The sequence below is a fragment of the Clavibacter rahimiani genome, assembly GCF_052654495.1.
Genome location: NZ_CP199790.1, coordinates 56,100 through 111,980, shown reverse-complemented (window position 1 = coordinate 111,980; position 55,881 = coordinate 56,100). Strand labels below are relative to the sequence as shown.

The window sequence follows — 55,881 nt, the reverse complement described above, 5'->3', positions numbered from 1 at the left end:
GCGCGACGAGCAGGCTGTTGCCGAGCCAGATCATCACGTCGGTGCCGCCGAGCACGCGCTGGAAGTTCTCCAGCGTGAAGCCGGTGGCCGTCGAGTTCTGCCCCGGCTGGGTGGAGAGGAACAGCACCGCGAGGATGGGCGTGATCACGATCAGCGTGATGATCGCGATGAACAGGAAGCGCCACCACTGGCCCTTCTGCTCCCGCTCCTTCGCCGACGTGCGCTTGATGTCGCCGACGGTCGCCGAGGTGGCGCCGACGGCCGCGAGTGGCTGGCTCATTCGATGTCCGCCTTCTTGATCTGCCGGTACAGCAGGGTCGACACGATGACCAGCACGGCCGTCATCATGAAGGCCACCGCGGTCGCCGGGCCGGTCTGCAGGTTCTGGAACGCCTGCTGGTACGCCAGCACGATCAGGGACGTCGTCGCGTTCACGGGACCGCCCTGCGTGAGCAGGAAGATCGTCGGGAAGTCGTTGACGCAGAAGATCGTCATCAGCACCCAGCTGATGTAGGTGGTCCTCGAGATGATCGGGAGGGTGACGCCGCGGAACGCCTGCCAGGCGCTCGCGCCGTCCATCTTCGCCGCCTCGTAGACGTTGGTGTCCACCGACGCGAGCGCCGAGGACATCATCATCAGCATGAACGGGAAGCTGATCCAGACCTTGAACACGCAGACCACGACCTGCGCGAGCACGGGGTCGCCCAGGAAGTTCGCGTCGGGGAACCCGAGCGTCTCCAGGATGATCGGCACCGGGCTCTGCGGCGTCGCCACCAGCCAGTTCCACGACGTCGACGAGACGACCACCGGGACGATCCACGGCAGCAGCAGCAGCACCTTGAAGAGCCCGTTGGCGGGGATCCGGGTGCGCAGCAGCAGCGCGAGGGCGAGGCCCACGAGCCACGAGCCGAAGACGCCCACGACCGTGAACACGATCGTGAACGTCGTCGCGTTGCGGAACTGCTCCGACATGAGCACGTCGGTGTAGTTCTGGAGCCCGACGAACGGCGTCTCCCACGGCAGCGTCGACGGCGTCCCCTGCTGCAGCGACTGCAGGAAGGAGTAGACGACCGGGTAGACGTTGAGCAGCACGAGCAGGATCAGCGACGGCAGCGCGAACAGCGCCAGCGTCGCGCCCGCACGTCCGAGCGGCGTCTTGCCGGAGCGCTTGCGCGGCTCCGTGGGCCGCCGACCGGAGCCGGCGACGCCCACGCCGCGGCGTGCCATCCCGATCTTGTCGGTGACGCGCGTGTCGACCGCCATCAGCTCACCCCGTCCATGTCATGACCTCCCGGTGGTCGCGCATCACGCGCCGGCCTCGAGCTCCTTCTGGAGCTTCTCGAGGGACTCGCGCGCGGTGACGGTGCCGCCGAGGACGGCCTGCGCGAACGAGATCGTCGGCTGTGTGCCGTCGACCTTGGTGACGTTCTGGAAGACCGTGTTGGAGCCGGGGGCGCCCCACGTCTTCGAGATCGGCTGCCAGTCGTTGAGGATCTTCGTGGTGTTCGCGTCGTCCGCGTACGCCTCCTCGGCGATGGACTTCAGCGGCGGCAGGCCGATGCCGGTCTGCTTCGTCCAGAGCGACTTCATGTTCTGGTAGTAGTACGTGAGGAACGCCTCGCTGTTCTCCTGGCTGGGCGTCGACTTGTACATCATGATGTTGTTCGGGAAGTAGAGCGCGCCCTTCTCGCCGCCGGGGCCCACCAGCGGGTCGCCGACCACCATGTTCGCCGCGGTCTCCGGGCTCACGTTCGCCGTGGCGCCCGCGCCGTCCCAGAGCATGCCGAACGTGCCGGCGTCCATCTGCTGGTACGCGTTGTCGGAGGTGTAGGTGGCGCTGCGGGGGTCCACGTAGCCGTTCTTCACCATGCCGAGGACCCACTCGACGGCCTCGATGTTCTTGTCGGTGACCACGTCGGGGTTCTGGTCGGGGTCGAACAGGCCGCCGCCGTTGTTGATCATGTGGGCGACGATCTGGTGGAAGCCGGTGAAGGCGCCCGCACCCGAGCGCGTGCCGTAGCCGTAGACGCCGATCTTCTTGAGCCCGGCGCACGCGGCCTCGTACGTGTCCCAGTCGGTGGGCGCCTCGACGCCGGCCTTCTCGAGCAGGTCCTTGCGGTACCAGTACATGCGCATGTCGAGGTTGTACGGGACGGCCGCGTAGCCGTTGGCCGTCTTCAGGGTGTCGACGAGTCCCGGGAGGAAGTCGTCGTAGATGCCGTTCGACTTCCACGACTCGATGAGGTCGTCCGCGTACGCGATCTTGCCCTGCGACTCGAAGAGGAACGCCGTCGTCCCGCCTCCGGAGCTCACGGCCGGACCGTTGTTCGCCGCGACGGCGGTCGAGAAGGTCTGCGTGAAGTTGGCCCACTGGACCTGCTGGTAGCTGACCTTGCCCATGCCGCTCGCCGGCTTGTAGGCCGCGGAGATCGCCTTGTCCTCGGTGAGGAAGGCGGGCGCGCCCCAGGGCATGTTCCAGAACTTGAGGGGTGCGCCGGCGCCTCCGCCCGCGCCTCCCCCGCCGCCGCCGCTGCAGGCGGCGAGGAGGCCGACCGCGGCGGCGCCGACGCCCGCGCTCAGGAGGGATCGACGGGTGAGTCCGTTGCCGAAGGCGCTGGATGACTGCTGTGGCATTTCGTGCTCCGTTGCATGTTGTGGTGCCTGATGTGTGGTGGAGGGGAAGGGATCGTGGGTCAGCTCGGCCGCTCGCCGGCCAGCGCGGGCGCGGCGGCGAGGAGGGAGCGGAGGTCGGCGACGTCGTCGGGGACGCATCGGCCGTGGGCGGCGTCGCGGGCGAGGCGCATCGCGGTGCGATGGCCCGACTCGAAGACGACGGGGAGGTCCTCGCGGCCGGCAGCGTCGGTGACGCTCGCGCGGCCGGGCGCGGCCGTGTCCGGCGCGGGGAGGGCGACGTGCGCGGCGCGGTCGCCGACGACGAGGCGGAAGGTCGCGCACGCGTGGGCGTGGGCCGTGACCACCGCGCTGACGACCACGTGCACGCCGGAGGCGGAGGAGCCGGAGAGCATCAGGTGGTCCGCGGTCCGGGCGAGCGGCGCGAGCGCGGTGAGGGGCGAGCCGAGCAGCGCCTGCGCGGTGAGCGCGAGGGCGCGGGCCGCGCCCTCGAGGTCGTCCCCGTCGGCGAGGGTCGCGCGCGCCTCGAGCAGGGCGCCCGGGGCGGCGAGGCGGTGGATCCGCGGGGCCACCCGGCGCACGGCCTCGTCGTGCCGCCACGGCACGTCGAGCACCACGGGCGTGCCGGTCGCGGCGAGCTCGGCGAGCTCCTCGTCGTCCGCGGAGCCGGGGGCGAGCACGAGCAGGGCGCGGGCTCCGGCACGGGCGGCGGCGAGCGCGCGGCCGGCCCAGCCTGCGGTGCCCGCGACCACGACCACGTCGCCCGCGTCGTCCGTGCGGCGGAAGGACTCGGGCAGCGAGGCGAGCGTCGCGGCCGCCGTGCCCGCGTGCGCCGGCGACGCGGCGGAATCGATGAGGAGGGTGAGGGCGGTCATGCCGCGACCTCCGTCCGGGAGGAGCGGGCGGCGCCGGCGTCCGCCCGGATGAGCGCCGAGGCCTGCTCGGCGATGTCGATCGCGAGGTCGAGGTCGGCGAGGAGCACGTCCATCGGCACCGGCTCCGCGGCGCCCGTGATCACGTCGTGCACGTGCTCCCACTCGCGGATGTAGCCGTTGTCGGGGAACGGGCCCCAGCCCGTGGTGCTGCGGGCGTCCGTGAGGGCGGCGGTGCTGGATCCGGCGTGCACGTAGGAGAGGGAGAAGTCGAGGTGGAGCGAGCGGTCGCGGGCGACGGCGTCGAGCGTCCACTCGGGATCCCACGACGCGCCGCCGATGCCGTGCACCTCGAGCACGCTCTCGCCGACCATCGCGACGATCTCGTAGCCCCACGGCCGGAGGGCGCGCGCGCTGAGGACCCGAGGCGGCGCGTCGGGCAGGAGCCGGCGGGCGAGCGGGAGGTCGTGGATCGCGAGGCCGAGCACGCCGCCGCTGACCGCGGCCACGCGGGCCTCGGCGTCGGGCTCGCCCGCCGCGCGGGGAGCCGGTCGGCCGACGATCTCGGTGGCGGAGTCCTCGGAGTCGGGGTTCGGCGGGATGACGGCCGAGATCCGGACGGTGTGCGGCGCGCTGCCGGTGGCCTCCCACGCCTCGACCGCGGCGATCCAGGCGGGGTCGAACGCGTGCATGGTGCCGACGACGACGGGCACGCCGTGCTCGGCGGAGGCGCGGGCGATGGCCCGGCCCTCCTCGGCGGAGACGGCGAGCGGCTTCTCGCAGAGGACGGCGCGCTTGCCCGCCCGGCACGCGGCGATGACCTGCTCGGCGTGGAAGCGGTTCGGGCTGCCGATGACGACGACGGCGACCTCGGGATCCGCGATGAGCGCGTCGGCGTCGGTCGAGTGCCGGGCTCCGGCCCGGGCAGCGACCCGCTCGGCGACGGCCGCGTCGACGTCCATCACGTGGACGACCCGGAAGCGGTCGGGCATGCGCGCCAACGTCGGCAGGTGGATCGCCTGCCCTACCGGTCCGGCCCCGATCAGGCCCACACCGAACACCTCTTCGCCCACGACGCCCTCGTCCCTAGCTGATGACCGCACGACGAATGCTGACGCACCGTTTACGGTTGAGTCACTGTACGTCCGGGCACATGGAGGCACAAGAGGGAGCATCGAGATCGTGACCGAGTCGAGAAGCGCGGTCCCGGAGCGCGGTGGGCCCGCGGTGCCGGAGGAAAGGTTTCCGCGCGCTGATGCGGATGAGAGCGCGGCCACGGAATCGGGGTCCGGGACGGGTTCGTCGGTCCGCGGCCCGTACTCCACCGGCGTGCGTCGGCGGGCCGAGATCGTCGACGCGGCCGTGCGCGTGTTCGGCGTCCGGGGCTACGGCGCGGCCACCATCAAGGAGATCGCCGACGAGGTGGGCGTCTCCCCCGCGGCCGTCCTCCGCTACTTCCGCAAGGAGGAGCTGCTCACCGAGGTCCTCCGCCAGTGGGACCGCCAGCAGCCGTTCGTGGCCGACGCCGCCCCGGGCCTCCCGGCGCTCCGCGCGTTCGTGGACCTCATGCGGTACCACGTGGAGCACCGCGGATTCCTCGAGCTGTACCTGACGTTCGCGACCGAGACCAGCGACGCGACCCATCCCGCGCACGTCTACATGCGCGGCCGCTACGCGCGGACGATCGCGCAGATCCGCCGCCGGATCGCCGAGTCCGTGGACCTCGGCCAGGTGCCGCCACTGGACGACGCGACCCTCGACTACGAGGCCGCCTGCTTCCTCGCGATCCTCGACGGGCTCGAGATCCAGTGGATCCACAACCCGAGCCTCGACCTGCCCGCGCTCGTCGGCGAGTACGTGGAGCAGTCGATCGCGCGCTGGCGCGGGGGGACGCAGGCGGCGGTCCCGCCCGGCTCGGCGTCCTGGGACTGAGCGGAGCCGGGCCCAGCCGGGCCGGGCGGATGCGCCGGCCGGACGCGCTAGTGCGCGACCACGCCCTCCGGCAGCGGCTCCGTCGGGCGACGGACGAAGAACGACGCCACGATCGCGGCGAGCGAGATGAAGCCGCCGATCATGAAGGCCGCCTGCACGCCGGCCGCGGTCGCGGAGACCTCGGACAGGCCGTCCTCGAGGCCGCCGACCGTCGTCGTGGTGAGCACCGTGACGAACAGGGCCGTGCCGACCGCGCCCGCGAGCTGCTGCATCGTCGAGACGGTGGCGCTGCCGTGCGAGTAGAGACGCGGCGGCAGGGATCCGAGGGCCGAGGTGAACAGCGGCGTGAACATGAGCGCGAGCCCCGCGTTCAGCACGAGGTGCACGGCGATGACCCAGCCGATGGACGTGCCCTCGTGCAGCATCGCGGTCATGCCCCAGAGGGCGATGGAGACGATGATCGCGCCGGGGATCACGAGCGGGCGCGGCCCGACGCGGTCGAAGAGGCGGCCGACGTACGGCGACATGACGGCCATGAGCGCGCCGCCGGGGAGCAGCAGCAGGCCGGTCTCCAGCGTGCCGAGCTCCAGCACGTTCTGCAGGTAGAGCGGCAGGACGATGAGGCTGCCGAACAGCGCCATCATCATGATCGCGACCATGATGATCGAGACCGTGAACGGGCGGCTGCGGAACGTGCGGAGGTCCATGAGCGCCCGGTCCTCGCGCTGCAGCGAGACCTGGCGGGCGATGAACGCGGCGAGCGCGAGCGCGCCGACGGTGATCGGGACCCAGAGCGGCAGGGGCGCGGCGCCCTCGGCCGACTCGCCCAGGCTGCTGAGGCCGTAGATCAGGCCGCCGAAGGCGAGCGTGGAGAGCACGACGGAGAGGATGTCGAACGGGAGCTTCCGCGGGGTGGTGAGGTTCGTGATCTTCCAGAGGCCGAGCCCCAGCGCGACGAGCGCGATGGGCAGGACGATCCAGAACATCCAGCGCCACGACAGCGAGCTGAGGATGAGGCCGGACACCGTCGGGCCGATCGCCGGGGCGACCGCGATGACGATGGAGATGATGCCCATGAGCCGGCCGCGACGGGCGGCGGGCACCAGGTTGAGCACGGTCGTGAACAGCAGCGGCAGCATGATCGCCGTGCCGCTGGCCTGCACGACGCGGCCGATGAGGAGCACGCCGAAGCCGGGAGAGACGGCCGCGATGAGCGTGCCGGCCGAGAACAGCGTCATGGCGGCGCCGAAGACCTGGCGCGTCGAGAAGCGCTGCAGGATGAAGCCGGTCGCGGGGATCACGACCGCCATCGTCAGCATGAAGCCGGTGGTGAGCCACTGCGCGGTGGCCGTGGTGATGTCGAGGTCGGCCATGAGGCTCGGGAGCGCGACGCTCATGATCGTCTCGTTGAGGATCACGACGAAGGCGGCGACGACCAGCAGGCCGATGACGAGGCCGGCGCCCTGCGGCAGGCGCTCGTCCTCGGGGGCCACGCCGCGGTCGGCGGCGGCGTGGGCGGTGGTCGGCAGGGTCGCGTCGGCCGGGCGGCGGTCGTCGCGCGCGGTGTCGGCGGAGGGCGGCGTGGTCATGGGTTCTCCGGGGAGTGGATGGCGGGCACGCGCGACGCTGCGGGGCTGGGAGGGGCCGATGTCAGATTCGGACCTTCTGGCAGTCTATGACACAATCGGCGTCGACGGCAGACGCCGGACGGACGGCAGGTGACGGGTGGACGAAGCGAGCGGGATCGCCGGCGCGGGGCTCCGCGAGCGACGGCGCATGGCCACCACCACCGAGATCACCGAGGCCGCGCTCTCCCTCTTCGAGCAGCGCGGCATGGCGGCCACCACGATCCACGACATCGCGCAGGCCGCGGGCGTCTCCGACCGCACGTGCTTCCGGTACTTCCCGAGCAAGGAGGAGTCGGTCCTCACGCTCCACCCGGTGTTCGACGCGCCGCTCGACGCCTGGCTCGCCGAGGTCGACCGCGGATCCGCCCCGCTCCCCCAGCTCGAGGCCGTCTACGAGCGGGTGCTCGCCTCCCTCGACGGCGACCTCGCCGCCGTCGCGCACCAGCAGCTGCGCGTGCGGTGCCTCATGGCCGACGAGCCGCAGCTGCGCGCGACCGCCGTCTCCCTCGACGCGACGCGCTCGTGGGAGCTGGCCGAGCGGATCACCGAGGCGTTCGGCGGCCGCATCACGGCGCAGGAGGCGCGGCTCGTCACCGAGCTCGCGGGCGTCGCGGTGCGCGCGGCCTTCGACGAGTGGGCGGATGCGCGGACGGCGGGCCTCGACGCGACCCTCGTCGCGTCCTTCGCGGCCGTGCGGCGCCGGCTCCGGGACATCGCGGGGACCTGCGCAGCCTGATCGCCGGGAGAGGGGCTTCCGCCGTAGACGACCGTCAGACCGCTGCCGACCCCGGACCCCGGAGGCGCCCGACCACGGAGGAGTCGGGAGCTGGCGGCCCCTGCCGAGGCCGCCTCGCGGCCGTGTCCCCGCCCCCGATCCTGTTGCTGCGCTCGCTGAGGGCCACGAGCGCGAGATGGCGATCCGCCGTCCAGCAGACCAGGCGCCCCTTCTGGTCCTTGTTCCGCGCGAGGACGCCTGCATCCGCGAGCTGGGTGAGCGCCCGGTGCGCGGCCACCCGCGACACTCCGTGGGTGCGCGCGGCGCTGTCCTCCGTGAGGACCGGATCGGTCGCCAGTCGATCGAGGATGCGCAGGACGACCGCGTCCGCGCGAGGTCGCGCGGGAGCCCGGCCCTCCTGCCGCCGATGCTCCACGAGACGCTCCACGCTCTCCTCGTCGAGCCGTGCGACGTCCTCCGCCAGCCGCACCGCGGTGCCGGCGGCCAGCTCTGCGGCCTCCGCGAAGGCGCGCACCCACTCGTCGACCCGGCCCGCGCGGAACGCCGTGAGCCCCGCGATGTAGGCATCCGCGTCCGCGGCGAGGACCGTCGAGATGGGGATCAGGATGTCACGCACCGCGTCACCTCGGCGCAGGACCGTGTGGATGAGGGCGCGACCCGTGCGGCCGTTCCCGTCGATGAAGGGGTGGATGGTCTCGAACTGCGCATGCGCGATGGCCGCCCGGACGACCGGGTTCCCGTCCGTGGCGGTGCAGAAGCGCGCCAGGTCCTCGAGGAGCCGGCGGACCTCACCCTCCGGCGGGGGCACGGAGTCCGCGCGGATCGGGGACCACCCGGATCCCCCGACCCGGTTCTGCTCCGTCCGGATGCCCTCGTCCAGCGAGGGCTCGATGACGTGCTGGAGCGCCTCGAGGTCCGCGACGGTGATCCGGTGCTCTCGATCCGCCAGCGCGTCGATCGCGTCCTCCGTGGCGCGCACGTTCGCGATCACGTCGAGGGCGACGCGCGTGCCCTGCCGCAGGAGCTCGGCGATCGCGAGGCGCTTCGGCGTGACGCGGTTGCCCTCGATCCACGAGGAGGAGATGCTCTCCGACCGGATGAGCAGGTGGTTCAGGTAGCCGGCTCGTCGGCCGATCCGCTCGTCCGCGCGCGCGAGCACGGCGAGGGCGTCGGTCGCGGCCGCCTCCGCCTGACGCCCGAGCTCCGGGAGGTCGGCCGAGAGCTCGTCGGGCACGAACGCGCGGTAGGTGCCGGGCGTGCGATCGCGACGGCTGAGGTGGGCGGAGTCCTGGGGATCCCAGGCGAGCTCGACGTACGCCACGCGCGGCTCCCTCCCTCGGCCTCGCGCCGGGATCGTCGTCGCCGGCAGCGGGACCGACACCACCGGCGACATTAACTTTAGCGGCGTTGGAGTTAATCATGTGCGCCGCGACGTGCGCCTGTCCCCTCCCTCAGTCGAACAGGTTCGCGCGCAGCCCTCCCGCGGCCAGCTCGTCGCGGAGGATCCCGCGGCGGCGGAGCACGGGCACGAGGTCGTCGAGCATCCGGTGCAGCGTCACGGGGTGGAGGTCGCCGGAGAGCAGCAGGCCGTCGTTGTCGGCGTCGTCGCCGAGCTCCTCGACGAAGTCGGCGAACGCCTCCGCCGTGCCGACGAAGCCGGCCCGCTCGGCGACGAGGCCCTTCCGCGCCTTCCGGGTGAGCAGCTCCCGGAGCGGCGCGTCCTCGGTGCCGCCGTAGAGCCCCGCGATGGTGCCGTGCGAGACGTGCTCGCCGAAGACGCCGCGGTCGACGGGCCGGTCGAGGTCGAGGCCCGTGAGGTCGGTCTCCAGGTCGCTCGACCAGCCGAGCGCGATCGCCCGGAGCACGTCGTCGGAGGGGTGGCGCGAGGCGTCGACGACCCGTCGCGCCTCCTCCTCGCTCGGCACGATCTCGGGCTTCACGACGAAGAGGATCCGGATGCCGTCCGGCCCGCGGCCGTGCCGCGCCGCCGCGTCGAGGACCTTCGCCCGGTACGCGAGCAGCTTCCCGGGCTCGAGCGGCGCGAGGCCGAGCTGCACGTCGGACTGCGTGCCCGCGAAGGACAGGCCGCGCGGGGATCCGCCGGGCGAGACGATCACCGGGTCGCCGTGCGCGGACGGCACGGCGTTGAGCGGGCCGTCGACGGAGAAGTGCTCCCCGCGGTGCTGGAACGCGTCGAGCAGCGCGCCGTCGGCGAAGCGCCCGGAGGCGGGATCCTCGACGAGCGCGCCGCCGTCCCAGCTGTGCCAGAGGCGGCGGACCACCTCCATCCACTCGTCCGCGCGGTCGTACGCGCCGTCGTGCGAGAGCGGGTCGAGGCCCACGTGGCGGGCGCTGCCGACGTCGGTGACGAGGTTGATGCCGAACCGGCCGGCGCTCAGGTGCTGCAGCGTCTGCGCCTGCCGGGCGGCGAGGTACGGCGGCGTGATCCCGGCGTTCACGGTGGGCACCAGCCCGATCCGCTCGGTCGCCGCGAACAGCCACGGCGCGAGCAGCAGCGGGTCGTGCTTGGGTCCGCCGTACGCGCCGCGCACCCGGAGGTCGAGCGTCTCGGGCGAGCCGAGGGAGACGGCGTCCTCCATCACGATCAGCTCGAAGCCCGCCTGCTCGAGCTCGCGGGCGGACTGCTGGTAGAGGCCCGGGCGGGTCCAGTCGTGGTTCCACTCGCGGTACGGGTGGCCCCAGCCCTGCGGCCCGAAGCCGCGCGAGAGGAACCAGCCGAGGTGCTGGCGGCGGGCCACCGTCAGCTCTCCGTCGCGGGCCGGGCGTCGCGGTCGCGCGTCGCCGCCAGGTCCCGCACGGCGGTCAGCCCGCGCTCGAGGTCGCGGAGGATGTCGGCGATGTCCTCGATGCCGATGGAGACGCGCAGGAGCCCCGGCCAGATCCCCGCCGCGTCGCGCTCCTCCGGGGTCCGGCCCGCGTGCGTGGTGGACGCGGGGTGCAGCACCAGCGAGCGCACGTCGCCGAGGTGCGTCATGTGGCTGAAGAGGCGCACCGCGTCGATGAACGCCTCCGCCGCCGGCTCCCCGCCCGCGAGCGTGAACGAGAACACGGACCCCTGCCCGTCGGGCAGGTACCTCCGCGCCAGGTCGTGCGACGGGCTCGAGGGGAGGCCCGCGTAGTCCACCGACGACACCTCCGGCCGCGCCTCCAGGAAGCGCGCGACGGCGAGCGCGTTCGACGAGTGCCGCTCGACCCGCAGCGACAGGGTCTCGATCCCCTGCCGCAGGAGGAACGAGCTGAACGGCGCCGGCGTCGGGCCGAAGCGGGACGCGACGACCTCGCGGGCGTACGCGATGAGGGCCCCGCGGCCGAAGCGCTCGGCCCAGCTGGCGCCGCCGAACGATCGCTCCGGCTGGTTCAGGTGCGGGAAGAGATCCGGCCGCGCGGCCCAGTCGAAGGTGCCGCCGTCGACCACCACGCCGCCGAGCACGGAGCCGTGGCCCGCGAGGAACTTGCTCGTGGAGTGCACGACGACGTCGGCGCCGTGCTCGATCGGGCGGAGCAGGTACGGGGTCGCGAGGGTGTCGTCGACCACGAACGGCAGGCCGTGCGCGTGCGCGACCTCCGCGATGCCGGCGAGGTCGAGCAGGTCGTTCTTGGGGTTCGGGATCGGCTCGCCGAACAGCACGCGCGTGTCGGGGCCGATGCGGCGGGCCCACTCGTCGAGGTCGCGGTGGTCGTCCACGAAGTCGACCCCGATGCCCAGGCGGCCGAGGTTCTGGCGGAAGAGGCCGCGGTTGCCCTCGTAGATGCTGCTCGAGGAGAGGATCCGGTCGCCGGCCTGCAGGATCGACAGCAGCGCGGTGGTCGTGGCGGCCTGGCCGCTCGCGACGAGGACCGCCTCGGTGCCGCCCTCGAGCTCCGCGAGGCGCCTCTCCACCTCGTCGGTGGTCGGGTTGCCGTTCCGCGTGTACAGGTAGCCCTCGTCGACGCCCGTGAACCGGTCGCGGGCCTCCGCGAAGCTGCCGAAGACGAAGCCGGCGGTGAGGTGCACCGGCGGGACGCGGGCGCCGTGGTCCGCGTCGAGCGCGGCGCCCGCGTGGATCTGGCGCGTGGCGAAGCCCGCGGCGACCGGTGCGTCGGGCGCTACCGGTGCGTCGGGCACGACCGGCGCATCCGCGAGCCGGGCCCCCTCGACGACGCTCATGCGCCGAACGCCCGGGTCGACGCGATGGCCGCGCCCTCGACGAGCGCGCCGAGCTTCGCCCAGGCCACGTCCTGCGCGACGAACTCGTAGCTCGCGAAGGTGGAGAGGCCGCAGTCGGTGCCGGCGATCACCCGGGTGGGGTCGCCGACGGCGTCGACGACCTCGAGGATCCGCTTCGCGATCACCTGCGGGTGCTCCAGGTAGTTGGTGGTCACGTCCACCACCCCCGGGATCAGGACGGCGCCCTCCGGCAGGGGGTGGTCGCGGAACGCGGGGGCCTCGTGCTGGTGCGCGGGGTTGCCGAGCGGGATGCTGAACGCGCCGACGCGCGCCCGGTACAGGTGCGGGAGGAGCACGTCGACGGGCACGTCGTCCTGGTGCGGGCCCTGCCAGTTGCCCCAGCAGACGTGGAGGCGCACCCTGTCGCGCGGGATGTCGCGGATCGCGTGGTTGAGCGCGTCGACGTGCAGGTCGACCGCGGCGAGGAACTCGTCGAGCGTGGCGTCGCCGAACTGGATCACCCGCTCCATCGCGAGATCGGGGGCGTCGAGCTGCAGGACGTGCCCACGCGCGACGATGGCGTCGTACTCGGTCTTCAGCTCGTCGGCGAGCGCGAAGACGTACGCGCGGTCGTCGCCGTAGTGCGGGTTCGCGGCGTCGAGCAGCAGGGTCGTCGAGACGATGCCCGGGGTCGCCGCGGAGAAGAAGGTGCCCGCGGGCGCGAGGCCGCGGTCCGCCTGCACGGCGAGCTCGCGCGCGAAGCCGTCGAGGTCCTCCGTGATCCCGGCCAGCGTGGGGTCGTACGCCAGGAGGCCCTGCGCGACCGGCGGATCCCAGACGCGCGCGACGTCGGCGCCCTCCACGATCTGCCTCGCCTGGAACGCCGCGTACTCGGGGAACTTGAGCGAGTCGAGCGTGGGCTTCCGGTGACCGGCGCCGCCGAACCCGTCGATCCGCTCCCGCACGTACGTCGAGAAGCCGACGCGCGGCACCTCGCCGTCGTTGACGATGTCGAGGCCCGTCTCGAGCTGCCGGCGCACGGTGTCGGCGACGGAGGAGGCGGTGACGGCCGCCAGCTCGTCCGCGTCGAACGGCCGTCGCTGGTCGCGGGCGACGAGCAGGCGGGTCAGCTCGGGCGTGCGCGGGAGGCTGCCGGCGTGCGTGGTCAGGATGCGGTCGGTCATGCGGGGACTCCTCGGTGGATGGCGGGGCGGACGCGGAGGGCGGGGGCGGCGACGGGGGCCGCCGCGTGGGGGATGGGCGGCGGGGCGGCGGGTGGCGCGACGGAGGCGGGCGCGGATCCGGATCCGGATCCCGCTCCGTCGAGCGCCGCGATGCGCCGCACGGCCTCCCGGAGCACGTCGGGGTCGCAGGCGAGGTTGAGGCGGGCATGGCCGGCGCCGCCGGATCCGTAGCAGTGGCCGGCGTTGAGGGCGACGCGGGCGCGGTCGAGGATCACGGCCGTCGGGTCGGCGCCGAGGCCGAGCGGACGGAGGTCGAGCCAGGCGAGGTAGCCCGCCTGCGGTCGGTGGTGGACGACGCCGGGCAGGTGCTCGGCGAGCAGGGACGCGAGGAGCGCGTCGTTCGCGACGATTCGGGCGATGGCATCGTCGAGCCAGTCGGTACAGGAGAACGCGACGACGTTCGCGTGCAGCCCGAGGATGCTCGTGCGGCAGGCGACCTCCTCCACGAACCCGTCGAGCAGGTCGTGGGTGCGCGCGTCCCCTGCGACGACCACGGAGCACTTGGCCCCGGCGAGGTTCCAGCCCTTGCTCGCGGAGGTGACGCAGATCGAGCTGGCGCCGAGCGACTCGGCCAGCGGCGCGAACGGCGTGAAGCGGGCGCCGGGGAGGGTGAGGGGCGCGTGCACCTCGTCGCTGATCACGAGCACGTCGTGGCGCGCGGCCAGCCGGGCGACCTCGGCGAGGATCCGGGCGTCGTGCACGAGCCCCATCGGGTTGTGCGGGTTGCAGAGGAGGAACGCGTCGACCCCGGAGGCGAACGCGCGCTCGAGGCCGGCGAGGTCGAGCGACGCCCGGCCCGCGTCGACGAGGAGCGGCACCTCCTCGACCCGGGCGCCCGCCTCCTCGACGAGCTCGAAGAACGGCGGGTACACGGGCGGCGTCACGACGACGCGGCCGCCGCGCGGCACCGCGAGGCGCAGCGTCTCGACGATGCCGACGCTCACGTCGGTGGCGATGCGCACGCGGCTCTCGTCGACGATCCAGCCCCAGCGCTCGCGGGCGAAGCGGGCGAACGCGGGCGCGAGCGGCCCGGGTCCGTCGAGGTAGCCGACGTCGGAGGCGCGGACCCGCCGCACCAGCTCCTCGACGACGGGCTCGGCGATGGCGTAGTCCATCTCGGCCACGAACAGGGGCAGCACGTCCGCGGGGAACCGCGTCCACTTGATGCTCGTGCGCTGGGTGCGGATCTGCTCGATCGGCGCCGTCGTGACCTTCACCATGACGACACGATGCCGGGCCGGGCCCCGCCGTGGCGAGCGCGCGCGTCACACGAGGACACGGGCGCGGGTCGCCCGGGAGCCGACCTGGCGGCGGGACGGCGGCGGATCGACCGTCAGCGCCCGGTGCTCTTCGCGTCCCAGTCGGTGAGGGCGTAGACGGTGACGAGCGCGATGCCGCCGAGGATCCACCACGTCCGCGCGCGGGGCTCGCGCAGCACGCCCACGGCGATCGGCGCGGCGAGGTAGGCCACGCCGCTGTTCCTCTCGATCGCGCCGTGCACGGAGAACGGCACGATCTCCGCCGCCGCGACGGGCTGCACCGTGACGGCGTTGAGGCCGCCCTGGATGAGGCCGAAGGCCGTGAAGAGGCCGCGAGCGCGCGGGCTGAGCCCGAGGAGGCGCGGGACGAGCAGGTTGGCGGCGGCGAAGCCGTAGTCGATGAGGCCGTGGACGCGGGGGGTGATGGGCTTGGTCATGCCCCCACCGAAGCACCGGCGCCGGGCGCCGCCAGGGGCCTTGACAGGGGTCGGGCGCCGGCGAGCTCACGGCCCGAGCCCTAGTCGGCGACGGCGATGCGGAGCGAGGCGATCGCGCCCGCCTCGTCCAGCGCGAACACGCTCGTCAGATCCACCCGGCCGCCGGGGAAGTCGCCCTCGAGCCGGTCGACCAGCACGACGCGGGTGCCCTCGACCGTGGTCGCGAGCCGCGTGCTCGTGTAGCGGAACGCCGCGGCCGCCCCGGTCCGCCATGCGGCGATCTCCTCCTGACCCCGGTAGGTGCGGCCGTCGTCCTCGACGACGGCGTCCTCGGCGAACGGCGCCGCCGCCGCGCTCGGCTCGCCGGCCTCGCGCCCGTCGAGGTACCGCTGGACGGCCTCCGGCAGATCGGTCGGGGTCGGGATCGGTGCGGGGTCGGTCATGGCTGCTCCTCGTGTCGATGGGTCGGGCGGGGATCGCCTCGCCTCACGACGAGCGTCGCCCTTCCCGTGAGGGGAAGGTCAAGCGCCCGGCGGCCGCGGCCCGTGCGAGGCGGCAGGATGGGGCCGTGCCGCCGTCCGTCATGACCATCGGGGAGTTCAGCCGCGCCACGCGGCTCACCGCCAAGGCCCTGCGCTTCTACCACCGGGTGGGGCTGCTCGAGCCCGCGGCCGTCGACGCCGGCACCCGCTACCGCCTCTACGGGCCGGAGCAGATCCACGACGCCCGGCTGATCCACCACCTCCGCTCCGTGGACATGCCGGTCGACGAGGTGCGCCGCGTCCTCACCGCGGCCGACGAGGGCGAGCGCCGGGCGGCGATCGCCGAGCACCTGGCGCGGATGGAGCGCCTCCTCGCCGAGACGCGGGCATCCGTCGACGCGATCCACGCGATGCTCGCCGACGCACCGGTGCCCGTCGAGCTGCGGCGGGTCCCGGCGACGCGGGTCCTGGTCATCCGCGACGAGATCGACCTCGCCGACCTCGGCGACTGGTTCGGCGCGACCCGGGCGGCGCTCCGGGACGCGTGCGCGCCCGACGACGTGGTGGGCCCGCTCGGCGGGCTGTGGTCCACGGAGCTGTTCCTCGAGGAGCGGGGCGCGGGGGCGCTGTTCCTCCCGCTCGCCGCGTCCGCCGCGCCGCCCGCGCGCGGCCCCGCGCGGGTGGAGACCCTGCCGGCGACGCTCCTCGCGGTCGTCGCGCACGAGGGATCCGACGACACGATCGGCCAGGCGTACGCGGCGCTCGGCGCCCACGTGGCCCGGGAGGGCATCGGCGCCGCCGGCCCGCTGCGGGAGGCGTACTTCGGCGAGGCGCCGACGGGCGACGGCGTCATCGAGATCGGGTGGCCGGTGCGCGAGGACGCGACGGGGCGAGCCGGCTAGGTCCCGCGCCGCCGCTCCCCTCAGGCGATCCGGATCAGCTTCCGGTTGGCGAACTCGTCGACCGCGTGGCGGCCGAGCTCGCGGCCGGAGCCCGAGCGCTTGACGCCGCCGAAGGGCAGCTCGGCCGCGTCGCCCAGCACGAGGTTGACCCACACCATGCCCGCGTCGATGCCGTCGGCGACCCGCAGCGCCTGCTCCGGGTCGGTCGTGTAGACGTACGAGCCGAGGCCGAACGGGGTGTCGTTGGCGAGCGCGATCGCCTCCTCCTCAGTGGAGACGCGGTACAGCGCGGCGACGGGCCCGAAGAACTCCTCGCGGTAGGCGTCCATCTCGGGCGTCACGTCGGCGAGCACCGCCGGCGGGAACATGTTGCCGACCGGCTCCCCGCTCGCGAGGAAGGTCGCGCCCTGGGCCACCGCGCGGGACAGCTGCTCCGTGAGGCGCTCGGTCGCGGCGCGCGAGGAGAGCGGGCCGAGCAGGGTGCCGTCGGCCATCGGATCCGCGGGCTGGGCCGCCGTGAGCGCGGCCGTGAAGCGCGCGGCGAAGTCGTCGTAGAGGGCGTCGATCACGAGGAAGCGCTTGGCGCCGTTGCAGGACTGGCCGTTGTTGTCGAGGCGGGCGGCGACCGCGTCCTGCACGACCGCGTCGAGGTCGTCGGTGGACAGCAGGATGAACGGGTCGGATCCGCCGAGCTCCAGCACCACCTTCTTCAGGTGCCGGCCGGCGATCTCCGCGACGGCGGCGCCCGCGCGCTCGGATCCCGTGACGGAGACGCCCTGCACACGCGGGTCGGCGATGACCGTCTCGACCTGCGCGTTCGTGGCGAGCACGTTCACGTAGACGCCCGGGTCGGCGTCGAGCTCCGCGGCCGCGTCGCGGAAGATCCGCTGCAGCGCCTCCGCCGACTCGGGGCACTGCGGCGCGTGCTTGAGGAGGATCGCGTTGCCCGTGACGATGGCCGGCGCCGCGAACCGGGCCACCTGGTAGTACGGGAAGTTCCACGGCATGATCCCGAGCAGCACGCCGAGGCCCGAGCGGCGCACGAACGCGGATCCGGTGCCGTCCGTGAGCGCGATGGTCTCGTCGGCGAGGAACTCCTCGGCGTTCCGCGCGTAGTAGGAGTGGATGTCGGCCGCGAAGTCGACCTCGCCGAGCGCCTGGTCGAGCGGCTTGCCCATCTCGCGCACGATGATCCGGGCCAGCTCGTCGCGGCGCTCCACGTGCAGCTCGGCGACGCGGGCGATGAGGGCGGCGCGCTGGGCGATCGTGGTGCGGCGCGACCAGCCGCGGTACGCGCCCTCGGCCGCGGCGATCGCGTCCTGCAGCTCCGCGTCGGTGATCTCGGGGTGCTCGGCGACGATCTCGCCGGTGGTCGGATCGGTGACGGCGTAGCTGCTCATGGGTGCTCCTCCTCGGACGCCGCGCGGGTGGCGCGCGTGGGGCCCACGATATCGAGCGACCCGCGCGAGGCGGCCCGGCCAGCGGGAGCGGATGCGACGCGTCCGCCGGATCCGCCCTCGAGGCCCCTCGTCAGAACCAGAGGTCGATGGTGAAGTCGAAGCGATCCCCGGCCTGTGACTGCAGCTCCCTCAGGAGACGGAAGCCCTCGCGCTGGAACCAGCGGCGGCGCTCCTCCGAACCGAACAAGCCCGTCTCCTCGTCGGCGTGCTCCCGGAAGAACGTCGCCCACTCGATCAACCGGCGCTTCAGGTCCGGCGTGATGATCTCGTCCCACGCGACGGGTGGCCCGACACCGATGTGGTCGTCCAACGGCCACCGCTGTCCGTAGTCCACGGAGAGGCGGAGGGGGCGGGTCGCGCCCGCGCCCTGGTCGGTCATGGATGCCTCCTCCCCGAGGATCACGCAGGCGCGCGCTTCCCGGTCGTGCGCAGGGGCGCGCCCGCGCCATCATGTGAACGCACGCAAGCCAACTCAGACCGTCGCGCTCCCGCTCGTCCCGTGCACAGGTGACCGATGTCGACGCCGTGAGTCGAAGCGGTCCTTCTGGCGCTCCCCGCGAAGCGCCACCCGCGTGCTCGCGAGGGCGCCGGTAGGTGACAGCCGCACACCGACCGCGTGATCTGACGCACCAGGGCACTGCTCCGGGTACCGGGCGGCGTCAGCCGAGGCGGGCCGCGAGGAACGCGTCGACCACGGCGCGGCGGTCGTCGGCGCGGGTGGCGAGGTGGACGCTCGAGGTCGCGGTGGATCCGGCCAGCGGCAGCACCCGGACGCTCGCGGGTGCGCCCACGGTGGCGCTCCGCGGGGCGATCGTCACGCCGAGGCCGGCGCCGACGAGGTGCACGATCATCGACCAGGTCGAGCCCTCCTGCACCACGCGGATCAGCCGCCCGCGCTCGGTGACGGGCGCGAGGTTCCGGCGGTAGGCGTCCTCGCTCGCGCGGCGCGGCGGGAACACGAAGGGCTCGTCGGCGAGGAGCGCGGCGTCCACCTCGTCGGCGGCGGCCAGCGGGTGCGCGACCGGCAGCACCGCGACGAACGGCTCGGTCACGAGCTCGAGCAGGTCGACGCCCGGCATCGGATCCGGGTCGCGCACGACCGCGACGTCGAGCTCGCCGCGGCGGAGGGCGTCCATGAGGTCGACCGTGAAGCCCTCGCGCACGCGCACCTCGACGTCCGGGTGGCGGGCGCGGAAGCGGCGGATGCCCTCGATGGGGCCGCCGTGCTCCGCGTCGATGGCGACCGTGGAGTGCACCATGCCGATGTCGAGGCGCCCCACCTCGCCCCGGGCGATGCGCGCGACCTCGTCGAGCCCGGACTCCGCCTGCCGGAGGAGCGCCCGGCCGCGGTCCCGGAGCGCGACGCCCGCCGGGGTGAGCGCGACGCTCCGCGAGGTGCGCGCGAGCAGGGTCACGCCGAGCCGCCGCTCGAGGCGCTGCACCCGCTGCGACAGCACCGGCTGCGCGATCCCGAGCTCCTCGGCCGCGCGCCCGAAGTGCAGCTCGTCGGCCACGGCGAGGAAGGCGCGCACGAGGGCGAGATCGAGATCCATGCAGCGAGGCTATCGATGCGTGCGCTTCCATATTGGACAGCGCGCGCCCGGAGCGGGGAGGCTGGACGCATGAGCACGGAACCCGAGACCCGCACCGCCCCCGCCGACGCCCCGTCCCTCGAGATCGGCCCCCTGCGCGACGCGGGTGATGCCCGCGCGTTCCGCGCGCTCAACGAGGCGTGGATCACGACCCACTTCGTGATCGAGCCCGAGGACGAGCGCGTGCTGTCGGATCCGCGCGGCCAGATCGTCGACCGCGGCGGCGAGGTGCTGCTGGCCCGCGCGGACGACCGGGTGCTCGGCTGCGTCGCCCTCATCCCCGAGGGCGACGGCGTGTGGGAGCTCGCGAAGATGGCGGTCGACGAGACCGTGCGCGGCCGCGGCACCGGGCGCCTGCTGCTCGCGGCCGCTGTCGCCGAGGCCCGCCGCTGCGGCGCGACGACGCTCGTGCTCGCGAGCAGCGTCGACCTCCCGGCGGCCGTGCACCTCTACGAGGCCGTCGGCTTCCGGCACGTCGCGCCCGAGGAGGCCGGCCACGTGCCGTACGCGCGGGCGAGCGTGTTCATGCGGATGGAGCTGGCGGGCGACGGCGCCTGACCTCGCGGTCGGCCGGATCGCGCGCCAGGATGTCCCCATCGCGGCGACGACGGCGCGGGTGACGGCGAGGAGGCCGGAGATGACGAAGTACCTGATCTCGTTCCCGAGCGGCGAGATGGACGTGCCCGACGGGGAGTGGCAGACGGTGGTCGACGAGTCGCACCAGGTGGTGCGGGAGGCGAAGGCCGCGGGCGTGTGGGTCTTCGGCGGCGGGATCGACGAGTCCGTCCCGCCCGTGCGCGTGGCGGCCGACGGAACCGTGACCCCGGGCACCTACCCGCAGACGAGTCGGCTCGAGGGCGGCTACTCGATCCTCGACCTGCCGGACCGCGCGGCGGCGTACGGGTGGGCGGCGCGCATCGCGGCCGCGTGCCGGTGCGCGCAGGAGGTGCGGGAGTTCGGGCACGACCCGGAGAGCTGACCGCCGCGCGCGGGTCGCTAGCGTCAGGGCATGGACGACGAGCGGGACCCGGGGCTGCGCGCCGCCGTCGCCGACCTCGTCGGGCGGCCGGTCGCCGCGCTCGAGCGCGTCCGCCGCGAGCCGCTCGAGTACGACGCGTTCCTCGCGCACCGGTCGGTGACGCGGATCCACGGGGTCGCCGTGACCGCCGACGGGACGCGCCGCCCATGGTCGCTCGTCGAGAAGCGCACCGAGGGTCCGGCGCTGGCCGTGCCGTACCTCGTCGCGAACGGCGCCCGCGAGCTGGCCGCCTACCGGTCGGGACTGCTCGACGCGCTGCCGGCGGGGATCCGGGCACCGCGCGCGCACGGCACGATGCAGGACGCCGACGGCGGCATCACCCTGTGGATCGAGGAGGTGCGGCACCGGGGGTCGCGACCGCTCGACCGGGCGGTGCTGCTCGACGCCGCGGAGGCGCTGGGCGCCCTCGGCGGGCGCTGGCTCGAGCGGCCGCCCGCGGATCCGTGGCTGTTCACCGGCTGGATCGACCGGCACGCGCAGCCCGAGGCGGCCGAGGCGGGCGCACGGATCCTCGAAGCACCCGGGCCGCGCGCGACGGCGCTGCTCGGCGACCGGATCCCCGCCGCCGCCCGCCTGCTGGCGTCGCAGGACCGCGTGCGCTCGGTGCTCGAGGGTCTGCCGCCCACGCTCTGCCACCACGACGCGACGGGCGCCAACGTGTTCGCGGCCGACGACGGGATCGTGCTCATCGACTGGGAGTCGGTGGGCCCGGGGCCGGTGGGCGCGGACCTCGCGTCGCTGCTGTTCTCCTCCGTCCGTCGGGGCGATGCGTCGGCGGCGGTCGTGACGGCTGCCTACGACGACGCCGTGGAGCGCTACGCCGACGGCCTGCGCCGGGTGGGATCCGCGGTGCCGGCCGACGTCGTCCGCCGCGGGCTCGACGCCTCCGTCGCGCTCCGCTGGAAGCTCGCGGCCGACCTCATCGCGGCCCTCGACGCGGGATCCGCGATGCGCCGCGGCAGCCTGCCCGACGAGCCCGCCGACGCCGCGCTCGCGGACCTGACCACCCTGCTCGACGTGCTGCGCGCGGCGGCCGACCGCGTGCTCGGCTGAGGGCGCCGGCGACCGCACCCCGGATCAGCGGAAGCCGCCCACCTGCCGCTCGACGGGGACGGTGCCCGGCACGATCACGTCGCCGGTGTGCGCGGTGGTGACGGTCTCGATGAGGACGATCTCGACCTCCTCGTCGGCGACCGGGTTGTGCTGCACGCCGCGGGGCACGACGTGGAACTGCCCGGGTCCGAGCACGACCTCCTGGTCGTCGGGGAGCTGGATGCGGAGCCGGCCCGAGACCACGAGGAACATCTCGTCCTCGGCCTCGTGCGCGTGCCACGTCAGCTCGCCCCGCAGCTTCGCGACCTTCACGTACTGGTCGTTCACCCGCCCGACGACCCGCGGCGTCCAGTGCGCGGTCACCTCGCGGAGCTCGGCGGCGAGGTCGGTCACGGGGAGCGGCGTCATGGGTCCATCCTGCGGTACTCCCGGGGCCTCGCGGGCGCCCACCGGGTCCGCGACGCGCACCTCAGCGGTGGGTGCCGCGGAGCGTCCCGCGAGGATCGCTCCGACGCGCGCGAAGGACTCGACCTGGTGCGCCTTCCGCCGCGCGCGCTCCTGCGGGTCGCGGTGGAAGAGCGCCTGCCGACCGGGGTGGATGGTCCGCACCACCTCGACTCCCTCCTTCGCGAGCCCCGGGTCGAGCGCGATCGCGCGGTCCCAGATGCGCTCCGCGTCGCGGCCCTGCAGCAGCACGACCTCGAGATCGGGCAGGAGCGCCACGAGCTCCACCAGCACCTGCGCGCCGGCTCGGCCCTGCTGCGCGTCCGGCGCCCGGTTGATGTACCAGGGGTAGGCGTTCCACGGCAGCACGTCGCGGTCACGGATCCCATGCTCGGCGAACAGCGCCGCCTGCCGCTCGGCGGTCGGGTCGTCGTTCTCGACGCTGAGGAACCCGGATCCGACGCCGACCTGCGTCGCCGGCCCCGGGTCGCGGAGGACGCTCAGCACGCGGGCGTCCGCGCCACCGTGATGCGGGGCGATGCGCGGCAGCCAGCCGCGCCCGTCGCGGTCCGCGATCTCCGCCACGAAGGCGTCGATCGGCGCCATGTGCGGCGCCGTCGCGGCCTGCGCCTCCTGGGCGGCGCGGAAGGAGGGATCGGCCATGCGTCGGGTCATGCCCCGACCGTACGCGGTGGCGACCGCCGCTACGCCTCCGCGTCGCGCCCGGTGACGGCGCGGCGGATGCGCGCGATCTCCACCTTCGGCACGCGATCGGCGGTCAAGAGTCCGTTGGTCTCCTGCATCGTGTCGGTGAGCTGCGTGTAGCAGGACCCCGCGAGGATCCGGCTCATGCGGATGGCGTCGTAGAGCCCCGTGATCCGCGCGATCCAGTCGTCGCCGTCCACCGCGGCCGTGTAGCCCCAGCTGTCCTCGCGGGGGCCGTCGGGCTGGTAGTCCACGCCGCCGAACTCGGTGAGCATGAGCGGCTGGCCCGCGTACGCGACGCCGTCGACGAGGATCCGCCGGCCGCCCGGACCCATGGTGGAGAGCAGGCGCTCGCGGGCGGCGTCGTCGGCGTAGGTGCCGGCGAGGACGGATCCGACGCCCTCGTAGTCGTGGATCGAGACGATGTCGCTGGAGGTGTGCTCCCACCCGTCGTTGGAGATGACGGGCCGGGACCCGTCGAGCGCGCGCGTGACGTCGGCGAGGGCGCGCGTGTACGCCTGCTGCCGCGGATCCGACGGCACCTGCTGCACGCCCCAGCTCTCGTTGACCGGGACCCAGGTGACGATCGACGGGTGGGAGACGTCGCGCGCGACAGCGTCCATCCACTCGCGCATGAGTCGCTGCACGGCGGTGGGCGAGAAGGCGTACGCGTTGGGCGCCTCGCCCCACACGAGGAGGCCGAGGCGGTCGGCCCAGTAGAGGAACCGCGGATCCTCGATCTTCTGGTGCATGCGGGCCGCGGTGAAGCCGAGCTCCTTGATGAGCTCCACCTCCTGCCGGTGCGCGTCGTACGAGGGCGCGGCGAGGTGCGACTGCGGCCAGTACCCCTGGTCGAGCACGGAGCGCACGTCGTAGGGCCGGTCGTTGAGGAGGAAGGACCCGCGGTCGGTGGCGACCGTGCGGAGCCCGAGGTAGGAGGCGACGGCGTCCACGGGTACGCCGTCGGGCGCCACGAGCGTCACGGTGGCGTCGACGAGGCGCGGCTTCTCGGGGCTCCACAGCAACTCGTCCTCGGCCTGGCCGTGCGTCTGGCGGACGACGGGGACGACGAGGTCGACCACGTCGGTCTCGGTGGGCACGGCGACCTCGACCGTGCCCAGGTCCTCGCCGCCCTCCTCCCAGCGCAGGGCGACGCGGACGCGCGATCCCGCCGCAGCGCGCCCGCGGAGCGCGATCCCGAGCGACACGTGCGCGTGGTCGACCGGCACCCAGCGGAGCGCGCGGATCGCGACCTCGGGGACCGCCTCCAGCCACACGGTCTGCCAGATCCCCGTGGTGCGGTGGTACCAGATGGCGTGCGGCGCCTCGTGCCAGTCCTGCTTCCCGCGCGGCTGGGTGGCGTCGTGCGGGTCGTCCTCGGCGCGCACGACGACCGTGTGATCCGCGTCGCCCGCGACGTGCGCGGTCACGTCGAAGGTGAAGGGCGTGTGGCCGCCCTCGTGCTCGCCGACGAAGGCGCCGTCGATCCACACGCGGGCGCGGTAGTCGACGGCGCCGAGGTGCAGGAGCACGCGGGGTGAGCGGTCCGACCGGCCGGCCTCCGCGAGATCCGCCGCCGTGATCGTCCGGGAGTACCAGACCACGCGGTGGAAGCCGGGCTCGGCGATGCCGGAGGCCTCGGACTCCGGCGGGAAGGGGACGAGGATCGACTGCGCGTCGCCGAAGCCGGCCGCCCAGCCTTCCGCGATGCCGACGTCTGCGTCGTCGTGGCGGAACGACCACGTGCCGTCGAGGTTCGCCCAGTCCGCGCGCACGACCTGCGGGCGCGGGTACGAGCCGTCCTGGCGGGTGGCGGCGGGGAGGTGGGGAAGCGTCGTGGGAAGGGGTGCGGCGGAGGACATGACGACCACTTTACAGCGCTGTAACAGCGTCGCGTCGATAGCATTCGAGAATGGGACGGGTCACGCTGCAGGACGTCGCGGACCACGCGGGCGTGTCGATGAAGACGGTCTCCAACGTCGTCAACGACTACCAGCACATCAGCCCGGGCATGCGGGAGCGCGTGCGGTCCGCCATCGACGAGCTCGGCTACCGCCCGAACCGCTCGGGTCGGAGCCTCGCGACGGGCCGGTCCCGCATGATCGGCCTCGCGTTCCCGGACCTCCGGCGCCCCTACTTCGCGGAGCTCGCGCACGTCTTCGCCCGCGTCGCCCAGGCGCGCGGTTACGGGATGGTGCTGATCGAGACGGGCGGCACCGCGGAGGGCGAGCGCGCGGTGCTCGACGACCGGGAGGCCGGCTTCGTCGACGGCCTGGTGATCCACCCGCAGTCGCTGACGGCGTCCGAGCTCGACGCGGTGCGCGGCGACGCGGCGGTCGTGTTCCTGGGCGAGGATCCGCAGCCGGCCGGATCCGACCAGGTCGCCGTGGACAACGTGGCGGCGGCGCGGTCCGCCGTCGCCCACCTCGTCGCGTCCGGGCGGCGCCGCATCGGGTTCCTCGGCCACGAGCCCGGCGACGTGTCCCGCACCTCGGCCCTCCGACTCGAGGGGTACCGCCGGGGACTCGACGACGCCGGCCTGACGTTCGACGCGTCGCGGCTCGTCGCGCGCGAGGCGGGCGACGCCCTGGGCGCGGAGCAGGCCCTGACGGAGGCGCTCGACCGGGGCCTCGACGTCGACGCGCTGCTGTGCCGCGAGGACCTCGCGGCCATCGGGGCCCTCCGCGCGCTGCACCGGCGCGGGATCCGGGTGCCGGACGACGTGGCGGTCGTGGGCTGGGACGCCATCGAGCTCGGGGCGAGCGTCATGCCCAGCCTGACCTCGGTGGCGCCGGACACGCGCGAGCTCGCGGAGCGCGCCCTCGACCTGCTGCTGCAGCGGCTCCTCGGGCACGAGGAGCCGGGGCGCCACGTGACGGTCGCGCATCGGCTGGTGCTCCGGGAGAGCGCGCCGGCCGTCGACTGACGACCGGCGCGACGGGTCACCCGGCCGCTGGCGCCTGCACGTCGAGGACCCAGGTCACGCCGAAGCGGTCCGTGAGCATGCCGAACCCGGGCGTCCACGCGGACGCGGCGAGCGGCTCGACGACGGTGGCGCCGTCGGCGAGGCCCGCCCAGTAGCCCGCCACCTCCTCGAGCGTCTCGCCGCGGACGGACAGGAAGAAGGTCCGGTCGGTGAGGGTCGCGCCCTGCTCGCGGGTCGTCGTGCCGGCGATGGCGGCGGGGTCGGGATCGTCCTGGCCGGGGATGTCGTACGCCATGACGCGGAAGCCGTCCTCGCTCTCGAGCTGACCGAAGACGAGCCCGTCGGCGCCGGGCGCCTCCTTCGGCATGCCGAAGTCGGAGTACGTGGCGCTGGTGATCCGCCCGCCGAAGACGGAGCGGTAGAACTCGAGGGCCGGGCGCGCGGTGCCGCGGAAGTTGAGGTGCGTGGTGGTGACGATGCTCATGGTGGGTCCTTCTGGTCACGGGATGGTGCGGCGCGTTCCGCCGCGAGGATCACGATGCCGGGAGAAGAGGTCAGGTTCGGTCCTCTTCCTGCGCCACGATGGATCCATGACCGGGAGCACGTCGCGCATGCTGTCCCTGCTGTCGCTGCTGCAGACGCCGCGCGACTGGCCGGGGCAGGTGCTCGCCGCGCGCCTCGACGTGAGCCCGCGCACCGTCCGGCGGGACGTGGACCGGCTGCGGGAGCTGGGGTACCGGATCAGCTCCATGAAGGGCCCCGACGGCGGGTACCGGCTGGCCGCGGGATCCGAGCTGCCGCCGCTGCTGTTCGATGACGAGCAGGCGGTGGCCATCGCGGTCGCGCTGCAGAGCGCGCCGGCCGGCGGCGTGGACGTCGACGAGGCCGCCGCCCGCGCGCTGGCGACCGTGCGGCAGGTGATGCCGGCGCGGCTCCGGCACCGCATCGATGGGATCCGCTTCACGGGCACGGAGGCCGCGTCCCGGGTGGATCCGGCGGTCCTGGAGGCCGCGAGCGCCGCGGTGCGCGACCACCTCGTGCTCCGCTTCGACCAGGCCGGGCGGGACGGGGCGCCGCGCCGGCTGGAGCCGCACGCGATCGTCGCGCGTCACAGCCGCTGGTACCTCATCGGGTGGGACCTCGACCGGGACGACTGGCGCACGTTCCGCCTCGACCGGATCGCCCCGCGCACCCCGACCGGGCCGCGCTTCACGCCCCGCGCCCTCCCCGCGCCGGACGCCCGGACGTTCCTCGCCGCGCGATCCAAGGGGTCGGCGGCCGAGGACCGCTGGCCGTGCACCGGGCAGGTGCTCCTCGAGCTCCCCGCGCGCGACGTCGCCCCGTGGATCGGCGACGGCGAGCTGGAGGAGGTGAGCGCCTCGACGACGCGCGTGACGATCGGCTCCTGGTCGTGGACCGGGATCCTCGCGGCCGTCACCCGCTTCGACGCCCCGTTCGCGGTCGTCGGCCCGGAGCCGCTCCGCGAGGCCGCCCGCACGCTGGCGGGGCGCTTCCGCGACGCCGCCGGGCCGGTCGACGGGATGCCGGAGGCCGGCGACCGCGGCCGCGGCCGCGGATGAGCGACGGGCCGTGCGGGCGGATCCGGCCTACCGCCCCCGGGCCGCCCGCCCGCGCCAGAGCAGCCACACGAAGTAGGGCGTGCCGACGAGCGCGGTCACGAGGCCGGCGCCGAGCTGACCCGGGGCGATCACGGCGCGGCCGAGCAGGTCGGCGAGCGTCACGAGGGCGGCGCCCAGGAGGATCGCGACCGGCAGCACGCGCGCGTGCCGGGAGCCGACGAGCGCGCGGGCCGCGTGCGGCGCGACCAGGCCGACGAAGCCGACGACCCCGACCGCCGCGACGGCCGTCGCCGTGAGCACCACGGCGGTCGCGAGGGCGAGGAGGCGCGCGCGGCCGAGGCCGACGCCGAGGAGGCGCGGGGTGTCGTCGTCGAGGGCGACCAGGTCGAGCATCCGGTGCCGCGGCGCCGCGACCGCGACGGCGAGCGCCAGGGCGACCAGCACGGGCAGGGCGTCGTCGTAGCCGCGGCCGTAGGTGGATCCGGAGAGCCACGTGAGCGCCTTCGCGCCGTTGAACGGGTCGGTGAGCACGATGATCAGGCTGATCGCCGCGGCCGTGCCCGACGAGACGCCGACGCCGATGAGCACCAGCCGGTTCTGCGGGAAGCCGCCGCGCGCCGCCAGGCCGAACACGACGGCGGCCGCGGCGACCGCACCGAGGCCGGCCGCGCCCGCGATGCCCCAGCCGGACGCGAGCGGCGCGGTGGTCACGAACAGCACGGCGCCGAGGCCCGCGCCGCCGGAGACGCCGAGGATCGCCGGGTCCGCGAGCGGATTGCGGGTCACGGCCTGGACGAGCACGCCGGCCAGCGCGAGCGCCGCGCCCGCGAGCACGGCGGCGAGCACGCGGGGCACGCGGGTGTCGAGCACGTAGCTGACGACGGGGCCGGCGGTGCCGCGGATCCCGTTCATGACGTCGCCGAGGAGCAGCTTCGCGTCACCGAGGAGGACGGCTGCGATCAGGAGGCCGACGAGCACCGCGACGAGCCCGCCGGTGACGAGCGCGGCGCGGCGGCGGGTGATCACGCCGTGCCGCTCCGTGGGCGCGGGCGCGGCGCTGTCGCGGGTGCGCACGGCGAGCACCACGAGGACGACCGCGCCGATCGCGGACGTGACGAGGCCCGTCGGCACGGACACCGACGCCTCGGCGCCGATGGCGGCCCGGAGCAGGACGTCGGCCAGCAGCACGACAGCAGCGCCCATCAGGCCGGCCGTCGGGATGAAGACCCACGAGCGGCGGACGCCCGGGACGAGGCGGCGGAGCGGCCGCACGAACGCGGGCGCGTACAGGCCGACGAAGCCGATGGGACCGGCGACCGTGACGGCCGCGGAGGCGAGCAGGACCGAGGCGAGCACGGCGATCACGCGGGTCGCCCGCACGTCGACGCCGAGGCTGCGGGCGGCGTCGTCGCCGAGCCCGAGCGCGTCGAGCCGGCGGCTGAGGAGCACCAGCACCACGAGCGCCGCGACCACGACGGGCGCCATCTGCGCCACCGCGTCGACGCCGTTCTGCCCGATGCCGCCCTGGCCCCAGCGGTAGAGGCCGCCGGTGCGCTGCGGGAAGAGGAGGAGGAGCGCGCTCGTGACGGATCCGAGGCCGAGCGCGAGCGCGCTGCCCGCGAGCACGAGGCGCACGGTGCCGGATCCGAGGCCCGAGACCGCGAGGACGATGGCGGCCGCGACGAGCCCGCCGACGAACGCGACGCCCGCGCCCGCGAGGACCGGCAGGGTCAGGCCGGTGACGGCGGCGACCGCGAGGGCCGCGTAGGCGCCCGCGTTCACGGCGAGCGTGTCGGGCGACGCGAGCACGTTGCGGCTCACGGTCTGGAGGGCGGCGCCCGCGGCACCGAGCGCGAGGCCGACGAGGATCCCGGCGGCCATGCGCGGCAGGCGCGACGCCACCACGACGGACGCGTCCCCCGGGGTGGCGCGGCCGGTGAGCGCGTCCCACACCTCGCGCGGGCCGACCGCGGCGGTGCCCTGCGTGACGTCGATCGCCGCGAGCACCAGGACGACGAGCGCCAGGAGGCCGACGACCGCGACCGCCCGCACCGGGATCCGGCCGGCCCCGTCGGCGCGCGCGACGGCGGCGAGCGACGGGACGGGGGCCGGGGTCCCCGCGTCGACGGCGGCGGGTGCCGCCGTGGGCGCGGGGGCGGTGCGGACGGGCGCGGTCACGGGATCGGCGCGATCAGCTCGTGACGATGTCGACGACGGCGTCCGCGTACGCCGTGGCCGAGGCCGGGCCGCCGAACGCCCAGATGCCCGCGGGCATGCGGTGCACGTCACCGGCCTGCACGAACGGGAGCGACTTCCACACGGCGTCGTCCTTCAGGGTCTCGGCGAAGAGGTCCGGGCCGAGCACGTCGTTGGTGTTGTAGAGGAAGCGCACGCCGTCGCCCAGGGTCGTGAGGCCCTCGACGTCGGTCGTGGCGAGGCCGTAGGCGGGGTCGCCCTCGCCCGTCCACGCGTTCTCGAGACCGAGCTCGACCCCCACGTCGCCGAACAGCGAGCCGGCGGCGAACGGACGGATGGAGACCTGTCCGGCGCTGACGTAGCCGTCCGCGAAGAGGAAGCGGGATCCCGAGGCGCCGGCCGCCTCGATGGCCGCCTTGCCGTCGGTGATCGCCTGGTCGTACGCCGCGATGACCTCGGTGGCGCGGTCCTCGGTGCCCGTCGCCTTCGCGATGAGCTCGAGGTTGTCCTCGCTCTGCTGGACCTGCTTCGACGCGTCCGCCGACTCGATCTGCAGCACGGGCGCGATCGCCTTCAGCTGCTCGATGGCGTGCGCGGGCAGGTCGGTGGTGGCGACGATGAGGTCGGGCGCGAGCGACGCGATGGTCTCCACGCTCGGCTCGCCGCGCGTGCCGATGTCCGCCGGCTCGTTCGTGAGCGGCACGGCCGCCGACCACGCGCTGTAGCCCGCGACGTCGGCGACGCCTACGGGCTCCACGCCCAGCGACACGAGGTTCTCCACGACGTTCCACTCCGTGCCGACGACCTTCGTCGCGGGCCCGTCGAGCGTGACCTCCGCGCCGGTGCCGTCGGTGAGGGTGATCCCCTCGCCGCTCGGCGTGGACCCGGCGCCCGTCGACGCCTCCTCGGTGGTGCCGCACGCGGTCAGCGTGAGCGCTGCCGCGGCGGCGAGGGCGGTCATCGCCAGGGTTCGTCGTCTCGTGATCACGGGTGGAGCCTCTCGTTCCTGTGGTGGTGGCGGGCGACCGCGCGGGTGCGCAGGCTGCCCGTCGTCGGGTCCGCGTGGACCTCGACGGGGATGCCGTAGACCTCCGTGAGGAGGTCGGGGGTGAGCACCTCGGATGGGGTGCCGGTCTTGACGATCCGGCCGTCGTGCAGCAGCGCGACGGTGTCCGCGAGCGCCGCGGCCTGATCGAGGTCGTGCAGCACCACGCCGACGGCGATGCGTCCGTCGTCGGCGAGGTCGCGCACGAGGTCGAGGAGCTCGACCTGGTAGCGCAGGTCGAGGTAGGTGGTGGGCTCGTCGAGCAGGAGCACGCCGGTCTCCTGGGCGAGGCAGCTCGCGAGCCAGACGCGCTGGAGCTGGCCGCCGGAGAGCTGGTCGACGCCGCGGTCGGCGAGGGCGACGAGGCCCGTCAGGTCGAGGGCGCGGTCGACGGCGGCGCGGCCGTCGGGATCCGCCCCGCCGAAGCGGCCGCGGTGCGGGTAGCGCCCGAACTCGACGACGTCGCGGACGCTGAGGCCGCCGGGCGTCGGGCGGCCCTGCGTGAGGAGCGCGACGCGACGGGCGAAGCGGCGGAGGGAGAGGTCGAGGGCGTCGGTGGCGTCGCCCTCACCTTCCTCTCGGAGGGTGAGCGATCCGGAGCGCGCGGCCTGCAGCCGGGCCATCGTGCGCAGCAGCGTCGACTTCCCGCTGCCGTTCGGGCCGACGAGCACCGTGACGCAGCCCGGCCGGAGCTCGAGGCCGGCGCCGTGGACGACCTCGGTGTCGCCGTACGCGACCGTGATGTCGCGCGCCGCGAGGGCGGTCGCGGCGGGACCCGCGGGGGTGGGCGCGGAGGTCGCCGGGGCGGGCGCCGCGGGCGTCGGATCCGTGTCGACGGCGCGCGCGATCGGCGCGGTCGGGGCGGGGGAGGTCACGATAGGTGAGGTTAGCCTAACCTCATGTCCGCGGACAACCCGGCGGTCGGTGCCCGTCTCCCGGGCGGCCTCGACTCAGCCGCGCAGGTCCGCGAGTGCGTCGGCGATGTGCGCGCCCCACACCCGGTAGGTCTGCTGGTACCGGCTCTCCTCCGACTCCGGCCGCCACAGCGAGCGCGTGAGCTCCTCGGGGAACGGGATCGCCCGGGCGTTCGGGAGCCCGCGGATCGCCTCCCGCGTGTGCCGGTTGAGCGCCTGCGCGTGGAGGCCCGCGGCGAGGCGTGCGGGCCGCGAGAGGCTGGCCGCGTTGTCGAGGGGCGGGATGTCCGCGACGAGGATCCAGGCGTCGCGCGGCAGGTGCGTGCGCAGCGCCTCGACGGCGCTCCCCATCTGCCGGCTCCACGCCCGGGTGGACGTGACGCGGAGCACGTCGGTGATCCCGACGAGCAGCACGACCGCGTCCGCGCGGGTGAGGTCGCACTCCGCGCCCGCGATCACCGCGGGCGCCTCCCGGAGGCGCGAGCCCGGCAGGCGCGCGGTCGACCAGGCGACGCCGCGTCCGGTCGTCGTCGCGAGACGCCGCGCGAGGAAGGCGGGGAGGGCGATCTGGTGCGTGCGGACGCCGAGGCTGACCATGCCGTCCTCGCCGATGACGACGACGCGATCCGGGTCCGGGCCCTCGACGACCCCGCGGTCGGCGTCGTCGGGGTGGATGTCGCCGGACGCGTCCGACCGGCGGTAGAGGAACTCCCCCGCACGGGCGGCGATGCGGGGGAGGGCGATGGCGGTGGCGAGGAGGGCGGGGAGGGCGGGGAGTCGGCGCATGGGGGTCCTCGGGGAGGCGGGCGGATCCACGGCGGTCGCGACCCGAGCACGGGGTGGGCGGCGCGCCCCGCGGTCCGGGGGATGGTCGAGCCTAGGCGCGTGCCCGGCCGGGCTGCCGGGGAGCGCCTCGGGGGGATCGGCCGCGTGCCTCAGCGGACATCCGTCTCCCCCAGCCGGTGCGCGCCGCGCAGCCAGCGGACGAGGTCGTCGGCGGTGGCGTCCGCGCCGCTCGGCAGCGGATCGGCGCTCGCCAGGGCGTGGCGGATGGCGTGGGGCGCGGATCCCAGCACGGCGTCGAGCAGCGCGGCGCCGCGGAGCCCGACCTCGCCGAGCAGCCCGACCTCGCGATCGCTCAGGCCCACGGGCAGGTCGCCGTTGCCGAGGTCGGTGCCGTACGCGATCCGTCCGCCGAGCGCCGCGTACCGGCGCGCGTTGTCGAGGGCGGCGGCGAGGTCGTCGCCGTCGTGGATCGCGAGGGTCGAGATCCACAGCACGTCGCGCGCCGCGGACTGCCGCAGCGTCCCGTCGTCGAGCCGCTCGGTCCAGGGCACGTGCACGAGCACGTCGGCGCCCGCGCGGATCGCCCGCGCCGCCTGGCCTGCGCCCTCCGCGTGCACGGCCGCGCGCAGCCCGGCCGCGTGCGCGGCGTCGACGAGCGCCCGCAGCACGTCGTCCGCGAGGAGCGGGCCGCCGTCGTGCAGCACGATCTTGACCGCGCCCGACCCCGCCGCCCGGGCCGCCGCCACGAGCCCGGCCGCGTCCTCCGTGCGCGCCACCTCGCGCACCGCCGCCGCCGGGGCCCAGGGCCGATCCGAGGGGTAGCCGCCCACGGCGGTGTGGAACGGTCCCGCGAAGCGGACCTCCACGCCCTCCGGCGGGTGCGCCGCGATGCGGGCGATCTCCGCCGGGTCCCACCCCAGGTCCACCACCGCCGTGACGGCCGATCCGGCGAGCGCCCGGTGGTCGACGAGCCCGAGGTGCACGTGCCGGTCGACCACGCCGTCGCTGAGGCTCAGGTCGAGCCGACCGAGCACCGGATCCGCGGGGTCGGCGAGCGCGACGCTCCCGCCCGCGATCCGCACGGCCACCTCGCGCTGCACCCGGTCGAGCCGCAGCTCGCGCACGATCCAGACGCCGTCGGTCGGCGATGCGCCCCGCGTCACCGCGTCCCCCTCACCGGGTCAGCGGATCGGACAGCCCGAGCGACCACACGGCCACGCCGCCGAGCCGCAGCTGCTTCGCGAGCGCCACGCGCGCGTCGTACGAGCGCGCGTCCGACCACCACACGGTCGTGCCGTCGCGCAGGGTCGCGTGCCACTCCTGCTGGGGGACGCTCCACACGGCCTTCGCCTTCTGCGACGCGACCAGGTCGCGCGCACCCTGGTCCGAGAGCTGGCGCCCCTCGCCCGTGCGCGGCCACGTGTAGCCGTACCCGGCGATCCCGAGCTGGATCCGCGCCGCCGGCACCGCCTTCTGCACCGGCTTCAGCGCGGCCTTCACCCAGGGCATCCCGCCCACGGCCCCGGCGCCGGACCACGTGGGCCCGTGCTGGTCGTAGGCCATGAGCACGACGTGGTCGGCGGCACGGCCGAGCGCCGCCAGGTCGTAGCCGAGCGGGCGGTAGTCGCCCGTGGTCGCCATGAGGCAGACGGAGACGCTGCGGGCGGATCCGAGCGCCGCCTTCAGCCCGGACACGAGCCGCGTGAGGCCGGCGGGATGCGCGCCCGTGAGGCTCTCGAGGTCGACCGTGACGCCGTCCCAGCCGCGCTTCGCGACCTCGGCGGCGAGCTGCCGGACGACCCGGTCGACGTTGGCCGTCGAGCCGAGCAGCGCGTCGGAGATGCCGGGCGAGAAGTCGCCGAGGGCCTCGTCGTAGTTGCCGACCAGCAGCTCGACCCGCTCGCCGCGCGCGTGCGCCTGGCGGAGGACCGCGATCGCCTCGGCCGACGGGATGCCGACGCTCCGGCCGTCGGAAGTGATGTTGACGCCGTCGACCACGACCGACGTGAGCGCGGCGGCGCTCGCGTCGAGCCGGGAGACGGGCGTGGATCCGCCCTCCGCGTACCCGACGACCTCGAACGGCGTCGCCGCCGCGGCCGGCAGCGATCCGGCGGCGACGGCCAGCACGGCGGCCGCCGCCACGGTGAGCGAGGCGAGGCGGCGGGTGGGACGGCGGGCGGGACGGCGGGCGGAACGCGGCGGGGTCATGGGCCGAGCGTAGGCCGCGCGGGCGTCCGCCCCCGCGCCGTCAGCTCGTCGGGGGAAGGCCCGGCGCCGCGACGGCATGTGCAGGACGCGCGCCGGCGGATCCGCAGCACCCGTAGCGTCGTCCCCTCCCGCAGGCACCGCCCTCCGCCCGCACCCGAGCCGTCCCCGTCGTCCCCTCCCGTCCGCCCCCTCCGCACCGCCCGAGGTCCCATGCCGCTCGCCCCGCATCCGCGCCCGCTGGCCCCCGCACCGCGCCGGTGCCGCCCGCCGACGGCGCCCCCGACCCGAACGGGCCGGCGACCGTGCTGAGCAGCCCCGACCGCGACGACGACCTCCTGCGCGAGCGTCTCCGCGCCCTGCATGACGTCTGGCCGGGCGATCCCGCCGACGACGACCCGCTGCGCGCGGCCCGCCGTGCCACCGGGATCACGGCCGCCGACGGGACGCCCGCCTCGCGCACCCGCTCCCTGCTCCGGTCGTCGTGCCGCGCGCTCCTCGCCCGCCTCGGCGCGAGCGCGACCGGACTGCCGCTGCCGCCCGCCCCGCCGGCCGCCACCGACGCGCGCCCGGCCGTCGACGACCCGCCCGATCCCCGCTAGCCCCGTGGCACGCCGGACCTCCGCGTCGCTACCGTGGACCCGTGCCCTCCCCCGCCGTGCCGCCCGCGCCCGCTCCGCCCCCCGCGCCGGCCCGGCGACCCGGATCCGCACCCGCACCCGCACCCGCACCCGCCCGGCTCCCCGCATGACCCGCCCCGGCGCCGCCCCCACCATCCACGACGTCGCCGCCCGCGCGGGCGTCTCCAAGTCCGTCGTCTCGCGCGCGCTCTCGGGAGCGCCGGGCGTCGCGGCCGCCACGCAGCGGACCGTGCGGGACGCCGCCGCCGAGCTCGGCTACGTCGCGAACGCCCACGCGCGCGGCATGTCGGCGCACCGCACGCACACGCTCGGGGTGCTCGTGCGCGACGCGTCCACCCCCTTCTACGGGCACCTGCTCACCGCCCTGCAGCAGCGGGCGTCCGAGCGCGGCTACCGGGTCGTGACGGCGACGGGATCCGGATCCTTCGACGTGGCGGAGGAGCGCCGGGCCCTCGAGACGCTCGTCTCGCTGCGGGTCGAGGGGCTCATCGTGTGCAGCGGCGCGCTCCCGGTCGAGGACATCCTCCCGTCGGCGCGGCGCATCCCCACGGTGGTCGCGGGCCGCCCCGAGGTGGACGCGTCGCTCAGCAGCGTCTACTGCGACGAGACGTCGGGCGGCCGCGGCCTCGCCGACCACGTGGCCGGGCTCGGCCACCGCCGCGTCGCCGTCGTCACGCTGGCGCCCGCCCTCTCGCTCACGATGTCCGCCCGCACCTCCGCGATGCTCGACCGCCTCCGCGCCCTCGACCTCGACGTCGTGCAGGTGCGCGGCGAGGAGCACGCCGACGGGCACCTCGACGGGGCCGACGGCGTCGCGCAGGCGATCCTCGACGCGGGCGCGGTGACGGCGATCATGGCCCCGAGCGACGTCTGGGCCCTCGCGATCCTCGACGGCCTGGGCCGCCGCGGCGTGCGCGCCCCGGACGACGTCTCGATCACCGGATACGACGGCCTGCCGCCCTTCACGAGCGAGCTGCTCGGCTTCACCACCTGGCGCCAGCCGATCCCCGTCATCGGCGCGCTCGCGGTCGACGCCGTGGTCGACCGCATCGACGGCACCGTGACCGGCACGCGGCACACCGCGGTCGACGGCGAGCTGATCCCCGGCCGCACCGCCGTCCCCCTCCGCGCCTGACCCCGAGACGCACGCCCGAGCGGGCTCCCGGCCGGGCTCCGGGCCGGCCCCGCACCCGTCCGTCCTCCCGCCGTTCACCCCGCCGCCGTCCGCCCCCGGCCGCCGCGTGCCACCGTGGTCGTCGCACGCAGGGAACGTTCCCGCGATGCCCCCACGCACCCGGAGGACCCCATGGACCACGACGACCCCGCCGCCCCCGCCCTCGCCGCCCCCGGAACCGCGCCCGCGCCGGCCGACCGGATCGACGGCCGCACGCACCCGGCCGCGCTCCCCCGCGACGACAGCGACCCGTTCCGCCACGGGATCTTCCTCCGCCCGGATCCGCGCACCTGCCGGGCCGTCACGGTCGTCACCGACCAGCTGCGCGCGCAGTACGGGCTCGTCTCGGCGGGCGCGTTCCCGCCGCACGCGACCCTCGTCGGCAGCCAGCCGCTCGGGCACGACGAGGACCTCGTGATCGACGCCCTCACGGAGCTGCTCGCCGACCGGCCGGCGTTCCCGGTGCACAACGCGGGCATCCGCGAGCAGGGCGCGGGCTTCGTCTACGACGTCGGCCACCGGCCGGACGGGACGCGGAACGCGGACCTGCTCGCGCTCGCGGCCGACGTCGACCGCGTCGTCGCGCCCTTCCGACGGACGATGCGCTCCCCCGAGCCGCACGCGTTCGACCCCGCGCGCTTCCGCGCCCACCTCTCGCTCGCGTCCCACGACCTCGACGTGCGGCCGGACCTCCACGACGAGGTCGGCGCCTTCCTCCGCGGGCTCGACGAGCCCGTCCCCGCGGGCTTCGCGGGCGACACCGTCGTCATGTACCGCACCGCGAGCCCCGACTGGTCCGGCCGCTGGTGGACCACGCTCACCTGGGAGCACGTGCGCACCTGGACCCTCGGCGGCACCGCGCGCTGACCGGTCGGGGCGGGTCGGATGTCCGCGCAGGCCCGAGCGGAGGGATCCGCCGCCGAGGATCCACAGGATGCACAGGAAGGCCCGGATCCGCATCAGGACGGGCCGCTCACCCGCCCCTCACCCTCGGATCACCCGCTCCTCCTGCCCGACGTGTCCCCCTAAATGAGGACCGACGCCGTAGAGTCCGTAACAGCACGACGGGTTCCCCCCGATGCCGTCGTGCGCACTGGATACCCGACGAGCGCCCTGCCGCGTCCCCCCGCTCAGCGGGGCAGCTCATCAGATCCCTCCGCGAGTCGACCCGAACGACCGCGGCAGAACAGGAGCCCGGCGCGCGCCGTACCCGCGAGCGCGCCGGGCTCTCACCATCTCCCGGCCCGGCCCGGCCCGGCCCGGCCGCGCCGCACGCGATCCGACCCGCGCACCCGGGCGCGCCGCCCCTCCCGGCGACCCCTCCGACCCGCCAGGATGGGGGGACGGCACGAGGGGGATCAATGCGCACGACCGTCTACACGAGCACGGCCACCCGGCACCTGACCGACGACGACCTCGCGGAGCTGCTCCGCCAGTGCGCGCGGAACAACGAGCGCACGGGCCTCACGGGCCTCCTGCTGCACCGCGACGGGCGCTTCATGCAGGTACTCGAGGGCCCCGACGACGCGGTCGAGGCGGTCTTCGCGACCATCGCGGCGGATCCCCGCCACACCGACGTGCGGCAGCTGCTCGACGAGCAGATCCCCACCCGGCGGTTCCCGGCGTGGAGCATGGGCTTCCGCTCGGTGGACGACGCGACCGTCCGCGACCTCGAGGGCTACGACGACTTCCTCGACCGGCCCGCGTCCGCCGCCGCGCGCCCCGACGCCCCGTCCCGCGCCCGCTGGCTCCTGGAGTGGTTCCGCACGCACCCGGCGTGAGGCACAGGGCCTGGGGCTCTGGGCTCGACAGCGAGCCACCGCGCGTGCGAACATATCGACATTCGTTGCAACGATGATCGATAGGACACGACCATGACGCCCACCCCGCTGGCCGACACCGGCTCCTCCGCGCGGGCCATGCGCGGGATCCTGCAGGCGGCCCTCGTGGTCGCCGTGATCGTGCTGCTGGCGGTCGCCGCGGCGGCCGTGGTGAGCGCGGTCGAGACCGTGCGGACCGGGGTGGTGCACACGTCCCTCGAGATGCGCGGATCCCTCCCCGCGGAGGCCGACGCCGGCCCCGCCGACCTCCGCTCGGGTGCCTACCGCACGGCCGAGGTCGCGGTGGGCGAGGTGTCGGGCGGCATCGTCGCGATGCACGTGGTGCGCATCGCGCTCGACGCGTCGGTCGGCATCGCGCTCGCGGGCACCGTCGCGATCCTCGCCCGCCGGCTGCTCCGACCGGATCCGCTCGCCCGGCGCCTCAGCCTCGTGGTCACGGTCGCGGGCGGCACGGTGATGGTCGCGGCGCTGCTGTCGCTCGGGGCGCGCACCGCGGTCGCGTGGATGGTCGGCGGCGAGCTGAACGACCCGGCCGCGGGCCTCGAGGGGTTCTGGCCGACGGTCGCGGAGGTCGACCTCTCCACCATCGCGCTCGGCTTCGCCCTCATGATCGTGGGCCTCGTCGTCGAGCACGGCGAGCGCCTGCAGCGCGACACCCGCGGCCTCGTCTGATGGCGGGCGACGACGACGGCCCCACCGGCGTGCACTGCCGCCTCGACGAGCTCCTCGCCGCGCGCGGCATGACGCTCGCGCGGCTGAGCGCGATCGTGGGCGTCAGCCCGGTGAACCTGTCCGTGCTCAAGAACGACCGGGCCCGGGCGATCCGCTACTCCACGCTCGTCGCGGTCTGCCGCGCGCTCGAGTGCGAGATCGGCGACCTGCTGGTGCTGGATCCGCCGACGGCCTGACGGGCGGCGCCGGGCGCGCGTCAGGCCCGCGGATCCGGCTTCGTCGAGACGGCGACCGTGAACTTCGCGTTCCGGCCCGCCTCGCGCGTGGGGCCCACGATCCGCGTCAGCTGCGCCCGGTAGCCCAGCGGGCTGTTGTAGACGGTCCAGAGCTCGCCGCCCGGGCGGAGCATGCGCGCGGCGGCGGCGAACAGGCGCGGCGCGAGGCCGGCGTGCACCGTCGCGCCCGTGTGGAAGGGCGGGTTGAGCAGCACGAGGTCGACGGATCCGTCGGGCACGGTGGACCCGGCGTCGTCGCGCACCACGGTCACCCGCTCCGCGAGGCCGTTCGCGGCCACCGTCGCGCGCGCCGAGTCGACGGCCGCCCACGACTGGTCGGTCGCGACGACCCGGAGGTCCGGGCGCGCGAGCGCGACGGCCGCGGCGAGGACGCCCGTGCCGCAACCGAGGTCCACGGCACTGCGGGCGTCGGCGGGCAGGTCGGGCAGGAAGGACAGCAGGAAGCGCGTGCCGATGTCGATGCGCGCACCCGCGAAGGCGGCGCCATGTGCGCGCACCTCGAGGCCGAGATCGGGGTGCGACTCGCGGCGCGGGTAGGCGTCGGACGCCGGGGCCTCCCCGGACGGGCGCACCGGCCCGCGCGCGACGAGCACGCGCGACTTCTGCCGGGCGAGCGTGCCGCGGACGTCGGCGAAGCGCTGACGGAGCACGTCCGTCATGGCGGGCGTCATGTGCTTCACGCGGCCGCCGGCGAGCACGGTCACGTCGTCGGCGGCGGCAGCGGCGATCACGCCGGCCCACTCGTCGAGCGCGTCGAGGCTGCGCGGCAGGCGCGCGAGCACGACGCGGGCGCCTGCGGCGAGGGCGTCGTCGAGCCGGTGGTGGGCGATCTCCGCGGTCTCGCCCAGCAGCACGGCGTTGAGGTCGAGCGCGGTCTCGGAGGCGAGGGCGTCCTGGTGCACGCGGAGGCGGATCGGATCCCCGGCCCCGGCGCGACGCAGCGCGGCGGCGGCACCCAGCGCGAGCGCGCCGTAGGAGTCGCCGACCACGACGAGCTCCTCCGGCCGCACGGGGCGGCCGGCGTCGGCGGAGGACGCCAGCAGCGCGACCAGCTCGTCGAGCAGGAGGCGGTCGGCGGCGTCGGCCGCGAAGAGGTTGTCGGCCTCGACGTCGGGGCGGCGGCGGAGCGCGCCCAGGTCGAGGAGGTCGTCGGCGGCGGTCGCCGGGGCGGGGGCGTCGCTCACCGCGCGCCGCGTCCGCCGGCGTCGGCAGCGGCGTCGCGGCCGTCGGAGAGGCTGAGCGCCGCCCGGTACAGCACGACGTCGGTCTGCCGCGAGGGCCGCACGCCGGCGCGCAACGACACGACGTCGCCGTCGCCGCGGGCCGCGAAGACGCGGCGGCCGGGGCGGGAGAGCAGCTCGTCGGCGAGTGCCGTCTCGAGCTGGCGGACGCGTCCGCGGAGCTCGGTCACCTGGTTCTCGAGCTCGAGGATCCGGGCGATCCCCTCCAGGCTCACGCCCTCCGCGCCCAGCCGGGCGACCTCCCGCAGCTGCATGATGTCGCGCATCGAGTAGCGGCGGGAGCGCCCGGCCGTGCGGGTGGGCGACACGAGCCCGAGGCGGTCGTACTGCCGGAGCGTCTGCGGGTGCATGCCCGAGAGCTCGGCCGCCACGGAGATCACGAAGACCGGGGCGTCCTCGTCCATCGTGTCGCGGGGGTCCACGTCAGCCCCTGGCCCGATCGATGAGCGCCGACCGGGGGTCCTCGGCGGGGCCCGAACTCGCGAACGCGTCGAGCGCCACGCGCTGCGCGTCCGTGAGGCGGGACGGCACCGCGACCTCGATGCGCGCGAGCAGGTCGCCCGTGCCCTTCGGGGTCGTGACGCCGCGGCCCTTGACGCGCAGCACCTTGCCGCTCGACGTGCCGGGCGCGACCTTCAGCCGCACCGGCTCGCCGCCGAGCGTGGGCACCTCGATGGTCGCGCCGAGCGCGGCCTCGGGGAACGTCACGGGCACGTTGACCCGGAGGTTCAGCCCGTCGCGCTCGAACACGGGGTGCGGGCGCACGTGCACGGTGAGGATGATGTCCCCCGCCGCGCCGCCGTCGCCCGACGGCTCGCCCTTGCCGGCGAGGCGGATCTTCTGCCCGTCGGAGACGCCGGCCGGCACGCGCACCGTGAGGGGGCGGCCGTCGGAGTCCTGCAGGCGCACGACGTCGCCCTGCACGGCGGTGAGGAAGTCGATCGTCGTCGACGCGGTGACGTCGCGGCCCTTGGTGGGCGCGCCGTACCCGCGGTAGCCGCCGGTCGACTGGCCGAAGCCGCCGTTGCCGAACATGCCGCCGAGGATGTCCTCGAACCCGCCCTGGCTGTACTGCGGCTGGCCGGATCCGAACCCGGCGCGACGCCCGCGGCCGCCGGCCTGCTGGCCGAACATGCCGCCGAAGACGTCCTCGAAGCCGCCCGCCTGGCCGCCGCCGGCGCCGGGCGCGGTGAAGCGCGCGCCGGAGCCCATGGCGCGGACCTGGTCGTACTCCTTGCGCTGCTCCTTGTCGGCGAGCACGGCGTGCGCCTCGCTGATCTCCTTGAAGCGCTCCTCCGCCGACGGGTCGGGGTTGCTGTCCGGGTGGTACTGCCGGGCGAGCTTGCGGTAGGCCTTCTTGAGGTCGGCCTCCGAGACGTCCTTGGACACTCCGAGGACCTTGTAGAAGTCCTTGTCGAACCAGTCCTGGCTGGCCATCAGACGCCTCCCTTCTTCTTCTCGTGGTGGGGGCCGCACGGCCCCATCCGGGCGCCCGCGCGTGCGGACGCCCGGACCGGGGCGGGTGCAGCCGGATGGATGCTGCGGATGATGGCGCTACTCCGGCTTGTCGACGACGACCTTCGCGGCCCGCAGCAGCGTCTCGCCGATGTAGTAGCCACTCTCGACGACGTCCGCCACGGTGTCCACCTGGACCTCGGGGTTCGGCTTCTGGAAGATCGCCTCGTGCACCTGCGGGTCGAAGGCGTCGCCGACGGCGCCCACCTTGACCAGCCCGATGCGCTCCACGTTCGTCCGCAGCTTGGCGACGATCGCGGTGAGCGGGCCGCCCTCCGCGAGGTCGCCGTGCTTCTCGGCGCGGTCGAGGTCGTCGAGCACCGGGAGGATGCCCTTGACCACGTCGCCGACCGCGCGCTGACGCTCGATCTCGCGGTTGGCCTCGGTGCGCTTGCGGTAGTTGGCGTACTCCGCGGTGACGCGCTTCAGGTCCGCGAGGTGCTCGGAGTCGCCCTCGACGGGCTCGTTCCGGGTCTGCTCGATGAGGTCCTGGAGCTCCTCGTCCATGGGGTCGGTCGTCTCGACGTCGGGGCCCTCGGCCTCGACGAACGCGCCGTCCTCACCCGGGGCCGAGGCCGCGTCGGCCGCGGATCCCGCCGTGGCGTCGGACCCGGCCGGGGCCGAGGGGGCCGACTGCTCGGCTCCCTCGTCCTCGGGCGTGAGGCCGCCGTTCGCGGTGTCCTCGGTCATCGGTCCGTCTTCTTGTCCTGGTCGTCCTCGTCCACGACCTCGGCGTCGACGATGTCCTCGTCGTCCTTCTTCGCCTCGGGCGCGCCCTCGGACGCCTCACCGGCGGCCTGCTCCTGCTGGCCCTGCGCGTAGATGGCCTCGCCGAGCTTGGTCTGGCTCGCGGAGAGCTTGTCGAACGCGGTCTTCACGGCGGTCTCGTCGTCTCCGGCGAGGGCGCTCTTCAGGCCGTCGACGTCGCCCTGGACCTCGGACTTGACGTCCTCGGGGAGCTTGTCGTCGTTCTCCTTGATGAGCTTGTCGATCGAGTAGGCGAGCTGCTCCGCGTTGTTGCGGACCTCGGCCTGCTCGCGGCGCGTCTTGTCCTCCGCCGCGTGCTCCTCCGCCTCGCGGACCATGCGCTCGATGTCCTCCTTGCCGAGCGAGGATCCGCCCGTGATGGTCATCGACTGCTCCTTGCCGGTGCCCTTGTCCTTGGCGGACACGTGCACGATGCCGTTGGCGTCGATGTCGAAGGTGACCTCGACCTGCGGGATCCCGCGGGGCGCCGGCGCGATGCCGGTGAGCTCGAATGTGCCGAGGTTCTTGTTGTCGCGGGTGAACTCGCGCTCGCCCTGGAAGACCTGGATCGCGACGGACGGCTGGTTGTCGTCGGCCGTGGTGAAGGTCTCGCTGCGCTTGGTCGGGATGGCCGTGTTGCGCTCGATGAGCTTGGTCATGATGCCGCCCTTGGTCTCGATGCCGAGGCTCAGGGGGGTGACGTCGATGAGCAGGACGTCCTTGCGCTCGCCCTTCAGCACGCCGGCCTGGAGCGCGGCGCCGACGGCGACGACCTCGTCCGGGTTGACGCCCTTGTTGGGCTCCTTGCCGCCCGTGAGCTTCTTGACGAGCTCGACGACGGCGGGCATGCGGGTCGATCCGCCGACGAGGACCACGTGGGCCACGTCGCCGACCGAGACGCCGGCCTCGCGGATGACGTCCTCGAAGGGCTTGCGGGTGCGCTCGAGCAGGTCGTTCGTGAGCTCCTCGAACTTGGCGCGGGTCAGCGTCTCGTCGAGGTTGGCCGGGCCGTTCTCCGTGAGGGAGAGGTAGGGCAGCTGGATGCTCGTGCTGGTGGAGGAGCTGAGCTCCTTCTTCGCCTGCTCCGCGGCCTCCTTGAGGCGCTGCTTGGCGATCTTGTCGTTCGAGACGTCGACGCCCGTCGACTCCTTGAAGCGCTTGACGAGGTGGTCGACGATGCGCTGGTCCCAGTCGTCGCCGCCGAGGCGGTTGTCGCCCGCGGTGGAGCGGACCTGGATGGTGCTGAAGTCGTCGTCCTTGCCCACCTCGAGGAGGGAGACGTCGAACGTGCCGCCGCCGAGGTCGAAGACGAGGATGAGCTCGTCCTCCTTGCCCCGGTCGAGGCCGTAGGCGAGCGCCGCCGCGGTGGGCTCGTTGATGATGCGGAGCACGTTGAGGCCCGCGATCTCGCCGGCCTCCTTCGTGGCCTGGCGCTCGGCGTCGTTGAAGTACGCGGGGACGGTGATGACCGCGTCGGTCACCGTGTCGCCCAGGTACTGCTCGGCGTCGCGCTTGAGCTTGCCGAGGATGCGGGCGGACAGCTCCTGCGACGTGTACTTCTTCTGGTCGATGCCGACGGTCCAGTCGGTGCCCATGTGGCGCTTGACGGACGAGATGGTGCGGTCGACGTTGGTGACGTTCTGGCGCTTGGCGGTCTCGCCGACCAGCACCTCGCCGTCCTTGGTGAACGCGACGACGGACGGCGTGGTGCGCGCGCCCTCGGCGTTGGCGATGACGGTGGGCTCTCCGCCCTCCAGGACCGAGACCACCGAGTTGGTGGTACCCAGGTCGATTCCTACTGCACGAGCCATGGGGTGTTCTCCTTCTCTGACGCGATCCCGGATCACGGGAGCGCTTCGTGGGTGACGCGGTGGGGGCCGCGGAGTCTGTCTCGCGGTGCCGCTTCGATCAGCGGCGTGCTACTTGAGCCGCGATGGCTCAACTCTACTCGCGCGTCGCGGAGCGTCAAGTCATCGGGGTGGAAGTTGAGCGATGTCGGCTCAACTCCCAGGGTCGCGGGGTCGGGCACCACTGGGTTCCGGCCGCGCGGACCACTGGGCGTGCCCCGCGCGGGGGGCCGGGGATCCGAGACGGGGGCTACTGGTTCACGGGGATCGGCACTGGGGCCCTTATGGCCGGTTGATCTGCTGATCTACCGTTGCCGACGCGAGGCCGGGGGGCCTCTCGCGCCGCGACGACGGCGCGGAATCCAGGGGGTGGTCGAGGTGGTGGGAACGCGCGCGCGCCATGCCGCCGAGCCCCGCGTCCGCGACGCGGGGACGCGCTCCCGGCCCGGCCGCCGCCGCCTCTCCGCCCTGGCCGCGCTCGTCGCGACCGCCGTGGCCGCCGCCGTGCTCGTGGGCCTGCCGGCGCAGACCGCCACCGCCGCGTCGACGCTCGTCACGGAGTCGTTCGCCGGCACCAGCGTCGCCGATCCCGCGTGGAAGCCGCTCGGGAGCGCGTGCCTCACGCGCGCCGGCTCGACGCCGCCCAGCGGCAGCTCGGCGCTGGGCGTGTGCTCGAGCCGCACCCAGGCGCCGCCGACGACGGCGAACCCGGGCGCCCTGCAGCTCACCGACAACCGCACGAGCGCGGTCGGCGGGGTCGTCTACGACAACGCGATCCCCGCGAGCGGCGGCCTCGACATCACGTTCGACCAGTACCAGTACGGGTCGTCCAGCACAGGCGCGGACGGCATCGGCTTCTTCCTCACCGACGGATCCGTGCCGCTGACCTCCGCGGGCCCGCCCGGCGGATCCCTCGGCTACGCCCAGAACACGGGCGTGAACGGGGTGGCCGGCGGCTACCTCGGCGTCGGCCTCGACGCGTTCGGCAACTTCTCGAGCCCCGCCGAGGGCCGCGGCGCCGGCTGCCTCGCACCCGGCCCCGGGCAGCGCGCGAACACGGTGGCGCTGCGCGGACCCGGCCAGGGAACGACGGGCTACTGCTACCTCACGGGCGCGTCCCCCGCGGCGACCCTGCGCGCCACCACCACGGTGAGCACGCCGACCGCCGACCTCGGGCGGAGGATCCGCATCACCGTGTCGCCCGCGCGCTTCCCCGTCGTCACGGTCTACGTGGGCGCGACGGCCGGGGCGTCCACCGCGTCGCTCGCGCAGGTCGTGCAGTACACGATGCCCACGGCCGCCCCCTCCTCCTACAAGTTCGGCTACCTCGCCTCCACGGGCGGGTTCGCGGACACGCACCTCATCCGCGAGGTGAGCGTGCAGAGCGTCGACACGCTCAGCGTCCTCAACCTCGTGAAGCAGATCGACCGGTCGACCCCGCAGCCGGCGGCGTACGCGGAGGGCGACCGGATCCCGTACCAGTTCGTCCTCACCAACACGGGCGGGCTCGTGCTCTCGGGGCTGTCGGTGAGCGACCCGCTGGTGCCGAGCGTCTCCTGCCAGGCGCTGCTGCTGGGGCTGCTGATCGTCAGCGGGTCCACGACCTGCGCGGGCACGCACGTCGTGACGCCCGCGGAGGCGATGTCCGGCACGCTCGTCAACACCGCGACCGCGCGGGGGACGAACACCCTGCTCGTCCCCGTGACGAGCAACGCGAGCTCCGTGACCGCGCCGATCGTCGCGCCCGCACCCGCGCTCGCGCTGACCAAGACCGGGGCGCTGACCGACGCGAACGGCAACGGGCGGGCGGACGTGGGCGAGCGGATCGCGTACTCCTTCGTCGCGCGGAACGCCGGGAACGTGACGCTGCAGCAGGTGGCGGTCGCGGATCCACGCGTCTCCGGCATCTCCCCCGCCTCCGTGACGCTCGCGCCCGGCACGTCCCAGTCCTTCACCTCCACGGCGTACACGGTGACCCGGGCCGACGTGGACGCCGCGACGCCGCTCGTGAACACGGCGACCGTCTCGGGGCGCACCCTCGCCGGGCAGGCGGCGCCGACCGCCAGCTCGAGCACCAGCACGCCCGTCGCCGGATCCGCCGCGATCACCCTGACCAAGGACGCGACGCTCACGGGCGGCACCGGGGCGGGCGCGACCGTGACCTACGCCTTCCGGATCACGAACTCCGGCACCGTGCCGCTGACGGGCGTGGCGCTCACGGATCCGCTGCCCGGGCTGTCGGCCGTGTCCTACGCGTGGCCGGCCGCGGCCGGCACCCTCGCCGCCGGCGCGACGGCCACCGCGAGCGCGACCTACGCGGTCCGCCAGGCCGACGTCGACGCCGGCCAGGTCGCGAACACCGCCACCGTCCGCGGCGCGAGCTCGGGCGGCGTGGTCGCGCAGTCGTCCGCCAGCCGCACCGTGACCCTCGCGCGCACCGCCACGCTCGACTTCGCCAAGACCGCGTCGCCCGGCAACGTGCCCGCCGCGGGCGGCACGGTCGCGTACTCCTTCCGCCTGCAGAACACCGGGTCGACGACGCTCACGGCCGTCTCCATCTCGGATCCGCGCGCCGGCGTCTCCCCGCTCGCGTACGCGTGGCCCGGGACGCCGGGGACCCTCGCGCCCGGCCAGGTCGTCACCGCGACCGCCTCGTACACGGCCACGGCCGCGGACGTGCAGGCCGGATCCATCGTCAACACCGCCACGGCCAGCGCCACCTCGCCGACCGGGCCCGTGACGCGCGCCGCGACCGCGACCGTGCTGGCGGTGCCGGATCCGCTGCCCGACGCCGCGACCACGCCGCAGGGCGTGCCCGTGGTGGTCGACGTGCTGGCGAACGACGGACCGGCCGCGACGGGCGCGACCCTCAGCCGCGCGCAGCTCTCGGCCACCCCGCGGCTCGTGGGCGGCGCGGTCGGCCCCGTGCCCGCATCGCCCACGGCCGGCAGCGCCACCTGCGTCGCGAGCGGGATCGAGCGGGGGCGCTGCACGTACCGCTCCGCCGTCGGGTTCACGGGCGTCGACGTCTTCGACTACGCCCTCTCGAGCGCCGCGGGCACCTGGAACGTGCGCGTCACGATCACCGTCACCGCGGTGGACGCGGCGCCCGTCGCGCGCCCCGACCGGGTCGTCGCGACGATCGGCGGGCCCGACGTGACGGTCGACCCGCGCGCGAACGACACCGACCGCGACGGCGACGCCCTGGCGATCACCGTCGCCACGCCGCCCGGCGGTCTCGCGGGGGCGTTCAGCTGCTCGACGACGTCGTGCACGTACCGCCCCCCGGCGACGGGCACGGCCGGATCCGCCGTCGTCGCGTACTCCATCACCGACCGGCCCGCGGCACCCGCGACGGGGACGACGGCGTCGTCCACCATCACGGTGTTCCTCGACCCCGCGCCCCTCGTCCCCCGGGGCTTCACCCACCGGGACGACGCGGCGCTCGGCGCGGGCACCGGCACGTGGGCGGCCACGACGACCGTCACGGGCGCGACCGCGAGCTGCGTCGCCGGCCGCCCGGTCACCGCCGTGTCCTGGGCCGCGATCCCCGGGGCCACCGACCTCCTCGTCGAGCGCCGGATCGCGGGCGCCGCGCCGGGCGACTGGATCACGGTGGCCCGCCTCGCCGGCGCCGCCACGTCGTTCTCGGACGACCGGCTCGGCGAGTCCCGCTCCTACCAGTGGCGCGTCCGGCCCGACCTGCACCGCTGGGTCGGCGTCGCGAGCGCCCCCTCCTCCGCGGCCGTCCAGCCGGCGGCCGTCTCCGCGGCGGGCTGCTGATGCCCGCCCCCCGACCCCCCGTGCCGCATCCGCCCCCGGATGCGGCGACACGCCCCGCGCGGGCATCGCCTCACCGCACCAGCACGACCAGCACCAGCACCAGCACCAGCACCGACCGCACGACCCGCGCGCACCGCGCACCGCGTCATCCATCGAGAGGAAGCACCATGAGCACCACCACAGCCCCCGAGCGCCGCCGCCCCTGGAAGAAGATCGTCGCCACCGGCGCGGTCATCGCCGGAGGCGGGGCCCTCATCGCCGGCGGAGCGTTCGCCATCTTCACCGACTCCGACAGCGCCGAGCTCGCGGTCGACGCCGGGCAGCTCGACATCGAGCTGACCAGCGGCGACTACACGGTCGCCGACATCGCGCCGGGCGACACCGTCCAGCGCCCGATCGTGCTCTCGCTGCCGAACGCCACCAACGACGGGAACCTGATCGAGTCCGTCAACTTCGCGTACTCCGTGGGCGGCCAGGCCATCGGCACCGACGACCCGGCGCTCCCGGGCCTCGGCGAGTCCCTCGTGTCCGGGGTCGACGGGCTGACCTACAGCCTGCAGACCTGCTCGACCGCCTGGGTCACCGCGGTCGCGGGCGCCGTCGGCCCGTACACCTGCAGCGGGACCACGACGGTCACGGGCACCGGATCGCTCGCGTCCCTCACGGGCGCGGGCACGTCGTTCACGCCCGCCCAGTTCGGCCTGACGCCGACCCCCGAGGGCACGTTCCCGACGGACACGGCCGACGTCACGCTCGACACGCTGATGGTCCTGCAGCTGCCCGCCACGGCGGACAACGACTACGAGAACGCGAGCGTCGACCTCTCGTTCACGGCGTCCGCCGTCCAGCGCGCCGGCGTCCAGCGCTGATCCCGTCCGGTCGGTCCCCGGCACGCGCCGGGGCCCGACCGGGCTCCACCGCCCCTGACCCCCGCACCACCCACGACCCGCACCATCCAGCACGTCCCGCCCTGGAGGAACCGAGCATGCGCGCACACCGCGGACCCGGCAGCGTCGCCGCCGTCGCGCTGTGCCTGGCGCTGGCCGCCGGCGGCCCGGTCGCCGCGGTCGCCGCCGCGCCGGTCGCGCCGCGCACGCACCCCGCTGCCGCTGCCGCTGACTCCTCGCGCCTCGAGGTCCGCCATCTGACTGGGTCGGACATCCGCCTCGACGACCTGGCTCCCGGCGACACCGTCGACTGGGCCGCCGAGGTCACGAACGCCTCGGCCGACGGATCCCCCCTCGCCGTGCGCATCGACGCCGAGCGCGCGATGGCCCTCACGGGCGATCCCGAGGGCGGCATCCAGCTCTCCGTGCGCCTCTGCGCGGACGGGTTCGCGAGCACGGCCGCACCCGTGCGCTGCCGCGGCCCCGTCGAGCCCCTCGGATCCGGACCCGCCGCCACGCTGGGCAGCGTCGCCACGAGCACGCCCCTCGCCGCGGGCGCGACCGTGGGCGTGTCCGTCCGCGTCCGCTTCCCCGTCGAGGCGGACGACCGGATGGAGTCCACCGCCGGCCTCCTCCGCATCGGCTTCGCCCTCGTCGACGACGGCGCGGCCGCGGCCCCCGGCACCGCACCCGGCACCGCACCCGCCGCCGACGCCCCGCGCGACCTGCTCCCCGTCACCGGCCGCGACATCGCCGCGGCCGTCGTCGGCGCCCTGCTCGCCCTGATCGGCGGCACCGCCCTCGTCCGCGCCGCCCGGCGACGCCGCCGCGGGACCGCCACCGGGACCGCGACCGGTACCGCCACCGGGACCGCGTCGTGACCCGCGGACCGGTCCGGCGGGCGCTCGGCGTCCTCGGCGCCGTCGCCACGACCGCCCTCGCGCTGGCCGTCATCGCGGTCATCGCCCTCTCGGCCCTCGGCATCACCCGCTTCGTGCCCGTGCTCTCGAACTCGATGGCGCCCGGCATGCCGGTGGGCTCACTCGCGATCACGGCCCCCACCCCGCGCGCCGACGTGGCGGTCGGCGACGTGGTGGTCTTCACGGCGCCGGTCGGCCCGCACGTCCGCGTCATCCACCGCGTGACGCACGTCTTCGGCCCGGAGGACGCCGTGCGCCTCGAGGGCTGGTCGCCCGACCGCCTCGCCATGCAGACGAAGGGCGACCACAACCCGTCGGGCGATCCCTGGATCGTCACCATCGGCGACGACGCGGTGTGGGAGCGCACCTCCGTCGTCCCCCTCCTCGGCTGGCCGTTCGTGTGGCTCGGCGACCCCCTGATCCGGATGCTCGCCTTCGGGATCGCGGGCGCCGCCGCCACCGCGTGGGTGCTGACCCTCATCTGGCGGCGGCCTGCCGCCCCGGCCGCCGCGACCCCCGACGCCGCCGACGCCCCGGCCACCGGCACCGCCGCGCGCGCCTCCATCGCCTCCCCGTCGGGCGGGCCGCGCTGATGCCCCATCCCCGCCACCGTGCCGCGCCCGCGTCCCCCGCGCCGCACGGCCGCCGCGCTGCCGCACCGACGACCCGCAGCGCCTCCCGCACCTCCCCGCGCGCCCGCTCCCTCCTCGTCGCCGGGATCGCCGCGGTCCTCGCGCTCGCGGGCGCGGGCACCGCGTACGCCGTGCTCACCGACCGCGCGACGTCGACCCTCGTCGTCCGTGCCGGCGCCGTCGAGCTCGACTGGGGCGGCGGCGGCGCCGACCAGCTCACGGTCCCCGTCGCGGGCCTTCGCCCCGGCGATGCCCAGGTGCGCCTCGTCGACCTCGCGAACACGGGCACGGTCGCCGCGTCGGAGCTCGTCGTCACGCTCGGCGGGACGCCCGTCGCGAGCACGTCCGACGGCCTGCAGGTCGCGCTCGACCGCTGCTCCGTGGCGTGGACGGGCGCACCGGGCACCGCGGTCTGCTCCGGCACGGTCACGCCCGTCGCAGCCGACCGCCCGGCCGTGGGGCGCATCGCCGTCCCCGGATCCCCCGCCCTCTCCGTCGGCGGCCGCGACCACCTGCGCCTCACCGTCCGCCTCCCCATCTCAGCGCCGCCGACCGCGCAGGGCGTCACCGGATCCGTGACCCTGCGGGTGGACGCCGTCCAGCGTCCCGGCACCCAGCGCTGACCGCTCCCGCGCACCCGCTCGCCGGATGCATCGCTTACCGCTGCCCGTGCGCCAGGTCACGGATGCATCACGGACCCAACCCTCCAGCGGGGGGCGCCGAAGGACCTTGCGACTCCAACCGGCGACCACGTCGGCCGCCCCGACCGTTAGGGAACATCATGCGCAACCTCACCAAGTCCGTCTTCGGCCTCGCCACCGCCGGCTTCCTCGTCGTCGGCCTCGCCGCCTGCTCCACCCCCGCCGAGACCCCGTCCTCCTCCTCCGCCGCACCGTCCGCGTCGGCCACGACCGAGGCGAACCCCACCCCGCTCGCGTCCATCCCGACCCTGACCGGCGTCGACACCAAGGTCACCCTCGACGCCGGCTTCGCCAGCGCCCTCACGACCCTGGGCCTGACCCCCGGCGTCATCGGCGGCGCGACCCTCGACGCCGGCACCGGCACCCTCGCGTTCCCCATCACCGGCGGCAACGTGGACTACTTCGACCCCGAGATGGACTACCGCCCCTACGTCCAGGGCGAGATCGACCACGCCGGCTCCGGCATCAGCCTCACCGCCGGCGAGACCGTCGTGAAGCTCACCGACTTCGTCATCGACCCCGGAACCAGCCGCCTCACGGGCTCGGTCCAGGTCGGCGAGGGCGAGATCATGAACGACGTCTACATCTTCAACCTCGACGGCACGACCCTGAAGCCCCTCGCGATGGAGGGCGACAACGCCGTCCTCGAGGGCACCACGGTCAAGGTCAGCCCCGACGCCGCCGCGCTGCTGAACAGCACCTTCGGCACCGACGCGGTCACCGACGAGCTCGTCGTCGGCATCGCGAAGATCACCGTCAACACCAAGTAGCACCCACCCGGCACACGTCGGGACAGCACCACACGAACGGCCCGGCCCTCGACGCCGGGCCGTTCGTCGTGCGCCCGGCGCGTCCTGCGGGGAGCCGGATCCCGAGCCGTGGCGCGTCGACGCCCGCCGAGCCGAGCGGGGCCCCCTCGCATGCGCGGCGAGGGAGCCCCTGCCGGGCGACTCGGTCCCGGCGCGTGACGTTCGGAACCGACCGGCGATCAGGCGGGCGGCGACGCCGGACCGCCGCGCACCAGCCCGGCGCCTGTAGCAGGAAAGCCCGATGAGCGCGGGATCCCTCCACATCGGACCCTCCCAGCCGCGGCCCGCATGGTACGTGCATGAACGTTCAACGAACCCCCGTCTCCCTGCTCGCCCGCGGCTCCGCCGCCCTCGCCGGCGTGGTCGTCCTCGCCGGCTGCTCGGCCGCCGGATCCGCCCCGGCGTCCGCCGACGCCGCCCCCGACGCCACCGCGGCCGTCGCCACCGCGGCCGCGGGCGACGGCGGCACGACCGCCGACCGCACGGACTCCGACCCGGAGGACCGGAACGCGGACACCGTCGCGACGCTGTTCGCCGCCGCGTTCCCGGATCCCGCCTCCGACGCCGCCCAGGCCGCCGCCGTCGCCGCCGTCGCGCCGGACGCCGTCGCGCACGGCGCGGGTGCGAAGGCCGGGCCCGGCGGGCTGCTCGACGGGTTCGCCGCCGCCCACCAGCGGGTCCCCGGAGCGCAGGCCGTGATCAAGCACATCGCGGCCGACGGCGACCTCGTGGCCGTCCACTGGCAGGTCGCCTCCGACCCCGCCGACGAGCGCACGGGCGAGGCCGCGGTCGACCTCTTCCGGCTCTCCGGCGGGAAGATCACCGAGACCTGGTCGTTCGACCAGCCGATCCCGCAGGGCACGCCCGCGAGCGGCAACACCAACACGATGTTCAGCGACCTCTACCAGGGCCCGGCCGACGCGCCCGAGCCGACCGAGCAGCAGGAGGAGGCGGACCGGCAGCTGGCCGTCGGCGCCTACGACACCCTGTTCCGGGATCACGACGCGAGCGTGCTCGACCGCTCCTTCGACCCGGCGTACCTGCAGCACAACCCGGTCGCGGCGAACGGCACCGCGGCGCTGAAGGCGTTCTTCTCCGGCGGGGCGCAGTTCCCCGCGCAGCAGTCGGTGATCTCGCTCGCGGACGACGACATCGTGTGGACGTTCTCGCAGCCCGTCGGCGCGAAGGCGGACGACCCGTTCCTCGCGGCGGACCTCTTCCGCGTCGACGGCGGGCTCATCCGCGAGCACTGGGACGTGGTGCCCGCGAGCTGATCCGGCGCACGACGCACGACGCACGGTGACGACGGGACGCCCCGACGGCCGTCCCGTCGTCGGGCGAGGACCCGCGGTACGGTCGCAGCACCGCGCGCGGATCCGACCGGATCCACCGGCACGGGGAATGGGGACGGCTGACGATGACCGCGCAGGGGCGGAGCTCCCCGAGGGCTGCCAGGCGGTGCTCGTCGACGCGGCCGGGCGGATCCTCCTGCAGCTGCGCGACGACATCCCCACCATCCCGTTCCCCGGCATGTGGGCGATCCCCGGCGGGATGCTCGAGCCGGCCGAGACGCCGCTCGCGTGCATCGTGCGGGAGATCGCGGAGGAGCTGGGCGTCGAGATCGCGCCCGCCGACGTCACGCACCTCATGACGCGCACGCGCTCCTACGGCGTCGAGCACACCTTCACCGCGCGGCTCGACGTGCCGGCCGAGGAGATCCGGCTCACGGAGGGGCAGCGTGTGGCGTGGTTCCCGGTCGCCGAGGCCATCGGGCTGGGCCTGGCCTACGAGGACGCGGACGTGCTGACGGAGGTCGCGGGGCGGATCGCGCGCGGGTGAGGGCTCAGGTGTCGCGCTCGGCGTCGAGGATCCCGCGGAGGGACGCGGCGTCGCGGCGGTAGTCGGCGGCGTCGTCGCGGAGGTGGGGCGTGTCGAGCTCGTCGGCCTTCGCGTCGGACATGTCCGCGAGGTCGTGCAGGCGCAGGATCCCGACGCGGAGGACGTCGGTCCAGGTCGCGTCGGATCCGTACGCGTCGAGCAGCAGCGCGACGCGGCGGCGGGCGTCGTGCATGCCGGGTGCGCCGTCCGGGGTCGTGCCCGTGAGCGGGACCGCGCGCGTGGCCAGGTACGCGATGTCCCAGAGGCGGGGGCCGGGCGAGCACATGTCGACGTCGATCACGCCCGTGAGGCGGCCGTCGACGAAGACGAGGTTGTGCGGCGCGAAGTCGTTGTGGCAGATCACCTCGGCGGGCACCTTCGTCGGCGACTGCCACACGGCGCCGTCGAGCGCGAAGCCCACGCTCGCGTCGTGCAGCTCGCGGAGGCGGCGGCCGGCCTGCACGAGCACGTCGTCCGCCCAGATCCAGGCGGGCAGCGGGTAGACGGGCACGTCGCCGGGCAGGAAGGAGAGGCGCTCGCGCCCGCCCTCGATGCCGAGCGGCTCGGGGATCCCCGCGAAGCCGGCGAGCGCGAGGTGCCGGAGGTAGCGATGCACGGTGGGGGTCCACGGCCCGGCGTCGCGGAGGACGGTGTCGCCCTCGCGCACGACGCGGTTCATGTTCCCGCCGGCGAGGGGTCCGTCCATCCGGCCAGCGTAGGGCGGGGCGGGCGGCTGCACGACCCCGGCGCGACACGCCCACCCGCTAGGTTGCGACCATGAGCACCGCCGCGCCCGGACGCATCGACGAGCCCGCCGCCCCTCCCCGCCGACGCGTCGCCGCGTGGGCGCTGTGGGACTGGGGATCCGCCGCCTTCAACGCGGTCGTCACCACCTTCGTCTTCAGCACGTACCTCGCCAGCAGCCTGTTCGTGGACCCCGCGATCGTCGAGGCGGCGGGCGACGACACCCGGAACCCGGCGCTCGTCGCCGCGAAGGCCGACACCTCCGGGGTCATCTCGCTCGCGCTCACCATCGCCGGCCTCCTCATCGCGGTGCTCGCGCCCGTGCTCGGGCAGCGCTCGGACGGATCCGGGCGGCGCCGCCTCTGGCTCGGGATCAACACGGGCGTCGTCGTGCTGGCGATGCTCGGCATGGTGCTCGTCGAGCCCGTGCCCTCCTACCTGTGGCTCGGCGCCGCGCTGCTCGCCGCCGGCAACGTGTTCTTCGAGTTCGCGAGCGTCAACTACAACGCGATGCTCGTGCAAGTCAGCACGCCGCGCACCGTCGGCCGCGTCTCCGGGCTCGGCTGGGGCATGGGCTACGTCGGCGGGATCGTGCTGCTCGCCCTGCTGCTCGCGCTGTTCCTCTTCGACTTCGGCACGGCGGGCGCATCCGGCCTGCTCGGGCTGCCCTCGGGGGCGGAGGGCGGCGCGCTCGACGTGCGCATCGCGATCCTCGTGGCCGCGATCTGGTTCGCCGTGTTCGCGATCCCGGTGCTCGTGGGCGTGCCCGAGATCCCGGCGGCGCCGGGGCGGAAGCGGCAGGGCGCGCTCGAGTCGTACCGGATCCTGTTCCGCCGCATCGCGGAGCTCTGGCGCGAGTCGCCCCGCGTGATCGTGTTCCTCCTCGCGAGCGCCGTGTTCCGCGACGGACTGGCGGCCGTGTTCACGTTCGGCGCGATCATCGCGGCCCAGGTCTTCGGCTTCACCACCACCGAGGTGCTGCTGTTCGGCGTCGCGGCCAACGTGGTCGCGGGGATCGGCACGTTCGCGGCCGGCTGGTTCGACGACCGGTTCGGCGCGAAGCCCGTCATCCTCGTGTCGCTCGCGTGCCTCGTGGTCGGCGGATCCGCGGTGCTCCTCGTCGGCGACGCCAAGGCCGGCTTCTGGGCGACGGGCCTGTTCCTCTGCCTGTTCGTGGGGCCCGTGCAGTCGTCGAGCCGCACGTTCCTCGCGCGCATCTCCCCGGTCGGCCGCGAGGGCGAGATGTTCGGCCTCTACACGACCACGGGTCGCGCGGTCTCGTTCCTCGCGCCGGGCCTGTTCGGCATCGCGGTGGCG

Annotated in this window: 54 protein-coding genes (2 of these 54 running past the window's edge); 23 read left to right on the top strand and 31 right to left on the bottom strand. The window is 74.8% G+C overall.

The features are described 5' to 3' along the window. The 5 genes in view from ACT7CP_RS00545 to ACT7CP_RS00525 are tightly spaced (at most 59 nt apart) and all read right to left on the bottom strand, a layout consistent with a single transcriptional unit that may run on beyond the window. On the bottom strand, positions 1-280 hold the start of the coding sequence (locus ACT7CP_RS00545) for a carbohydrate ABC transporter permease (protein WP_191147843.1). The gene continues 602 nt to the left of window position 1, outside the view; only the first 280 of its 882 coding nucleotides appear in the window; its start codon is at positions 278-280; its stop codon lies beyond the left edge, outside the window. Further along, complete coding sequence (locus ACT7CP_RS00540) at positions 277-1,263, bottom strand: carbohydrate ABC transporter permease (RefSeq protein WP_445442934.1); 987 nt, start codon at positions 1,261-1,263, stop codon at positions 277-279. Before ACT7CP_RS00540 ends, ACT7CP_RS00545 begins: the two co-directional genes overlap by 4 nt. 42 nt (positions 1,264-1,305) lie before the next feature. After that, the gene (locus tag ACT7CP_RS00535; protein ID WP_445442933.1) at positions 1,306-2,634 is read right to left on the bottom strand and encodes an ABC transporter substrate-binding protein; all 1,329 of its coding nucleotides are present in this window, start codon (positions 2,632-2,634) and stop codon (positions 1,306-1,308) included. Between the two features lie 59 nt (positions 2,635-2,693). Continuing rightward, a complete protein-coding gene (locus ACT7CP_RS00530) occupies positions 2,694-3,506 on the bottom strand; it encodes a hypothetical protein (protein WP_445442932.1) in 813 nt (270 codons plus the stop codon). Next, positions 3,503-4,576, bottom strand: coding sequence for a Gfo/Idh/MocA family protein (locus tag ACT7CP_RS00525; RefSeq protein ID WP_445442931.1), 1,074 nt, complete (start codon positions 4,574-4,576; stop codon positions 3,503-3,505). Before ACT7CP_RS00525 ends, ACT7CP_RS00530 begins: the two co-directional genes overlap by 4 nt. A 256-nt stretch (positions 4,577-4,832) precedes the next feature. Between ACT7CP_RS00525 and ACT7CP_RS00520 the strand changes: the two genes are divergently transcribed. Then, a complete protein-coding gene (locus ACT7CP_RS00520) occupies positions 4,833-5,435 on the top strand; it encodes a TetR/AcrR family transcriptional regulator (RefSeq protein WP_445442930.1) in 603 nt (200 codons plus the stop codon). Positions 5,436-5,482: 47 nt separating this feature from the next. Here the strand turns inward: ACT7CP_RS00520 and ACT7CP_RS00515 are convergent, their stop codons facing one another. After that, positions 5,483-7,024: a DHA2 family efflux MFS transporter permease subunit gene (locus ACT7CP_RS00515; protein WP_445442929.1), complete on the bottom strand. Its 1,542-nt coding sequence runs from the start codon at positions 7,022-7,024 to the stop codon at positions 5,483-5,485. A 187-nt stretch (positions 7,025-7,211) separates the two neighbouring features. Between ACT7CP_RS00515 and ACT7CP_RS00510 the strand changes: the two genes are divergently transcribed. Continuing rightward, positions 7,212-7,799, top strand: coding sequence for a TetR family transcriptional regulator (locus tag ACT7CP_RS00510; RefSeq protein WP_413961937.1), 588 nt, complete (start codon positions 7,212-7,214; stop codon positions 7,797-7,799). A 34-nt stretch (positions 7,800-7,833) separates the two neighbouring features. Here the strand turns inward: ACT7CP_RS00510 and ACT7CP_RS00505 are convergent, their stop codons facing one another. The 7 genes from ACT7CP_RS00505 to ACT7CP_RS00475 form a co-directional block, all read right to left on the bottom strand. Then, complete coding sequence (locus ACT7CP_RS00505) at positions 7,834-9,120, bottom strand: Fic family protein (RefSeq protein WP_445442928.1); 1,287 nt, start codon at positions 9,118-9,120, stop codon at positions 7,834-7,836. A 130-nt stretch (positions 9,121-9,250) separates the two neighbouring features. Further along, positions 9,251-10,558, bottom strand: coding sequence for an LLM class flavin-dependent oxidoreductase (locus ACT7CP_RS00500; RefSeq protein ID WP_445442927.1), 1,308 nt, complete (start codon positions 10,556-10,558; stop codon positions 9,251-9,253). A gap of 2 nt (positions 10,559-10,560) precedes the next feature. After that, the gene (locus ACT7CP_RS00495; RefSeq protein WP_445442926.1) at positions 10,561-11,967 is read right to left on the bottom strand and encodes an O-acetylhomoserine aminocarboxypropyltransferase/cysteine synthase family protein; all 1,407 of its coding nucleotides are present in this window, start codon (positions 11,965-11,967) and stop codon (positions 10,561-10,563) included. Continuing rightward, positions 11,964-13,151 (bottom strand): cobalamin-independent methionine synthase II family protein, encoded by a 1,188-nt coding sequence (locus tag ACT7CP_RS00490; protein WP_445442925.1) that lies wholly within the window; start codon positions 13,149-13,151, stop codon positions 11,964-11,966. Before ACT7CP_RS00490 ends, ACT7CP_RS00495 begins: the two co-directional genes overlap by 4 nt. Beyond that, a complete protein-coding gene (locus tag ACT7CP_RS00485; RefSeq protein ID WP_445442924.1) occupies positions 13,148-14,431 on the bottom strand; it encodes a MalY/PatB family protein in 1,284 nt (427 codons plus the stop codon). The genes ACT7CP_RS00490 and ACT7CP_RS00485 overlap by 4 nt, the downstream gene beginning before the upstream one ends. A gap of 113 nt (positions 14,432-14,544) precedes the next feature. After that, a complete protein-coding gene (locus ACT7CP_RS00480; RefSeq protein ID WP_413961931.1) occupies positions 14,545-14,907 on the bottom strand; it encodes a hypothetical protein in 363 nt (120 codons plus the stop codon). Positions 14,908-14,987: 80 nt separating this feature from the next. Further along, the gene (locus ACT7CP_RS00475) at positions 14,988-15,350 is read right to left on the bottom strand and encodes a nuclear transport factor 2 family protein (protein WP_445442923.1); all 363 of its coding nucleotides are present in this window, start codon (positions 15,348-15,350) and stop codon (positions 14,988-14,990) included. A 125-nt stretch (positions 15,351-15,475) separates the two neighbouring features. Here ACT7CP_RS00475 and ACT7CP_RS00470 point away from each other — a divergent pair, with 125 nt between their 5' ends. Beyond that, a complete protein-coding gene (locus ACT7CP_RS00470) occupies positions 15,476-16,291 on the top strand; it encodes a MerR family transcriptional regulator (protein WP_445442922.1) in 816 nt (271 codons plus the stop codon). 20 nt (positions 16,292-16,311) lie between these two features. Here ACT7CP_RS00470 and ACT7CP_RS00465 read toward each other — a convergent pair whose 3' ends face one another. The 3 genes from ACT7CP_RS00465 to ACT7CP_RS00455 form a co-directional block, all read right to left on the bottom strand. Then, the gene (locus ACT7CP_RS00465; RefSeq protein WP_445442921.1) at positions 16,312-17,691 is read right to left on the bottom strand and encodes an NAD-dependent succinate-semialdehyde dehydrogenase; all 1,380 of its coding nucleotides are present in this window, start codon (positions 17,689-17,691) and stop codon (positions 16,312-16,314) included. Between the two features lie 130 nt (positions 17,692-17,821). After that, entirely contained in the window at positions 17,822-18,130 is a 309-nt protein-coding gene (locus tag ACT7CP_RS00460; protein WP_445442920.1) for a hypothetical protein, read from the bottom strand. A 280-nt stretch (positions 18,131-18,410) separates the two neighbouring features. Continuing rightward, positions 18,411-19,304, bottom strand: coding sequence for a LysR family transcriptional regulator (locus tag ACT7CP_RS00455; RefSeq protein ID WP_445442919.1), 894 nt, complete (start codon positions 19,302-19,304; stop codon positions 18,411-18,413). A 69-nt stretch (positions 19,305-19,373) separates the two neighbouring features. Here ACT7CP_RS00455 and ACT7CP_RS00450 point away from each other — a divergent pair, with 69 nt between their 5' ends. From ACT7CP_RS00450 to ACT7CP_RS00440, 3 genes are all read left to right on the top strand, one after another. Next, on the top strand, positions 19,374-19,901 hold the full coding sequence (locus ACT7CP_RS00450; protein WP_445442918.1) for a GNAT family N-acetyltransferase: 528 nt from the start codon (positions 19,374-19,376) through the stop codon (positions 19,899-19,901). A gap of 79 nt (positions 19,902-19,980) precedes the next feature. Next, positions 19,981-20,322 (top strand): YciI family protein, encoded by a 342-nt coding sequence (locus ACT7CP_RS00445; RefSeq protein ID WP_445442917.1) that lies wholly within the window; start codon positions 19,981-19,983, stop codon positions 20,320-20,322. 30 nt (positions 20,323-20,352) lie between these two features. After that, a complete protein-coding gene (locus tag ACT7CP_RS00440; protein WP_445442916.1) occupies positions 20,353-21,435 on the top strand; it encodes a phosphotransferase family protein in 1,083 nt (360 codons plus the stop codon). A 24-nt stretch (positions 21,436-21,459) separates the two neighbouring features. Here the strand turns inward: ACT7CP_RS00440 and ACT7CP_RS00435 are convergent, their stop codons facing one another. Both ACT7CP_RS00435 and ACT7CP_RS00430 read right to left on the bottom strand, forming a co-directional pair. Next, complete coding sequence (locus ACT7CP_RS00435; protein ID WP_445442915.1) at positions 21,460-22,554, bottom strand: cupin domain-containing protein; 1,095 nt, start codon at positions 22,552-22,554, stop codon at positions 21,460-21,462. A 29-nt stretch (positions 22,555-22,583) separates the two neighbouring features. Then, a complete protein-coding gene (locus ACT7CP_RS00430; protein WP_445442914.1) occupies positions 22,584-24,446 on the bottom strand; it encodes a glycoside hydrolase family 2 protein in 1,863 nt (620 codons plus the stop codon). 50 nt (positions 24,447-24,496) lie between these two features. Between ACT7CP_RS00430 and ACT7CP_RS00425 the strand changes: the two genes are divergently transcribed. Beyond that, positions 24,497-25,510: a LacI family DNA-binding transcriptional regulator gene (locus ACT7CP_RS00425; protein ID WP_445442913.1), complete on the top strand. Its 1,014-nt coding sequence runs from the start codon at positions 24,497-24,499 to the stop codon at positions 25,508-25,510. A 16-nt stretch (positions 25,511-25,526) separates the two neighbouring features. Here ACT7CP_RS00425 and ACT7CP_RS00420 read toward each other — a convergent pair whose 3' ends face one another. Beyond that, on the bottom strand, positions 25,527-25,994 hold the full coding sequence (locus tag ACT7CP_RS00420) for a VOC family protein (protein WP_445442912.1): 468 nt from the start codon (positions 25,992-25,994) through the stop codon (positions 25,527-25,529). Positions 25,995-26,100: 106 nt separating this feature from the next. Here ACT7CP_RS00420 and ACT7CP_RS00415 point away from each other — a divergent pair, with 106 nt between their 5' ends. After that, positions 26,101-27,090: a helix-turn-helix transcriptional regulator gene (locus ACT7CP_RS00415; protein WP_445442911.1), complete on the top strand. Its 990-nt coding sequence runs from the start codon at positions 26,101-26,103 to the stop codon at positions 27,088-27,090. 27 nt (positions 27,091-27,117) lie between these two features. On the opposite strand, the gene ACT7CP_RS00410 is transcribed toward ACT7CP_RS00415, so the two are convergent. The 6 genes from ACT7CP_RS00410 to ACT7CP_RS00385 form a co-directional block, all read right to left on the bottom strand. After that, a complete protein-coding gene (locus ACT7CP_RS00410) occupies positions 27,118-29,268 on the bottom strand; it encodes an iron ABC transporter permease (RefSeq protein WP_445442910.1) in 2,151 nt (716 codons plus the stop codon). A 13-nt stretch (positions 29,269-29,281) separates the two neighbouring features. Beyond that, entirely contained in the window at positions 29,282-30,274 is a 993-nt protein-coding gene (locus ACT7CP_RS00405) for an iron-siderophore ABC transporter substrate-binding protein (RefSeq protein WP_445442909.1), read from the bottom strand. Further along, complete coding sequence (locus ACT7CP_RS00400) at positions 30,271-31,206, bottom strand: ABC transporter ATP-binding protein (RefSeq protein ID WP_445442908.1); 936 nt, start codon at positions 31,204-31,206, stop codon at positions 30,271-30,273. Before ACT7CP_RS00400 ends, ACT7CP_RS00405 begins: the two co-directional genes overlap by 4 nt. Before the next feature lie 75 nt (positions 31,207-31,281). Next, the gene (locus ACT7CP_RS00395; RefSeq protein ID WP_445442907.1) at positions 31,282-32,031 is read right to left on the bottom strand and encodes an SGNH/GDSL hydrolase family protein; all 750 of its coding nucleotides are present in this window, start codon (positions 32,029-32,031) and stop codon (positions 31,282-31,284) included. A 149-nt stretch (positions 32,032-32,180) separates the two neighbouring features. Beyond that, on the bottom strand, positions 32,181-33,194 hold the full coding sequence (locus tag ACT7CP_RS00390) for a hydrolase (RefSeq protein ID WP_445442906.1): 1,014 nt from the start codon (positions 33,192-33,194) through the stop codon (positions 32,181-32,183). 10 nt (positions 33,195-33,204) lie between these two features. After that, on the bottom strand, positions 33,205-34,239 hold the full coding sequence (locus ACT7CP_RS00385; RefSeq protein WP_445442905.1) for a glycosyl hydrolase family 18 protein: 1,035 nt from the start codon (positions 34,237-34,239) through the stop codon (positions 33,205-33,207). Positions 34,240-34,496: 257 nt separating this feature from the next. Here ACT7CP_RS00385 and ACT7CP_RS00380 point away from each other — a divergent pair, with 257 nt between their 5' ends. The 6 genes from ACT7CP_RS00380 (at position 34,497) to ACT7CP_RS00355 (ending at position 38,800) form a co-directional block, all read left to right on the top strand. Beyond that, complete coding sequence (locus tag ACT7CP_RS00380; RefSeq protein WP_445442904.1) at positions 34,497-34,838, top strand: hypothetical protein; 342 nt, start codon at positions 34,497-34,499, stop codon at positions 34,836-34,838. A gap of 145 nt (positions 34,839-34,983) precedes the next feature. Then, complete coding sequence (locus ACT7CP_RS00375; protein ID WP_445442903.1) at positions 34,984-36,012, top strand: LacI family DNA-binding transcriptional regulator; 1,029 nt, start codon at positions 34,984-34,986, stop codon at positions 36,010-36,012. A 171-nt stretch (positions 36,013-36,183) separates the two neighbouring features. Next, positions 36,184-36,918, top strand: a complete 735-nt coding sequence (locus ACT7CP_RS00370; protein ID WP_445442902.1) for a 2'-5' RNA ligase family protein — start codon at positions 36,184-36,186, stop codon at positions 36,916-36,918. Positions 36,919-37,412: 494 nt separating this feature from the next. Then, the gene (locus ACT7CP_RS00365; protein ID WP_413961901.1) at positions 37,413-37,832 is read left to right on the top strand and encodes a BLUF domain-containing protein; all 420 of its coding nucleotides are present in this window, start codon (positions 37,413-37,415) and stop codon (positions 37,830-37,832) included. A gap of 93 nt (positions 37,833-37,925) precedes the next feature. Then, on the top strand, positions 37,926-38,564 hold the full coding sequence (locus tag ACT7CP_RS00360; protein ID WP_445442901.1) for a hypothetical protein: 639 nt from the start codon (positions 37,926-37,928) through the stop codon (positions 38,562-38,564). After that, positions 38,564-38,800: a helix-turn-helix domain-containing protein gene (locus ACT7CP_RS00355; RefSeq protein WP_445442900.1), complete on the top strand. Its 237-nt coding sequence runs from the start codon at positions 38,564-38,566 to the stop codon at positions 38,798-38,800. Before ACT7CP_RS00360 ends, ACT7CP_RS00355 begins: the two co-directional genes overlap by 1 nt. 20 nt (positions 38,801-38,820) lie before the next feature. Here ACT7CP_RS00355 and ACT7CP_RS00350 read toward each other — a convergent pair whose 3' ends face one another. From ACT7CP_RS00350 to dnaK, 5 genes are all read right to left on the bottom strand, one after another. Next, positions 38,821-40,044, bottom strand: a complete 1,224-nt coding sequence (locus ACT7CP_RS00350; protein WP_445442899.1) for a class I SAM-dependent methyltransferase — start codon at positions 40,042-40,044, stop codon at positions 38,821-38,823. Then, entirely contained in the window at positions 40,041-40,505 is a 465-nt protein-coding gene (locus ACT7CP_RS00345) for a heat shock protein transcriptional repressor HspR (protein WP_445444000.1), read from the bottom strand. Before ACT7CP_RS00345 ends, ACT7CP_RS00350 begins: the two co-directional genes overlap by 4 nt. A gap of 19 nt (positions 40,506-40,524) precedes the next feature. Continuing rightward, complete coding sequence (locus ACT7CP_RS00340; RefSeq protein ID WP_413961897.1) at positions 40,525-41,538, bottom strand: DnaJ C-terminal domain-containing protein; 1,014 nt, start codon at positions 41,536-41,538, stop codon at positions 40,525-40,527. Between the two features lie 117 nt (positions 41,539-41,655). Then, positions 41,656-42,306: a nucleotide exchange factor GrpE gene (locus ACT7CP_RS00335; RefSeq protein WP_445442898.1), complete on the bottom strand. Its 651-nt coding sequence runs from the start codon at positions 42,304-42,306 to the stop codon at positions 41,656-41,658. After that, a complete protein-coding gene (dnaK, locus tag ACT7CP_RS00330; RefSeq protein ID WP_445442897.1) occupies positions 42,303-44,174 on the bottom strand; it encodes a molecular chaperone DnaK in 1,872 nt (623 codons plus the stop codon). Before dnaK ends, ACT7CP_RS00335 begins: the two co-directional genes overlap by 4 nt. A 414-nt stretch (positions 44,175-44,588) precedes the next feature. Between dnaK and ACT7CP_RS00325 the strand changes: the two genes are divergently transcribed. The 8 genes from ACT7CP_RS00325 to ACT7CP_RS00290 all read left to right on the top strand — a co-directional run bounded on the left by ACT7CP_RS00325 (position 44,589) and on the right by ACT7CP_RS00290 (position 53,781). Then, positions 44,589-47,993 carry a DUF7507 domain-containing protein gene (locus tag ACT7CP_RS00325; RefSeq protein WP_445442896.1) on the top strand — a complete coding sequence of 1,135 codons (3,405 nt, stop codon included), beginning with the start codon at positions 44,589-44,591 and terminating at the stop codon, positions 47,991-47,993. 167 nt (positions 47,994-48,160) lie between these two features. After that, entirely contained in the window at positions 48,161-48,862 is a 702-nt protein-coding gene (locus tag ACT7CP_RS00320; RefSeq protein ID WP_445442895.1) for a TasA family protein, read from the top strand. A 116-nt stretch (positions 48,863-48,978) separates the two neighbouring features. Further along, entirely contained in the window at positions 48,979-49,761 is a 783-nt protein-coding gene (locus tag ACT7CP_RS00315) for a sortase (protein ID WP_445442894.1), read from the top strand. Further along, positions 49,758-50,393: a signal peptidase I gene (locus ACT7CP_RS00310; RefSeq protein WP_445442893.1), complete on the top strand. Its 636-nt coding sequence runs from the start codon at positions 49,758-49,760 to the stop codon at positions 50,391-50,393. The genes ACT7CP_RS00315 and ACT7CP_RS00310 overlap by 4 nt, the downstream gene beginning before the upstream one ends. Continuing rightward, positions 50,393-51,055, top strand: coding sequence for a TasA family protein (locus ACT7CP_RS00305; protein WP_445442892.1), 663 nt, complete (start codon positions 50,393-50,395; stop codon positions 51,053-51,055). Before ACT7CP_RS00310 ends, ACT7CP_RS00305 begins: the two co-directional genes overlap by 1 nt. A 158-nt stretch (positions 51,056-51,213) precedes the next feature. Continuing rightward, positions 51,214-51,903, top strand: a complete 690-nt coding sequence (locus ACT7CP_RS00300; protein WP_445442891.1) for a hypothetical protein — start codon at positions 51,214-51,216, stop codon at positions 51,901-51,903. Between the two features lie 338 nt (positions 51,904-52,241). After that, on the top strand, positions 52,242-53,216 hold the full coding sequence (locus ACT7CP_RS00295; RefSeq protein WP_445442890.1) for a nuclear transport factor 2 family protein: 975 nt from the start codon (positions 52,242-52,244) through the stop codon (positions 53,214-53,216). A 127-nt stretch (positions 53,217-53,343) separates the two neighbouring features. Continuing rightward, complete coding sequence (locus ACT7CP_RS00290) at positions 53,344-53,781, top strand: NUDIX hydrolase (protein WP_445442889.1); 438 nt, start codon at positions 53,344-53,346, stop codon at positions 53,779-53,781. A gap of 4 nt (positions 53,782-53,785) precedes the next feature. Here ACT7CP_RS00290 and ACT7CP_RS00285 read toward each other — a convergent pair whose 3' ends face one another. Then, the gene (locus ACT7CP_RS00285) at positions 53,786-54,526 is read right to left on the bottom strand and encodes a phosphotransferase (RefSeq protein ID WP_445442888.1); all 741 of its coding nucleotides are present in this window, start codon (positions 54,524-54,526) and stop codon (positions 53,786-53,788) included. 71 nt (positions 54,527-54,597) lie between these two features. Here ACT7CP_RS00285 and ACT7CP_RS00280 point away from each other — a divergent pair, with 71 nt between their 5' ends. Further along, on the top strand, positions 54,598-55,881 hold the 5' portion of the coding sequence (locus ACT7CP_RS00280; RefSeq protein ID WP_445442887.1) for an MFS transporter. The gene runs 102 nt beyond the window's last position; the window shows 1,284 of its 1,386 coding nt (coding positions 1-1,284); its start codon is at positions 54,598-54,600; the stop codon falls past the right edge of the window.

Excerpts from the sequence above, each read along its gene's own strand:
- ACT7CP_RS00360 (WP_445442901.1), top strand. The coding sequence starts at position 37,926 with ATGACGCCCACCCCGCTGGCCGACACCGGCTCCTCCGCGCGGGCCATG.
- ACT7CP_RS00415 (WP_445442911.1), top strand. The coding sequence starts at position 26,101 with ATGACCGGGAGCACGTCGCGCATGCTGTCCCTGCTGTCGCTGCTGCAG.
- ACT7CP_RS00490 (WP_445442925.1), bottom strand. The coding sequence starts at position 13,151 with ATGACCGACCGCATCCTGACCACGCACGCCGGCAGCCTCCCGCGCACG.
- ACT7CP_RS00315 (WP_445442894.1), top strand. The coding sequence starts at position 48,979 with ATGCGCGCACACCGCGGACCCGGCAGCGTCGCCGCCGTCGCGCTGTGC.
- ACT7CP_RS00425 (WP_445442913.1), top strand. The coding sequence starts at position 24,497 with ATGGGACGGGTCACGCTGCAGGACGTCGCGGACCACGCGGGCGTGTCG.
- ACT7CP_RS00440 (WP_445442916.1), top strand. The coding sequence starts at position 20,353 with ATGGACGACGAGCGGGACCCGGGGCTGCGCGCCGCCGTCGCCGACCTC.
- ACT7CP_RS00290 (WP_445442889.1), top strand. The coding sequence starts at position 53,344 with ATGGGGACGGCTGACGATGACCGCGCAGGGGCGGAGCTCCCCGAGGGC.
- ACT7CP_RS00385 (WP_445442905.1), bottom strand. The coding sequence starts at position 34,239 with ATGACCCCGCCGCGTTCCGCCCGCCGTCCCGCCCGCCGTCCCACCCGC.
- ACT7CP_RS00465 (WP_445442921.1), bottom strand. The coding sequence starts at position 17,691 with ATGAGCAGCTACGCCGTCACCGATCCGACCACCGGCGAGATCGTCGCC.
- ACT7CP_RS00530 (WP_445442932.1), bottom strand. The coding sequence starts at position 3,506 with ATGACCGCCCTCACCCTCCTCATCGATTCCGCCGCGTCGCCGGCGCAC.
- ACT7CP_RS00420 (WP_445442912.1), bottom strand. The coding sequence starts at position 25,994 with ATGAGCATCGTCACCACCACGCACCTCAACTTCCGCGGCACCGCGCGC.
- ACT7CP_RS00540 (WP_445442934.1), bottom strand. The coding sequence starts at position 1,263 with ATGGCGGTCGACACGCGCGTCACCGACAAGATCGGGATGGCACGCCGC.
- ACT7CP_RS00300 (WP_445442891.1), top strand. The coding sequence starts at position 51,214 with ATGCGCAACCTCACCAAGTCCGTCTTCGGCCTCGCCACCGCCGGCTTC.
- ACT7CP_RS00320 (WP_445442895.1), top strand. The coding sequence starts at position 48,161 with ATGAGCACCACCACAGCCCCCGAGCGCCGCCGCCCCTGGAAGAAGATC.
- ACT7CP_RS00295 (WP_445442890.1), top strand. The coding sequence starts at position 52,242 with ATGAACGTTCAACGAACCCCCGTCTCCCTGCTCGCCCGCGGCTCCGCC.
- ACT7CP_RS00305 (WP_445442892.1), top strand. The coding sequence starts at position 50,393 with ATGCCCCATCCCCGCCACCGTGCCGCGCCCGCGTCCCCCGCGCCGCAC.
- ACT7CP_RS00430 (WP_445442914.1), bottom strand. The coding sequence starts at position 24,446 with ATGTCCTCCGCCGCACCCCTTCCCACGACGCTTCCCCACCTCCCCGCC.
- ACT7CP_RS00370 (WP_445442902.1), top strand. The coding sequence starts at position 36,184 with ATGGACCACGACGACCCCGCCGCCCCCGCCCTCGCCGCCCCCGGAACC.
- ACT7CP_RS00285 (WP_445442888.1), bottom strand. The coding sequence starts at position 54,526 with ATGGACGGACCCCTCGCCGGCGGGAACATGAACCGCGTCGTGCGCGAG.
- ACT7CP_RS00460 (WP_445442920.1), bottom strand. The coding sequence starts at position 18,130 with ATGACCGACCAGGGCGCGGGCGCGACCCGCCCCCTCCGCCTCTCCGTG.
- ACT7CP_RS00535 (WP_445442933.1), bottom strand. The coding sequence starts at position 2,634 with ATGCCACAGCAGTCATCCAGCGCCTTCGGCAACGGACTCACCCGTCGA.
- ACT7CP_RS00445 (WP_445442917.1), top strand. The coding sequence starts at position 19,981 with ATGACGAAGTACCTGATCTCGTTCCCGAGCGGCGAGATGGACGTGCCC.
- ACT7CP_RS00510 (WP_413961937.1), top strand. The coding sequence starts at position 7,212 with ATGGCCACCACCACCGAGATCACCGAGGCCGCGCTCTCCCTCTTCGAG.
- dnaK (WP_445442897.1), bottom strand. The coding sequence starts at position 44,174 with ATGGCTCGTGCAGTAGGAATCGACCTGGGTACCACCAACTCGGTGGTC.
- ACT7CP_RS00515 (WP_445442929.1), bottom strand. The coding sequence starts at position 7,024 with ATGACCACGCCGCCCTCCGCCGACACCGCGCGCGACGACCGCCGCCCG.
- ACT7CP_RS00495 (WP_445442926.1), bottom strand. The coding sequence starts at position 11,967 with ATGAGCGTCGTCGAGGGGGCCCGGCTCGCGGATGCGCCGGTCGTGCCC.
- ACT7CP_RS00375 (WP_445442903.1), top strand. The coding sequence starts at position 34,984 with ATGACCCGCCCCGGCGCCGCCCCCACCATCCACGACGTCGCCGCCCGC.
- ACT7CP_RS00480 (WP_413961931.1), bottom strand. The coding sequence starts at position 14,907 with ATGACCAAGCCCATCACCCCCCGCGTCCACGGCCTCATCGACTACGGC.
- ACT7CP_RS00450 (WP_445442918.1), top strand. The coding sequence starts at position 19,374 with ATGAGCACGGAACCCGAGACCCGCACCGCCCCCGCCGACGCCCCGTCC.
- ACT7CP_RS00395 (WP_445442907.1), bottom strand. The coding sequence starts at position 32,031 with ATGCGCCGACTCCCCGCCCTCCCCGCCCTCCTCGCCACCGCCATCGCC.
- ACT7CP_RS00365 (WP_413961901.1), top strand. The coding sequence starts at position 37,413 with ATGCGCACGACCGTCTACACGAGCACGGCCACCCGGCACCTGACCGAC.
- ACT7CP_RS00485 (WP_445442924.1), bottom strand. The coding sequence starts at position 14,431 with ATGGTGAAGGTCACGACGGCGCCGATCGAGCAGATCCGCACCCAGCGC.
- ACT7CP_RS00455 (WP_445442919.1), bottom strand. The coding sequence starts at position 19,304 with ATGGATCTCGATCTCGCCCTCGTGCGCGCCTTCCTCGCCGTGGCCGAC.
- ACT7CP_RS00475 (WP_445442923.1), bottom strand. The coding sequence starts at position 15,350 with ATGACCGACCCCGCACCGATCCCGACCCCGACCGATCTGCCGGAGGCC.
- ACT7CP_RS00345 (WP_445444000.1), bottom strand. The coding sequence starts at position 40,505 with ATGGACGAGGACGCCCCGGTCTTCGTGATCTCCGTGGCGGCCGAGCTC.
- ACT7CP_RS00340 (WP_413961897.1), bottom strand. The coding sequence starts at position 41,538 with ATGGCCAGCCAGGACTGGTTCGACAAGGACTTCTACAAGGTCCTCGGA.
- ACT7CP_RS00335 (WP_445442898.1), bottom strand. The coding sequence starts at position 42,306 with ATGACCGAGGACACCGCGAACGGCGGCCTCACGCCCGAGGACGAGGGA.
- ACT7CP_RS00435 (WP_445442915.1), bottom strand. The coding sequence starts at position 22,554 with ATGACCCGACGCATGGCCGATCCCTCCTTCCGCGCCGCCCAGGAGGCG.
- ACT7CP_RS00355 (WP_445442900.1), top strand. The coding sequence starts at position 38,564 with ATGGCGGGCGACGACGACGGCCCCACCGGCGTGCACTGCCGCCTCGAC.